Origin of the sequence: Pseudomonas sp. GV071, from assembly GCF_003050835.1 — a bacterium.
Lineage (GTDB): Bacteria > Pseudomonadota > Gammaproteobacteria > Pseudomonadales > Pseudomonadaceae > Aquipseudomonas.
This window is the reverse complement of record NZ_QAOJ01000004.1, coordinates 337,614-392,425: the sequence shown is the minus strand read 5'-3', so window position 1 is coordinate 392,425 and position 54,812 is coordinate 337,614. Positions and strand designations below refer to the sequence as shown.

Genomic DNA, 54,812 nt, shown 5'->3' with positions numbered 1-54,812 from the left:
GCGGTAACGGCAGACAGCTTGAATTGTGTTGTGTACTTGCTCATGAAAAACGCCCCAGAGGTTGGATTGGTGTCCAACTTCTGGGGCGCACTTCATTCCCCTGTGGGAGGGGCTTTAGCCGCGATGCTTTTGATCTTATGCCGACGGCGCTTGGTAGCTATCAATCACTTCCTGCGCCGCGCGGAACGCATCGATGGCAGCTGGCACACCGGCATACACCGCGCAGTGCAGCAGCGCTTCGCGAATCTCTTCCACCGTGCAGCCATTGTTCAGCGCGCCGCGTACATGGCCTTTCAGTTCCTGCGGGCACTTCAAGGCAGTCAGGGCGGCGAGGGTGATCAGGCTGCGGGTTTTCAGCGGCAGGCCTTCGCGGTTCCACACGCCGCCCCAGGCATGCTCGTTGACGAAGTCCTGCAGCGGTTGGCTGAAGTCGGTGGCGTTGTTCAAGGCGCGGTCGACGAAGGCGTCGCCCATCACCTGGCGGCGCACCTGTTCGCCGCTTTTGTTCTGTTCGCTCATGGCGTGCTCCTTGGTCAGTCGAGGCTCTGCACGCGCACCGGCGCCACACCGCTGCGCAGCATGTCCAGTTGTTCGGCGGCCGATTTGGAAATGTCGATCAGGCGCTTGCGGCTGTAGGGGCCGCGGTCGTTGATGCGCACGATCACCGATTTGTCGTTGTCGAGGTTGGTCACCCGCACGCGGGTGCCGAAGGGCAGGGTGCGGTGGGCGGCGGTCAGTTGCGCCTGGTCGAAGCGCTCGCCGCTGGCGGTTTTCTTGCCGTGGTGCTTGGCACCGTAATACGAGGCTTCGCCGCTTTCGTTGTAGTGGCCGCTGTAGCGGTCGGTGCCGCTATCATCGCCGCTGCCGCGAAAGGCTGGAGTGGTACAGGCGCTCAATAGCGCGAGAAAGCTTCCTGCCAGTAGAACGCGCCACATACCTGTGTCTCCGAAAATTAGAACCCTCTCCCCCAGCCCCTCTCCCGCCAGCGGGCAGAGGGGAGCTGATCGGCAACTCGGTCTAGTTCCCTCTGCCCGCTGGCGGGAGAGGGCTAGGGAGAGGGCTTTGCCGTTAGCCTTCCAGCTTCTGCTTCAACAGTTCATTAACCTGCTGCGGGTTGGCTTTGCCTTTCGAGGCTTTCATGGCCTGACCGACAAAGAAGCCGAACATTTTGCCGCGTTTGGCTTCATCGGCCGCGCGGTACTGTTCAACCTGCTCGGCGTTGGCGACGAGCATTTCATCAAGTACGGCCGAGATCGCGCCGCTGTCGGTGACTTGCTTGAGGCCTTTGGCTTCGATGATCTGATCGGCGCTGCCTTCGCCATTGGCCATGGCTTCAAAGACCATCTTGGCGATCTTGCCGGAGATGGTGTTGTCCGTGATGCGCTTGAGCATGCCGCCCAATTGCTCGGCGCTGACCGGCGAGGCGTCGATTTCCACGCCTTGCTTGTTGAGCAGGCTGCCCAACTCGACCATCACCCAGTTGGCCGCCAGCTTGGCGTCGCCGCTGATGCCCACCACCTGTTCGAAGTAATCGGCTTGCTCACGGCTGGAGGCCAGCACGCTGGCGTCATACGCCGACAGGCCGAACTGCGCCTGGAAGCGCTCGCGTTTCTGCGGCGGCAACTCCGGCAACGTGGCGCGGGTGGCGTCGAGGAAGGCGTTGTCGATGATCACCGGCAGCAGGTCGGGGTCGGGGAAGTAACGGTAGTCGTTGGCTTCTTCCTTGCTGCGCATGGCGCGGGTTTCGTCTTTGTTCGGGTCGTACAGGCGGGTTTGCTGAATGACCTTGCCGCCGTCTTCGATCAGCTCGATCTGGCGCTGGATTTCGCTGTTGATCGCCTTCTCGATAAAGCGGAACGAGTTGACGTTCTTGATCTCGCAGCGGGTGCCGAACTCGACCTGGCCTTTGGGGCGTACCGAGACGTTGCAGTCGCAACGCAGCGAGCCTTCGGCCATGTTGCCGTCGCAAATCGCCAGGTAACGCACCAGGGCGTGAATGGCTTTGACGTAGGCCACGGCTTCCTTGGCGCTGCGCATGTCCGGCTCAGAGACGATTTCCAGCAGCGGCGTGCCGGCGCGGTTGAGGTCGATGCCGCTCATGCCGCTGAAGTCTTCGTGCAGGCTCTTGCCGGCGTCTTCTTCCAGGTGCGCGCGGGTGATGCCGACGCGTTTTACCGTGCCGTCTTCGAGGGTGATGTCCAAGTGGCCCTTGCCGACGATGGGCAATTCCATCTGGCTGATCTGGTAGCCCTTCGGCAGGTCCGGATAGAAGTAGTTTTTACGGGCGAAGACGTTGTGTTGGCCGATCTCGGCGTCAATCGCCAAGCCGAACTTCACGGCCATGCGCACGGCTTCTTCGTTGAGCACCGGCAACACGCCGGGCATGCCCAGGTCGATCAGGCTGGCCTGGGTGTTCGGCGCGGAACCAAAGGTGGTGGCGCTGCCGGAGAAAATCTTCGATTGGGTGGCGAGCTGGGTGTGAATCTCCAGCCCGATAACAACTTCCCATTGCATGGTGTCTCTCCTCAGAAGCCTGTCGGTGTGCGCGTGTGCCAGTCAGTGGTGAGCTGATACTGGTGAGCGACGTTGAGCAGGCGACCTTCCTGGAAGTAAGGCGCGAGCAGTTGGACGCCAACCGGCAAGCCATCGACGAAACCGGCTGGCATGGAAATGCCGGGCAGGCCCGCGAGGTTGGCGGTGATGGTGTAGACGTCTTCGAGGTAGGCGGCGACTGGGTCGTTGTTCTTCGCGCCAATCTTCCAGGCCGGGTTCGGCGTGGTTGGGCCGAGGATCAGGTCAACGTCCTGGAAGGCACTCATGAAGTCGTTCTTGATCAGGCGACGGATTTTCTGCGCCTGCAGGTAATAGGCGTCGTAGTAACCGGCCGACAGGGCGTAGGCACCGACCATGATGCGGTTTTGCACTTCCGGGCCGAAGCCTTCGGCGCGCGAGCGCTTATAAAGGTCAGTGAGGTCTTTCGGGTCTGCGCAGCGGTAGCCGAAGCGCACGCCGTCAAAACGCGACAGGTTGGACGAGGCCTCTGCCGGGGCGATGACGTAGTACGCCGGAATGGCGTGCTGCATGTTCGGCAGGCTGATTTCCTTGACCACCGCGCCGAGCTTTTCCAGCTCTTTGACGCTGACCTGGATCAGCTCGGCAATGCGCGGGTCGAGACCGGCGCTGAAGTATTCCTTCGGCAGGCCGATGCGCAGGCCCTTGATCGAGTCGCCCAGGGTGGCGGAGTAATCCGGCACGGGTTCGTCGACGCTGGTGGAGTCTTTTGCGTCGAAGCCGGCCATGCCTTGCAGCAGCAGAGCGCAGTCTTCGGCGGTGCGCGCCAGTGGGCCGCCCTGATCGAGGCTCGAGGCGTAGGCGATCATGCCCCAGCGCGATACGCGGCCATAGGTGGGCTTGAGGCCGGTGAGGTTGGTCAGTGCCGCCGGTTGGCGAATCGACCCGCCGGTATCGGTGCCTGTGGCGGCTGGCAGCAGGCGTGCAGCCACTGCCGCCGCGGAACCGCCGGACGAGCCGCCCGGTACGTGCTCAAGGTTCCACGGGTTTTTCACCGCGCCGTAGTGGCTCGACTCGTTGGCCGAACCCATGGCGAATTCGTCCATGTTGGTCTTGCCCAGGCTCACGGCGCCGGCGGCGGCGAGCTTGGCAACCACAGTGGCGTCGTAAGGGGCTGTGAAGTTGTCGAGCATCTTCGAGCCGCAGCTGGTGCGCACGCCCTGGGTGCAGAACAGGTCTTTGTGTGCCAGCGGGGCACCGAGCAGCGCGCCGGTTTCGCCAGCGGCGCGACGGGCGTCAGCGGCGTTGGCCTGCTGCAACGCGCTGTCGGCGGTGACGGTGATGAAACTGTTGAGCTGCGGGTCGAGTTGGGCAATACGCGCCAGCAAACTGGTGGTCAGCTCAACGGATGAGAATTTCTTGGCCGCGAGGCCTTGGGCAATCTCGGCCAGGGTCAGTTGGTGCATGTCCACGTCCTTAATCACTCAATAACTTTAGGAACCAGATACAGGCCGTCTTGCACGGCCGGGGCGATGGCTTGGTACGCCTCGCGCTGATTCTGTTCGGTGACCTGGTCTTCGCGCAGGCGCTGGGTGGCTTCCAGCGGGTGGGCCAGGGGTTCGATGCCGGTGGTGTCGACCGCTTGCATCAAATCGATCAGGCCGAGAATGTTATTCAATGTTTCGGTGGTGCGAGGGATATCGGCTTCGTTCAGACCCAGTCGGGCCAGATGAGCGATTTTCTCCACCTCGGAGCGTTCAAGCGCCATCGGGTGTTCTCCAATTAATAGAACGGCCTGTGGAAGGCGAGTAGAAGTCCGTAGGGAATGTCGTACGGAACGGATAAGATCAGCGCGCGGTCATAAGCCGCTAACTGGGCGCCAATGCCGGGAAAAGGCGGCAATTTAACATATTGGCGCCTTGCCCAAAATCCCCGTCGTTGTTAGAGTTTGCGCCACTTTTTTACCCACGCGTTGCCTAGGGTCCCTATCCCATGTTTAAGAAACTGCGTGGCATGTTTTCCAGTGATCTTTCGATCGACCTGGGCACTGCCAATACCCTGATTTATGTTCGCGAACGCGGCATCGTGCTGAACGAGCCATCCGTGGTCGCCATCCGTACCCACGGCAACCAGAAGAGCGTTGTAGCGGTCGGCACCGAAGCCAAGCGCATGCTCGGCCGTACTCCTGGCAACATCGCTGCCATTCGCCCGATGAAAGACGGCGTGATCGCCGACTTCAGCGTCTGCGAAAAAATGCTCCAGTACTTCATCAATAAAGTGCACGAGAACAGCTTCCTGCAGCCCAGCCCTCGCGTGCTGATCTGCGTTCCGTGCAAATCCACCCAGGTAGAACGTCGCGCCATTCGTGAATCGGCCCTCGGTGCCGGTGCTCGCGAAGTGTTCCTGATCGAAGAGCCCATGGCTGCTGCCATCGGTGCCGGCCTGCCGGTAGAGGAAGCACGCGGTTCGATGGTGGTGGATATCGGTGGTGGTACCACTGAAATCGCCCTGATCTCCCTGAACGGTGTGGTGTATGCCGAATCCGTGCGTGTTGGCGGCGACCGCTTCGACGAAGCGATCATCACCTATGTGCGCCGTAACTACGGCAGCCTGATCGGTGAATCCACCGCTGAGCGCATCAAGCAGGAAATCGGCACCGCCTACGCCGGTGGCGAACTGCGTGAAGTGGACGTGCGTGGCCGTAACCTGGCTGAAGGCGTACCGCGCAGCTTCACCCTGAACTCCAATGAAGTGCTCGAAGCCCTGCAAGAGTCGCTGGCCACCATCGTGCAAGCGGTGAAAAGCGCACTCGAGCAGTCGCCGCCGGAACTGGCTTCCGACATCGCCGAGCGTGGCCTGGTGCTGACCGGTGGTGGCGCCTTACTGCGTGACCTCGACAAGCTGCTGGCCCAGGAAACCGGTCTGCCGGTGATCGTTGCCGAAGACCCGCTGACCTGCGTGGCCCGTGGCGGCGGCAAGGCTCTGGAAATGATGGACCGTCATACGATGGATCTGCTTTCCAGCGAGTAAGTTGGTCATGCAGTAGCCGTTGATGCAGTAATCGTTGGGCCCACTCCGGTGGGCTCATTGCATTTACAACGGTGCTTAGCCTTACACTCCGTCCACCTGCCAGCGATGCGGACCGTATGAACATTCAATTCAGCGTTGGAGCACTTAGCCATTAAGCCGCTCTTTGCCAAGGGACCCTCGCTGGGGGTACGCCTGCTGGTGCTGGTTGTACTGTCGGCCACGCTGATGGTGGTCGATGCCCGTTTCGAATCCCTCAAGCCCATGCGCAGCCAGCTCGGTCTGGTGCTGACGCCGTTCTATTGGCTGGCCGATTTCCCGGTACGCCTGTGGGATGGCGCCACGCAGCAGTTCACCAGCCGCAGCGAATTATTGGGCGAAAACGAAAAACTCAAGGCCGAAGCCTTGCTGATGCAGCGTCGTCTGCAGAAGCTGGCGGCCCTGACTGAACAGAACGTGCGTCTGCGCGAACTGCTTAACTCCTCGTCACTGGTGGATGAGAAGGTGCTGGTGGGCGAGCTGATCGGCGTCGACCCCAACCCGTTTACCCACCGCATCCTGATTGATAAAGGTGGCAAGGACGGCGTGTTCCTCGGCCAGCCGGTGCTCGATGCCCGCGGCCTGATGGGCCAGGTGGTCGAAGTGATGCCCTACACCTCGCGGGTGCTGCTGCTCACCGACATCACCCACAGCATTCCGGTGCAGGTCAACCGCAACGGTTTGCGTGCCATTGCCAGTGGCACCGGCAACCCGGAGCGCCTGGAACTGCGCCACGTGGCTGACACGGCCGATATCAAAGAAGGCGACTTGCTGGTGAGCTCGGGCCTCGGCCAGCGTTTCCCGGCCGGTTACCCGGTGGCGGTGGTCAAGGAAGTGGTGCATGACTCCGGCCAGCCATTTGCCATTGTCCGTGCCGTGCCGACCGCCGCGCTGAACCGCAGCCGCTACGTGTTGCTGGTGTTCACCGACACCCGTACCCCGGAGCAACGCGCGATCGACTCCGCCGAAGCCCAGGAAAAAGTCGATCGGCAGGCCGAGCAGAAAGCCGCCGAAGCGCTGCAAGGCACTGCGCCCGCAACGCCACCCGTCGCCGCTGCCAGCGCCACGCCGACACCGGCGCCAGCCGCGGCCAAACCGGCGACTGCGCCCGCCAAACCTGCGACCACGCCAGCCAAGCCGGCCACCACACCGGCTGCGGCCCCCGCCAAGCCTGCTGCTCAGGGAGAGCGTCGATGATCGGTCTGCGTCCCCGCAATGGCTGGGTCATCTGGTTCAGCCTGGCCCTGGCTTTGCTGCTCAGCGTGGCGCCGTTGCCTGACTTCATGGAAGTGGGCCGGCCGCTGTGGCCTGCGTTGATCCTCACCTATTGGGTACTGGCCCTGCCGCACCGCGTCGGCATGACCACGGCCTGGTTGCTCGGCCTCGGTGTGGACGTGCTGTACGGCACGCTGCTGGGGCAGAACGCGTTGATTCTGACCCTGATCACGTTCCTGGTGCTCAGCCTGCACCAGCGCTTGCGCATGTTCCCCATGTGGCAACAAAGCCTGGTGCTGCTGGTGGTGTTTGGCTTGGCCCAGCTGGTGCAGTTGTGGCTCAATGCGTTGACCGGCAACCGTCCACCGACCCTGGCTTTTGTGCTGCCGGCGTTGGTCAGTGCCTTGCTCTGGCCATGGGTGTCGGTGTTTTTGCGCGGTGTGCAAAAGCGTTTGAACGTCAATTAAGCGGGGCCGGGCCTTAGCCTGCGCCTCTTTACTGCTCGACAGGGAGAGGTCTGCATGGCCACGCTATACCTGGCCTCCGGGTCTCCACGCCGGCGTGAGCTGCTGACGCAGATCGGCGTTGCCTTTTCTACCCTTGCCGCTCCCATCGACGAGAGCGTGCTGTCCGGCGAAGCTGCCGACCTCTACGTGCAACGTCTGGCCCTGGCCAAAGCGCAAACCGGGCTAGCGACCCTATCCAATCCTGCCGATGCCGTGGTGCTGGGTGCCGACACCGCCGTGGTCGTCGACGGCCAGATTCTCGGCAAGCCCGTGGACCAGGCCGATGCCCTGGCCATGTTGCAGCTGCTTTCCGGCCGTGAACATCAAGTACTGACCGCCGTAGCCCTGGCCAATGGCCAGCGTAGCGACGTGCGTTTGATCAGCAGCGCAGTGCACTTTCGGTCGATTTCGAGCAGCGAAGCACATACCTATTGGGCCAGCGGCGAGCCGCAGGACAAAGCCGGCGGCTACGCTATTCAAGGCCTGGCCGCCGTGTTCGTTACCGGTATGCGTGGCAGCTATTCGGCCGTGGTCGGCCTGCCGCTGTGCGAAACCGCCGCCTTACTCGCCGAATTCGGCATCCCCTGCTGGCAGGCCTTGAGCGAGAGCCGTCATGAGTGAAGAAATTCTGATCAACATCACCCCCATGGAATCGCGTGTGGCGGTGGTGGAAAACGGTGTGCTGCAAGAGGTGCACGTTGAGCGCACCCAGCGTCGCGGTATCGTCGGCAATATCTATAAAGGCAAAGTGGTACGGGTGCTGCCGGGCATGCAGGCGGCGTTCGTCGACATCGGCCTGGAGCGCGCGGCGTTTATCCACGCCTCGGAGATTTCCACCCGCGAAGGGGCGGCAGTGGAAAGCATCAGCGCCCTGGTGCACGAAGGCCAGAGCCTGACCGTGCAGGTGACCAAAGACCCCATAGGCAGCAAAGGCGCACGCCTGACCACGCAGCTGTCGATCCCTTCGCGTTACCTGGTGTATATGCCGCGCACCAGCCATGTCGGCATTTCCCTGCGCATCGAAGACGAAGTCGAGCGCGAGCGCCTGAAAAAAGTGGTGGCCGATTGCATTGCAGCCGAAGGCATTGAAGAGGCCGGCGGTTTTATTCTGCGCACCGCCGCCGACGGTGCCGGTGCTGATGAGATCGTCGCCGACATCCGCTACCTGCGCCGCCTGTGGGGCCAGATCGGCACCCAGATGAAAACCGCGCCAACGCCGTCGGTGATCTACGAAGACCTCAGCCTGGCCCTGCGCACTCTGCGTGACCTGGTCAGTCTGCGCACGGAAAAGCTGCGGGTCGACTCGCGGGAAACCTTCCAGAAGGTCACCCAGTTTGTCGATGAGCTGATGCCGGAAGTGGCCGACCGTATCGAGCACTACCCCGGCGAGCGGCCGATTTTCGACCTCTATGGCGTCGAAGACGAAATCCAGAAGGCACTGGAGCGCAAGGTGCCGCTCAAATCCGGCGGTTACCTGATCATCGACCCGGCCGAGGCGATGAGCACCATCGACGTCAACACCGGTGCCTTCGTCGGTCACCGCACCCTGGAAGAGACCATCTTCAAGACCAACCTGGAAGCGGCCACCGCCATCGCCCGCCAACTGCGCCTGCGCAACCTGGGCGGGATCATCATCATCGACTTCATCGACATGGAAGATGAGGAGCACCAACGCCAGGTGCTGCGCACCCTGGAAAAACAACTGGAGCGCGACCACGCCAAGACCAACATCATCGGCATCACCGAGTTGGGGCTGGTGCAAATGACCCGCAAGCGCACCCGCGAGAGCCTCGAGCAGATCCTCTGCGAGCCCTGCATCAGCTGTCAGGGCCGGGGCAAACTGAAAACGCCGGAAACCATCTGCTACGAAATCTTCCGCGAAATTCTCCGCGAGGCGCGCGCCTACCAACCGGAAGGCTATCGTGTGTTGGCCAACCAGAAAGTGGTCGACCGGCTGCTGGACGAGGAATCGGGTAATGTGGCCGACCTTGAGAGCTTTATTGGCCGCACCATCAAATTCCAGGTCGAGAGCATGTATTCGCAGGAACAATATGACGTGGTCCTACTCTGACTCCTCTCGTGCCCCTGACCGCCATTCCGTGTAACGGCGGCTCGCCAGAATTGGCTCGGCCCAACAATAAAAGGAAAGCCGCCTGACCATGCCGCGCCTTACCCGCTTGCTTGCCACCCTGACGCGCTGGGGCCTTTACCTATGTGCAACGGGGCTGATTGTGGCGGCGTTGTACGTCAGTGTCGGCCGGCAGCTGGTGCCAATGGTGGCCGATTACCGCTTGCAAGCCGAAGACCGCTTGCGCGAGGCGGTGGGCCTTCCGGTCACCATCGGCAGTCTGGAGGGCAGTTGGCGCGGCCTGGCGCCATTATTGGTAGCCCATGACGTGCAAGTGGGCGAAGGCCCCAGCGCCTTGCGCCTGGACCAGGTGCGCGCGGTGCCCGACCTGTGGGCCAGCCTCAGCACCCAGCAAGTGCGCGTCGGCAGCCTGGAAGTCGATGGCCTGCAACTGAGCGCGGTGCAGGATGTTGATGGCAGCTGGCATCTGGAAGGCCTGCCGCAGCGCGATAACAGCGCGCCGCTGGACCCCGAACAACTGATCCGCAGCATGAAACGGATCAAGCAGCTGTCGCTGTTCAACAGCCAGCTCACCCTCGAACCACAAGACAGCGCGCCGCTGACCCTCACCTACATCAACCTCGACCTGCTCACCGGCACCAGCCGCCAGCGCCTGGACGGCCGCGTGACCCTGCCCGATGGCCAGCCGCTGAGCTTCAGCCTGGATGCCCGGGTAAAGGCCAAGGCCTGGCGTGAAGCCCAGGCCGAGATTTACCTGAGCCTGCCGCAAAGCGACTGGGCGCGCTGGCTGCCCGCCGGCCTGACCCGCGACTGGCATGTCGAGCGTTTCCAGGCCGGTGGCGAGTTCTGGCTGTCCTGGGCTGAAGGCGCCGTGCAACGCGCGGTAGCGCGGGTGCACGCGCCGGAACTGCGCGCTGCCTATGCCGAACGCAAAGCGGTGAAGCTCGATGACCTGGCGGTGATGGCGTATGTAAATCGCACCGAGCAGGGCTACACCCTGTTGCTCAACTCCCTGGCCGCTACCCTCGGCGAGACCCGCTGGGGCGAAGTACAGGTTGGTCTGACCTACCAGACCGCTGCCGCCGAGCGTCCGCAAAGCTGGCAGGTCACCGCTGACCGCCTTGACCTGGCGCCACTGACACCGCTTATCGAAGCCCTGGCGCCGCTGCCGGAGAAAGCTGCCGCCGTGCTTGATGGCCTGCAGCCGCAGGGTGCGCTGCACAACGTGCAACTGAGCATCAGCCCCGCGGCCAGCAACCCGGACCAGCGCCTACAGTTCGCTGCCAACCTGCAACAGATCAGCTTCAAGGCTTACGGCGGCGCGCCGGCGGCCGAGAATGTCAGCGGCAGCATCAGCGGCGATCTGGGCCATGGCGAGCTGCGCATGGACACGGAAAACTTCGCCCTGCACCTTGACCACCTGTTCCCCAAACCTTGGCGTTACCAGAAGGCCAATGCGCGCCTGACCTGGACCCTGAACAGCGACGCCTTCACCCTGATTGCCCCGTCCATGAAGCTGCTCGGCGACGAGGGCAAGCTGGCCGGCGACTTCCTCATCCGCCTGACCCTGGCGCCGGACACCGAAGACTACATGGACCTGCGCGTCGGCCTGCAGGAAGGCAACGCCCAGTACGTGGAGAAGTACCTGCCCACCCTGGTGCCGAGTTTCAGTCAGGACCTGGCCAAGTGGCTGACCACCGCCATTCACAGCGGTGCCATCGACGAAGGTTATTTCCAGTACCAAGGCTCGCTGAACAAGGGCGCCGAAGACGCTGCCCACAGCATCAGCCTGTTCTTCAAAGTGCACGACACCGAACTGGCCTTCCAGCCAGGCTGGCCTGTGCTGCAAAAGGTCGCCGGTGATGTGTTGATCGAAGACACCGGCGTGCGCGTGCGGGCGCCGAGTGGGCAGTTGCTCAACAGCACGGTCAGCGATGTGAATGTCGACGTGCCGCACGTTGCCAAGGGTCAGCCGTCGCGCTTGCTGATTACCGGCGATGTCGACAGCAGCATGGCCGACGCGTTGAAGATTCTGCAGGAAGCGCCCATCGGCACCGCCTCGGTGTTCAACGGCTGGAGCGGGCAGGGCGATCTCAAAGGCAAGCTCAACCTGGACATCCCCCTCGGTCCTGGCCCGGCCACCCGCGCCATCGTCGATTTCAGCGCCGACGGCGCCAAGCTCAGCATGCCGACGCCCAAGCTCGAGCTCAGCCAGATCAAAGGCAACTTCCGCTACGACACGGCTACCGGCCTCAGTGCCCCGGATATCCGTGCCCAGGCCTTCGGCCGTGCGGTGCGGGCCAAGGCCATCGCCAGCAGCACCCCGGGCAAACCCACTTCGCGTATTGAAGCCAGCGGCCAGATGGCGCTGAAAAGCCTCACCGAATGGCTGGGCGTGACCCGACCACTGCCTGCATCTGGCGAGTTGCCGTATCAATTGGCGGTGACCCTGGATGGCGACAACAGCCAGCTGCAGGTCGATTCCACGCTCAAGGGCCTGGCCATCGATCTGCCGGCACCGCTGGGCAAGGCCGCCGCTGAGGAGCGCCCAAGCCAGTGGCGAATGAATCTGCAAGGGGCCGAGCGCAGCTATGCGCTGGCTTACGCCAACCTCGCCAGTCTGGCCGCCAGCGCGCCGGCCAGTGGTGTCAATGACGGACGCGCCGAGTTGCGCCTGGGCAGCGGCACCGCGCGAGTGCCGAGCGCCAAGGGGCTGCAGGTTAACGGTGAAGTCAGCGAGCTGGACGCCAGCGCCTGGCAGGACGTGGCAAAGCGTTATGCCGGCGACCAGGCGGCCAGCGCCAAACAGGTGTTCAACAGCGCTGACCTGCATATCGGCACCTTCCGCGGCCTGGGAGCCGAAATCGACAACCTCGACGTGAAGATGACCCGCATCGACAGCGGCTGGAGCATCACCCTGGGCAGTGCCAAGGTCAGCGGCCAGGTCGGCCTGCCGGATGCCGACGGCGCGCCCATCGATGTGCAGCTCAAGCACCTGCGCTTCCCGCCGGCAAAGCCGCCAGCGCCGGTCACGGCTGAAGTGCCGGAAGCGGATGAGCCAGATTCCCTGGCCGACGTCGACCCGAGGCAGATTCCAGCGTTGAACCTCAACATCGCCCGCGTCTACCAGGGCGACGCCCTGCTCGGCGCCTGGTCGCTGAAAGCGCGGCCGAATGCCAAGGGCGTGGCGTTCAACGACGTCAACATGGGCCTCAAGGGCCTGCAGGTGGAAGGCGACGTCGGCTGGGAAGGTGCACCGGGCGCCACCAACAGCTGGTTCAAAGGCCGCATCGGTGGCAAGAATCTGGCCGACGTGCTGCTTGCCTGGAACTTCGCCCCGACCGCTACCAGTGAAGATTTCCACATGGACATCGACGGCCAGTGGCCTGGCTCGCCGGCCTGGATCAGCCTCAAACGTTTCAGCGGCACCCTCGACCCCACCCTGCGCAAAGGCCAGTTCGTCGAAGCCCAGGGTTCTACTGCGGCGCTACGGGTGTTCGGCTTGCTCAACTTCAACTCCATCGGCCGCCGCCTGCGTCTGGACTTCTCCGACCTGCTCAGCAAAGGCTTGAGTTACGACCGGGTGAAAGGCCTGCTGGTGGCCACCAATGGCGTGTACCTGACCAAAGAGCCGATCACCCTCACGGGGCCGTCGAGCAACCTGGAGCTCAACGGTACCCTGGACCTGGCCAGTAACCAGGTCGACGCCAAGCTGCTGGTGACCCTGCCGCTGAGCAACAACCTGCCGCTGGCGGCGCTGATTGTCGGCGCTCCGGCCATTGGCGGTGCGTTGTTCGTGGTGGATAAATTGCTCGGCAAGCAGGTCGCCCGCTTCGCCAGTGTGCAGTACAGCGTCAAAGGCTCCTGGCAGGACCCGCAGATCAATTTCGACAAACCCTTTGAAAAACCTCGCTAGTCTTACTAACGAGCCCCTGACCTCGGAGCGCGTATGTCCCTCGCGGTAATTCAAATGGTCAGCCAGGACGATGTGCTGGCCAATCTGGCCCAGGCGCGGCTGCTGTTGCAGCAAGCTGCGGAGCAGGGCGCTCAGCTGGCGGTATTGCCAGAAAACTTCGCCGCCATGGGCCGCAGCGACCTGGCCGCCATCGGTCGTGCCGAGGCCGAAGGCCACGGGCCGATTCTGCCGTGGTTGAAACAGACCGCCCGCGACCTCAAGTTATGGATAGTGGCGGGCACCTTGCCGTTACCGCCGGCCGGGCAACCGCAGGCCAAGTCGCACGCCTGCTCGCTGTTGATCGATGAGCACGGCGACGTGGCGGCGCGCTATGACAAGCTACACCTGTTTGATGTCGATGTGGCCGACAGCCGTGGCCGCTACCGCGAGTCGGATGACTATGCCTTTGGCGCCAATGTGGTGGTGGCGGATACGCCGGTGGGGCGCATGGGCCTGACGGTGTGTTACGACCTGCGTTTCCCTGAGCTGTACAGCGCGCTGCGCGAAGCCGGGGCGGAACTGATCACGGCGCCGGCGGCGTTTACCGCCGTGACCGGCGCGGCGCACTGGCAGGTACTGCTCAGGGCGCGGGCCATTGAAACGCAGTGCTACATCCTTGCCGCCGCTCAGGGCGGCCTGCACCCGAAAGGGCGCGAAACATTTGGCCATGCGGCAATCATCGACCCCTGGGGGCGGGTGCTTGCCGAGCAGGCTCAAGGCGCGGCTGCGCTGCTGGCCAACCGTGATGCGGTTGAGCAGGCGGCCATCCGTCAACGTATGCCGGTGCACACGCACCGCCGTTTTTCTGCGTCGACGCTGAAGGCGACGACCTGAAGGTACAGGCCACAGCGCCTATTGGAGTGACTATGAGCGACATGTTGCTGTCCGTCAGCGAGCACCTGTTGGGGCCGGGCGGTTTGAGCATTGATCATTTGCCGGGCGTGCTCGGTGAATTGGCCGGCCCGGGTATTGATGCGGCTGATCTGTACTTCCATGGCCAGGTCTCCGAGACCTGGGTACTTGAAGACGGCATCGTCAAAGAAGGCAGCTTCAACCTCGACCAGGGCGTGGGCGTGCGTGCCCAGTCTGGCGAGAAAACCGGTTTTGCCTACAGCAACGCCATTACCTCCGAGGCCCTGAGCCAAGCCGCCCGTGCCGCGCGCTCAATCGCCCGTGCGGGCCAGCAAGGCCGTGTGCAGGCATTTGTCAGCCCGGAAGTGGCGCGCCTGTATGCGCCGGAAAACCCACTGGAAGTGCTGACCCGCGCGGAGAAGGTCGAACTGCTCAAGCGTGTGGACGTGGCCACCCGTGCTCTCGACCCGCGTATTCAGCAAGTCACCGTCAGCCTCGCCGGGGTGTGGGAACGCATTCTGGTTGCGGCTGCCGATGGCAGCCTGGGCGCCGATATCCGTCCGCTGGTGCGCTTCAACGTCAGCGTCATCGTCGAGCAGAACGGTCGCCGTGAACGCGGTGGCCAGGGCGGTGGCGGGCGTTCCGATTACCTCTACTTCCTCACCGAAGACCGCGCCATGGGGTATGCCCGTGAGGCGCTGCGCCAAGCGTTGGTCAACCTCGAAGCGATTCCCGCACCGGCCGGCGCCATGCCGGTGGTGATGGGCGCTGGTTGGTCCGGCGTGCTGCTGCACGAAGCGGTGGGCCACGGCCTGGAGGGCGACTTCAACCGCAAAGGCAGCTCGGCCTACAGCGGCCGCATTGGCGAGAAAGTGGCGTCGAGCCTGTGCACTATTGTCGACGACGGCACTCTGTTCGGTCGCCGCGGCTCGCTGAGCATGGACGACGAAGGCACGCCTACCCAGTGCACCACCCTGATCGAAAACGGCGTGCTCAAGGGCTATATGCAAGACAAGCTCAACGCCCGCCTGATGGGCGTCGCCGCCACCGGTAACGGTCGCCGCGAAAGCTACGCGCACCTGCCGATGCCGCGCATGACCAACACCTACATGCTGGCCGGCGAAAGCGACCCGGAAGAAATCATTCGTTCGGTGAAAAAAGGCATCTACTGCGCCAACCTCGGCGGCGGCCAGGTCGACATCACCAGCGGCAAGTTCGTGTTCTCCACCAGCGAGGCCTACCTGATCGAAGACGGCAAAATCACCGCCCCGGTCAAAGGCGCGACGCTGATTGGTAACGGGCCGGAGGCCATGAGCAAGGTGTCCATGGTTGGTAATGACCTGGAGCTGGACAGCGGCGTCGGCACTTGCGGCAAGGACGGGCAATCGGTGCCGGTCGGAGTGGGGCAGCCGACGTTGAAGATTGATTTGATTACCGTAGGCGGGACGGGCTCGTAAGGCTCACCGCGATACTGGTGGGAGGGGCTTTAGCCGCGATGCTTTTAAGATCAAAAGCTCGCGGCTGAAGCCCCTCCCACAAAAAAGCCCTTCTCCCGGAGAATCGGAGTAGGGCTTAACGCAACCCGCGTTTGGTTTCGTCCAGGTCGCGGATGTATTTGAAGATTTTGCGCGTGGCGGCCGGGGCTTTGTTCTGTGCCGCTTCGTGCTGGGCCTGGCGGATCAGCTGACGCAAATGGGTGCGGTCGGCGTCCGGGTACTCGGCGACGAAGGCTTCGAGCACGTCGTCGGTGCCGGTGGCCAAGCGGTCACGCCAGCGTTCGAGGTTGTGGAAACGTTCGTTGTACTGCCGGGTCGAGGCATCGAGTTGGTCCAGCAGCACCAGAATTTCATCGATGTTCTGATCGCGCATCAGCTTGCCGATGAACTGGATATGCCGTTTGCGGGCGATGTGCGCCGTGTGTTTCGGCGCTTCGGCCAGGGCGCGACGCAAGGCGTCGGTCAGCGGCAGTTTGTCGATCAGGGCAGGTTTGAGCGTGGTCAGGCGCTCGCCAAGGTCAACCAGCGCATGCAGTTCGCGCTTGACCTGAGTTTTGCTCTTCTCTTCGGAGAAGTCGTCGGAATAGTCAGACATGGGGCAGATCCAGTTGGAAACGCCGCCATGATAACGAGTCAAAGGCCGCTTGTCCGGCCTGGCCAGGTGACTGGTCTTCGAACTGGAGTTGTAGGTTATGAGTGCAGCAGACGTAGTTGGGCCACAGGCCCTGCCGCAATTGCAGGAACAGGTGGCGCGGATCATCGCCGAAGCCAAGGCCCAGGGCGCCAGCGCCTGCGAAGTGGCGGTGTCGGTGGAGCAGGGGTTGTCGACCTCGGTGCGCCAGGGCGAAGTGGAAACCGTTGAGTTCAACCGCGACCAGGGTTTTGGCATCACCCTCTACCTGGGCCAGCGCAAAGGCTCGGCCAGCACCTCCGCCAGCGGCGACGCGGCGATCCGGGAAACCGTGGCGGCCGCCCTGGCCATTGCCAAGCACGCCTCTGAAGATGAGTGCTCGGGCCTCGCCGATGCCGAGCTGATGGCCCGCGACCTGCCGGACTTGGACCTCTACCACGCCTGGGACATTACCCCCGAACAAGCGATCGAGCGCGCGCTGGAATGTGAAGCCGCTGCCTTCGCCACCGATTCGCGGATCAAGAATGCCGACGGCACCAGCCTCAATACCCACCAGGGCTGCCGCGTATACGGCAACAGCCACGGTTTTGTCGGCGGCTATGCCAGCACCCGGCAGAGCCTGAGCTGCGTGATGATCGCCGAAGCCGACGGCCTGATGCAGCGCGATTACTGGTACGACGTCAGCCGCCGCGGCGAAGACCTCGCCAGCGCCGCCAGCATCGGCCGCCGCGCTGCTGAGCGTGCCGTGAGCCGTTTGGGCGCGCGCCCGGTGCCGACCTGCGAAGTGCCGGTGCTGTTTGCCGCCGAGCTGGCCGGCGGCCTGTTCGGGCATTTCCTCGGCGCGGTATCGGGCGGCAACCTGTACCGCAAATCCTCGTTTCTGGAAGGCAGCCTCGGGCAGACGCTGTTCCCTGAATGGCTGAGCCTGGATGAGCGTCCACATATCCGTGGTGCCCTGGGCAGTGCCTCGTTCGACGGCGATGGCCTGGCCACCTACGGCAAGCACTTCGTGGAAAACGGCGTGCTGCAGTCCTACATTCTCGGCACCTACTCGGGCCGCAAATTAGGTATGCCGAGCACCGCCAACTCCGGCGGCGTGCATAACCTGTTCGTCAGCCATGGCGACGAAAACCAGAAAGCCCTGCTCAAACGCATGGGCCGTGGGCTGTTGGTCACCGAGCTGATGGGCCAGGGCCTGAACATGGTCACCGGCGATTACTCCCGTGGCGCTGGCGGTTACTGGGTGGAAAACGGCGAAATCCAGTTCCCGGTGCAAGAGGTGACCATCGCCGGCAACCTGCGCGACATGTTCAAGCAGATTGTCGCCGTGGGTAACGATCTGGAGCTGCGCAGCAATATCCGTACGGGCTCGGTGTTGATCGAGAAGATGACCGTCGCTGGTAGCTGATTTTTCTCTCCGAGCGTTTAAAAGCATCGCGGCTAACCGGAGCGCCGGACCGGCCGCTCCTACGTTTTGTGCGAACGTGTAGGAGCGGCTTCAGCCGCGATGCTTTTTGCCTATTACCTGCTTTAGCCATCTATCTCTTTTTTCGCTATTACTCCTGTTTCTCAGAAAATAGCCGCGTTTTCACGCCTTAAATTCGATCTTTAAATCACCTGTTGATTATTCTTCCCAAATAAGAATAAATGTCATCAAGTCTTTTGGAGGTTGAGCCATGGCGCTGCGATCCCCGTTTGGTCCGTGTCTGGACTGCTGGTATTGGCAAGGTTTGCGCATTCGCTGCGCATTGCTGCCGAACGAACCGCGTCTGCTCGAAGTGCATTGGGCGCAGGGCTGCGAGCTGGTGGAACACGGCCAGTTGTGCCCGTGGCAGATGTCTGTCAGCACCCTCAATCTGCTCCTCGATACCGCCTGCGACCCGGTGCTGCCCTGGCACTGGCGCAGCCTCTGCCTCGACCACGCCTACCGCTCGCTCTACGCCATCCAGCACCTGGCTCAGGAAAAAGCTCAGCACTTCACGCTCAATCGCCTGCGCAACCGCCTGGCCACGCTGCAGATGACGCCCTCCATCGCTTTTTCTGAACTGGCACAAGGAAATCCCTATGAGTAATTTGCGCACCGAACGCGACAGCATGGGTGAGCTGGCGGTCCCTGCCGAGGCGCTGTACGGCGCGCAAACCCAGCGCGCGGTGGATAACTTCCCGATCTCGGCGCTGCGCATGCCGACGCCGGTCATTCGCGCGCTGATTCAGGCCAAGGCCGCTGCCGCACGGGCCAACGTCGAGCTGACGCAGATCACTCCGGAGCAGGGCGAGGCGATTGTTGGCGCCTGCCAGGAGCTGCTGGCCGGTGATTTCATGGCGCATTTCCCGGTGGATGTGTTCCAGACCGGCTCGGGCACCAGTTCCAACATGAACGCCAACGAGGTGATCGCCACCCTGGCCAGCCGCATTCTCGGCGCGCCGGTGAGCCCCAACGATCACGTCAATTGCAGCCAGAGCAGCAACGACATCATCCCCACCACCATCCATGTCAGCGCCGCCATCGAACTGCAGGAACGCCTGTTGCCGTCGCTGGGCCATTTACTTAGCGCCTTGTGCGAAAAGTCGCTGCAAGTGCAGCCCTATGTAAAGACTGGTCGTACCCACCTGATGGATGCGATGCCGGTACGCATGAGCCAGGTGCTGGACGGTTGGGCGCAGCAGATTCAAAGCAATATCCAGCACCTGCGCCTGTTGCTGCCGAGCCTGCAGGCCCTGGCCCAGGGCGGCACGGCGGTGGGTACCGGGATCAACGCCCATCCGAGGTTTGCCGAAACCTTCTGCCTGGAACTGAAGGAGCTCACCGGCCTGCACTTCACCCCTGGGGATAACTTTTTCGCCCTGATCGGCTCGCAAGACACCGCCGTCGCCGTGTCCGGCCAGCTGAAAACCACCGCCGTCTCGCTGATGAAAATCGCCAACGACCTGCGCTGGATGAACTCCGGGCCGCTGGCCGGTCTGGCGGAAATCGAGCTGGAGGCGCTGCAGCCGGGTTCGTCGATCATGCCGGGCAAGGTCAATCCAGTGATTCCGGAAGCGGTGGCGATGGTCGCCACCCAGGTGATTGGCAACGATGCGGCGATCACCGTCGCTGGCCAGTCGGGCAACTTCGAGTTGAACGTGATGCTGCCGGTGATTGCCCAGAACCTGCTGTACAGCATTGAGCTGTTGAGCAACGTCACCCGCCTGCTGGCCGACCGCGCCATCACCACCTTCAAGGTCAACCAGCCCAAGCTCAACGAGGCGCTGGCCCGCAACCCGATCCTGGTTACCGCGCTGAACCCGATCATTGGTTACCTGAAGGCCGCCGAGATCGCCAAGCTCGCCTACAAGGAAGGCCGCGCGATTATCGATGTGGCGCTCGAGCACACCGACCTCAGTCGCGACCAGCTGGAGCAGTTGCTCAACCCGGAAAAACTCACGGCTGGCGGCTTGTAAACCTCTGTCCCTGAACCTGCACAGGAGCGGTCCATGAAGCATTGGCAAGGCATGATGAAGATTGGCAATCAGCTGTTCGGTGCCGGCGATTTCTACTCGGCACGCGAACAGTACTTGCAGGCGCTGGCCCTGGCCCAGGTGTTGTTTGACCGCTGGGCCAACGCCGAAGAAGCGGTGGCGGCGCTGGTGATCTCGCACCACAACCTGGCCGACCTGCACCTGCGCATCGGCCAGCCGGAGGAGGCTGCCGAGTACCTGTGCGCGGTGCACGAGTACCTGTTGCAGGCCGCGGGAAATCCACGCTTGTCGGCCATGCTGCGCGACACCTCACTGCGCCAAAGCCAGCGCACCTACACCGAACTGCTCGGTTTTATCAGTGAGAACGGCCAATACCCGAGCACCGAGTACCTGTTGGCCTGCTCGCGCATTACCCACAAGCCACAGCGGGTGATCAAGTCGGGTCATCGCGTGCTTAGCCATCGTGTCTACGGAGAGTCTTGATATGTCGTACAGCCTGCCCCCGCTGCCCTACGCCTATGGCGCCCTCGAGCCGCACATAGACACCCAGACCATGGAGATCCACCACAGCAAGCACCACCAGACCTATATCAACAACCTCAACGCGGCGCTGGAGGGCAACCCGCTGGGGCAGTTGCCGGTGGAAGCGTTGCTGACCCGCTTGAAGGACGTACCGGAAAACCTGCGTGGCGCAGTGATCAACAACGGTGGCGGCCACGCCAACCATTCGCTGTTCTGGCAGGTAATGGCCGAGAACGCCGGCGGCCTGCCGCAGGAAGAATTGGCCCAGGCGATTGACCAGCAACTGGGTGGCTTCGATGCGTTCAAGGAGGCCTTCACCAAAGCAGCGCTAACCCGGTTCGGCAGCGGTTGGGCCTGGCTGAGCGTGACACCGGAGAAAAAACTGGTGGTGGAAAGCAGCGGCAACCAGGACAGCCCGTTGATGAACGGCAACACGCCAATCCTCGGTCTGGACGTGTGGGAACACGCCTATTACCTGCGTTATCAGAACCGTCGGCCGGAATACATCGGCGCGTTTTTCAACGTGATCAATTGGCCCGAAGTGTTGCGGCGCTATCGCCTGGCGCTGAGTTGAAGTCGCCGCCGCCGGTGGTTCGCTGACAAGGTCTATTCATGCCCGTTTCCCTGCATTCGCTGTCCACCTTTGGCGGTAAACCGCTGCGTCGTTCACTGGGTTTTGCCATCGTGCTGGCGGGCGGTTTTCTGTTGTTTCGCCAGGCCGAAGCCTTGCTGATGGCCCACCCGCATCTATGGCGAGCGCTACAGGGCGGCATGCTCTGTTCGCTTGGCACCGCCCTTGGCGCGCTGCCGGTTCTGCTGCTGCGCCGGGTGGCCGCGGCGGTGGCCGATGGAATCATGGGTGCCGGTGTTGGCGTGATGCTCGCGGCCACTTCCTTTTCCCTGATTCTGCCAGGGCTGGATGCCGCGCGAGCGCTGGGCTATGGCGAGGTGGCGGCAACGGCATTGGTGAGTGGTGCGGTGTTTATCGGCGCGATGGCCTTGTTCGTCGCCGGTCGACTGCTGCCACAAACGCCAATGGTGCATGAGCTGCCGGCGGATCAGTCATTGCCGGTGATCACCCCGAAGGTGGTGCTGTTTGTGGTGGCCATCGTGCTGCACAACATTCCCGAAGGTATGGCGGTGGGCGTGTCATTTGGTGCCGCGACTCAGGCGGCGGATGCGCTGACCATGGGCATCGCCCTGCAGAACGTGCCGGAAGGGCTGATCATCGCGCTGGTGCTGGTGGCGGCGGGCATGTCGCGGGTCAAGGCGACCGCGATTGGTGTGGCCTCAGGCTTGGTCGAACCGTTATTCGCGGTGCTCTGTGCCTGGCTGGTGGGGCTGTCGGAAATTCTGTTGCCGTGGGGGCTGTCGCTGGCGGCCGGGGCGATGCTTTTCGTGATCACCCACGAAATCATTCCCGAACTGCACCGCAAAGGTAACGGCACCTACGCCAGCGTGGGGCTGGCGAGTGGCTTCTGCCTGATGATGTTGCTCAGCGCCGCGCTCACGCGCTGAGCGGGGGAGGGCGTTACTCGCCTTCGTCGAAGCGGTTGTTGATCAATTCCACTAACGCGGCTAGGGCTTCATCGCCCTGTTCGCCGTCGGTGCTCAGGTGGATGGCGGTACCTTTGCCGGCGGCCAGCATCATGACGGCCATGATGCTCTTGCCGTCCACACAGCTTTCCGGGCTGCGGCCAATACGGATCTGGCAGGGGAAACGACCGGCTACGCCAACGAATTTGGCGGCGGCGCGGGCGTGCAGGCCGAGCTTGTTGATGATGGTGATTTCACAGGCAGGCATTGCTGCTTAAGTCCTTCTATAAGGCCTCGCGATTCTAGAGATCGCGATGACGAACCTGGATGTTTTTCAGGGTTTTTTTCAGTTCTTTGCCCAGCCGATCCGCCAGGTATACCGAGCGATGGTGGCCGCCGGTACAGCCAATGGCGACGGTCACATAGGAGCGGTTGCTGGCAGCGATGCGTGGCAGCCACTTGTGCAGATAGGCGTAAATATCGTCGTACATTTCCTGCACGTCCGGCTGCTCTTGCAGGTACTCGGCGACCACTGTGTCCAACCCGGAGTGCTCGCGCAGTTCGGGCTTCCAATAAGGGTTGGGCAGGCAGCGCACATCGAACACCAAGTCGGCATCCACCGGCATGCCGCGCTTGAAGCCGAACGACTCAACCAGAAACGCGGTGCCCGGTTCGGGCTTGTTCAACAGGCGTAGCTTGAGGGTGTCGCGAAGCTGATAGAGGTTCAGATGGGTGGTGTCGATCTTCAGGTCAGCCAGGTCAGTGATCGGGCTGAGCAGCAAGCTTTCATCGTGGATGGCTTCGGCCAGCGAGCGCTCGTCGCTGGTCAGCGGGTGACGGCGACGGGTTTCGGAGAAGCGCTTGAGCAGGGTTTCGTCATCGGCATCCAGGTACAGCACATCGCACTGAATGTGACGGGCGCGTACTTCGGCGAGCAGTTCGGGAAAACGTTTGAGCTGGCTGGGCAGGTTCCGCGCATCGATGGACACGGCCACCAACGGTTGCAGCAATTCGGTGTGCAGCAAGGAGCGTTCGGCCAGCTCGGGCAGGAGCCCGGCGGGCAGGTTATCGATGCAGTAGAAGCCGTTGTCTTCAAGCACATCCAACGCTGTGCTCTTACCTGAACCGGACCGGCCACTGACGATGATCAAACGCATGCACAGTCACCCGTTCGCCTAGCGGCCGTTTTGTACGTCTACGACAACCTGGTAAAGACGTTCGCTGGTGGGGGCGTGGCGCAGTTGCTCACGAACTTCGCTGCGGTCGAGCATGCTGGCGATCTGGCGCAACAGCTCCAGGTGTTCATCGGTGGCGGCTTCAGGAACCAGCAGCACGAACAGCAGATCGACCGGAGCACCGTCGATGGCGTCGAAGTCGACAGCCGAGTCGAGGCGCAACAGGGCGCTGATCGGTGCGGTGCAGCCGGGCAGGCGGCAATGGGGAATGGCGATGCCATTGCCAAAGCCGGTGGAGCCCAGTTTTTCACGGGCCACCAGGCTTTCGAAAATGTCTTGTCCATCCAGGTCCGGCAATTCACGGGCGACCAGGTTGGCAATTTGTTCGAGTACACGCTTTTTGCTGCCGCCCGGCACGCCCACAAGGGAGCGGCCGGGGGTCAGGATATTTTCAAGTCGAATCATGGGTTGGGTTGGTGTCAGCGGGCTGTGGCGCCTTGCAGGCGACCCAGCTGCTTTTCCTTATGTTTGATAAGTTGGCGGTCGAGTTTGTCGGTGAGTAGATCGATGGCTGCGTACATGTCGTCATGTTCGGCGTTGGCGACCACTTCGCCCCCGGCGATGTGCAAAGTCGCTTCGATTTTCTGCTTGAGCTTCTCGACCTCCATGGTCACTTGCACGTTGGTGATCTTGTCGAAGTGGCGTTCCAATCGACTGAGTTTCTCGTCGATATAGTCGCGTAGGGCGTCGGTCACATCCAGCTGATGTCCACTGATGTTGACTTGCATACCGCTTTCTCCTTATTGCCGTGTGTAAGAGACAAGCTAACGGGCTTGTCGCCGGAACACTTTGGCCTTGGATCAGTGTAGCCGTCTTGCCAGAGCAGGGTTTGTGGCAGCTGCCGGAACAAACCCTGAATAACTTTTACATCAGTCGCTTACGTTCACTGGAGGGCGCTATCCCGAGGGATTCGCGGTACTTGGCGACTGTGCGACGGGCTACCTGAATGCCCTGTGCCTCCAGTAAACCAGCGATCTTGCTGTCACTCAACGGCTTTTTCGCATTTTCCGCCGCAACCAGTTTTTTGATGATTGCGCGGATCGCTGTGGACGAGCATTCGCCGCCTTCTGAGGTACTGACGTGGCTGGAGAAGAAGTACTTCAGCTCGTAAATACCGCGCGGGGTGTGCATGAATTTCTGCGTGGTAACGCGCGAGATGGTCGATTCGTGCATGCCCACCGCTTCGGCGATGTCATGCAATACCAGCGGCTTCATCGCTTCGTCGCCGTAGTCGAGGAAACCACGCTGGTGTTCGACGATCTGGCTGGCCACTTTCATCAGCGTTTCGTTGCGGCTCTGCAGGCTCTTGATGAACCAGCGGGCTTCTTGCAACTGATTGCGCATGAAGGTGTTGTCGGCGCTGGAGTCGGCGCGGCGGACGAAGCCTGCGTATTGCGGGTTGACGCGCAAACGCGGCATGGCTTCCTGGTTCAGCTCCACCAGCCAGCGGTCGTTGTGCTTGCGCACGATCACGTCCGGCACCACGTACTCAGGCTCGCTCGCTTCGATCTGCGAGCCCGGGCGCGGGTTGAGGCTTTGAATCAATTCGATGACCTGGCGCAGCTCGTCTTCCTTGAGCTTCATGCGGCGCATCAGTTGGCTGTAGTCGCGGCCGCCAAGCAGGTCGAGGTAGTCGCCAGCCAGGCGCTGGGCCTCGCTCAGCCACGGGGTTTTCGCGGGCAGCTGACGCAGTTGCAGCAGCAGGCATTCGCGCAGGTCTCGCGCGCCAATGCCGGAGGGTTCGAACTGTTGAATGCGGTGCAGCACGGCTTCGACTTCGTCCAGCTCGATATCGAGCTCAGGGTCGAAGGCGTCGAGCACTTCTTCGAGGGTTTCTTCCAGGTAACCCTGGTCGTTGATGCAGTCGATCAGGGTGACGGCAATCAGCCGGTCCTTGTCGGACATCGGCGCCAGGTTGAGCTGCCAGAGCATGTGGCTTTGCAGGCTTTCGCCGGCCGAGGTGCGGGTGGTGAAGTCCCACTCGTCATCGTCGTTGGAGGGCAGGCTGCTGGCGCTGGTCTGGTAAATGTCTTCCCAGGCGGTGTCGACTGGAAGCTCATTGGGAATGCGTTCGTTCCATTCGCCTTCTTCCAGGTTGTCGACGGTAGGCGCCGAGGTTTCCTGGTAGCTGGTGTCCTGATACGACTCTTCGCTGTTGGGCGCAGGCGGCGCGCTTTCGGCACCATCGGCCAGCGGGTCGCTGTTGTCGAAGTCCTCGCCTTCTTCCTGGCGTTCGAGCATGGGATTGGACTCCAGCGCCTCTTGGATCTCTTGTTGCAGATCCAGGGTGGACAGTTGGAGTAAGCGGATGGCTTGTTGCAGCTGCGGTGTCATCGTCAGCTGCTGGCCCATTTTTAGGACGAGCGATGGTTTCATGGAGGGGGCTTAAGACCTTATTCGCCGGCGCATACGCGCTTTCCACAACGAGGGCGCCGAGGCGCCACCAGGAAGCAAATTATATGCCTATGTTTGAGGGGTTTGCCTAGTCCTCAATCGAACTCTGTAGTGCGTGTCCGAAATACACTACAGACGGGTACTGCAGGCGTCCTTTACAGGCGGAACTCGTGACCCAGATAAACCTCTTTCACCAACTGGTTGGCGAGGATGGTTTCAGCGTCGCCTTCGGCAATCAACTGGCCGTCGTTGACGATATACGCGGTCTCGCAGATATCCAGAGTTTCACGCACGTTGTGGTCGGTGATCAGCACGCCAATGCCTTTGGCCTTGAGGTGATGAATGATCTGTTTGATATCGCCAACGGAAATCGGGTCAACGCCGGCGAAGGGTTCATCCAGCAGGATGAATTTCGGTGCAGTGGCCAGGGCGCGAGCGATTTCCACTCGGCGACGTTCACCGCCGGACAGGCTCATGCCGAGGTTGTCGCGAATGTGGCTGATGTGGAATTCCTGCAGCAGGCTTTCCAGCTCCTTGCGCCGACCTGCGCTGTCGAGCTCCTTTCGGGTCTCGAGAATGGCCATGATGTTGTCCGCCACCGACAGCTTGCGGAAGATCGAGGCTTCCTGCGGCAGGTAGCCGATGCCGGCGCGTGCGCGGCCGTGCATGGGCAGGTGGGTGACGTCCTGCTGGTCGATCAGCACACGGCCCTGATCGGCATTCACCAGGCCGACGATCATGTAGAAGCACGTGGTCTTGCCGGCGCCGTTCGGGCCGAGCAAACCAACGATCTGACCGCTTTCGATCGACAGACTGACATCACGAACCACCTGGCGGCCTTTGTAGGCTTTGGCCAGGTGCTGGGCTTTGAGAATCGCCATTACTGCGCCTGCTGGTTGGCTGGTGGGGCGCCAGCGGGTTTGTTCTTGGGCTGGATGACCATGTCGATGCGTGGGCGCGGGGTGGTCACGTTGGAGCCATTGGCGCGGCCGGCGTTGACGATCTGGCGCTGGGTGTCATAGACGATTTTCTCGCCTTCGAAGGTGTTGCCTTCCTGAATCACCTTGGCCTGATCGATCAGCACGATGCGGTCTTTGGCGGCGAAATACTGGATGGTCAGGCCATAGGCTTTGACGATCTCTTTATCCACGGCCGGTTTTTGTTCGTAGTAGGCCGGGGTGCCGACTGCGGTGAAAACCTCGATATCACCTTGCGGGTTTTGCGTGATGGTCACCGTGTGGCCGGTGATTTTCATGCTGCCCTGGGTGATCACTACGTCGCCGCGGTAAACCGCTACGCCCTGTTTATCATCGAGTTCGGCGCTGTCGGCCTGAACCCGAATCGGTTGCTCACGGTCGGTGGGCAGGGCCCAGGCGCTGGAGCTGGCAATCGCTGCGCCCAAGCTCAGGAGCAGGGACAGGGTGTGCAGGGAAAATTGGTTAACGAACCTCATGCTGGCCTCTTACGTTGGACAGCAGGAGCACCCGGCTGTCTTTCAAATACGCTTTCATTCCATTAGCCGTGGTCACTCCATTGGCGGCCTCGATTCTAACGGCTTGCTGGGTCTGCGCAAATTCCTTGTCCGGGAACACGGTCATGCGACTGCTGGTAATGATGGTGGGACGGTTCTTTTCATCGGTGCGAGCGATGCGCACGTTGTCGATCAGTTCAACCTCGCTGCCGCCTGGCGCCACTTCGCCGCGCTCGCTCTGGATATGCCAGGGCAGGTCGGAGGTGTCGCGGTACAGCAGCAGATCGGGTTTGGTGACCAGGCTCTTGTCGCTTTCCTTGAGGTGCTCGACCTTGTCGCTGGTCATTTCGTAATGCAGCTTGCCGTCGGGCTTGAACTCGACGCTCTTGGCATTGATGACGTAGAAGTCCACGGCATTGTCGGCGCTGGCCTGAGGCTTCTGCTCGAGCAGGCTCTCAGGGTTCAGGTTCCAGTAACCGAGGGCAGCGACCAGCAAGGCCGCCAGGCCGAACGATAAGGTAAGTAGCAATTTGCGCAGCATGGTCAGCTCTATAGATAGGCGGCTTGAGCCGCTTCGAGATTGCCCTGGGCTTGCAGGATCAGCTCGCAGAATTCACGGGCGGCACCTTCGCCGCCACGTGCGTGGGTCACACCATCGGCGTGTTGGCGGACAAAGTCATTGGCGTTGGCGACAGCCATGCCCAGGCCCGCGCGACGAATCGCCGGGAGGTCAGGCAGGTCGTCACCCAGGTAAGCAACGTGCTCATAGCTTAGGCCGAGTTCGGCCAGAAGCTCATCAAGAACCACCAGCTTGTCTTCGCGGCCTTGATACAAATGATGAATGCCGAGGTTTTGCGCGCGACGTTCAACCACCGGGGAAGAGCGCCCGGTGATGATCGCGGTGCGCACGCCCGAGTTGATCAGCATCTTGATGCCTTGACCGTCCAGAGTGCTGAACGTCTTGAACTCGCCGCCATCGGGCAGGAAGTAGATCTTGCCGTCGGTGAGTACGCCGTCAACATCAAACACTGCCAGCTTGATCGCCTTGCCGCGTTGCAACAGGTCGCTACTCATCACATCACTCCGGCGCGCAGAAGGTCGCCCAGGTTGAAGGCACCGATCGGGTGGTCGTTTTCATCGACCACGATCAGCGCGCCGATCTTGTGGTCTTCCATGATCTTCAAGGCTTCGGCAGCGAGCATGTCCGGGCGTGCGGTCTTGCCGTGCACGGTCATCACTTCGTCGATGGTGGCCGAGCGAATGTCGAGGTCGCGGTCCAGGGTGCGGCGCAAATCGCCGTCGGTGAAGATTCCGGCCAGACGCCCATCGGCTTCCAGTACGGCGGTCATGCCCAGGCCCTTGCGGGTCATTTCCATCAGCGCGTCGCGCAGCAGGGTACCGCGTTGCACCTTGGGCAATTGCTCGCCGCTGTGCATCACGTTTTCCACTTTCAGAAGTAGACGACGGCCGAGGGCGCCGCCCGGGTGGGAAAAGGCGAAGTCTTCAGCGGTAAAACCACGGGCTTCCAGTAGGGCGATGGCCAGGGCGTCGCCGAGGACCAGGGAAGCGGTGGTGGAGGAGGTAGGTGCCAAGTTCAGCGGGCAGGCTTCTTGCGCCACGCGGGCGTCAAGGTTGACCTCGGCGGCTTTGGCCAGCGGTGAATCGGGGTTGCCCGTCATGCTGATCAGGGTGATACCCAGGCGTTTGATCAGCGGCAGCAGGGTGACGATTTCGGCGGTAGAGCCTGAGTTGGACAGGGCCAGCACCACGTCATCACGCGTGATCATGCCCATGTCGCCATGGCTGGCTTCGGCCGGATGGACGAAAAACGAGGTAGTGCCGGTGCTCGCCAGGGTCGCGGCAATCTTGTTGCCGATGTGCCCGGACTTGCCCATGCCGACCACAACCACACGGCCTTTGCTGGCCAGAATCAGTTCGCAGGCTTTCACGAAAGCCGCGTCAATACGGGGGAGTAAGCCTTCCACCGCTTCGATTTCAAGGCGCACGGTGCGCAGTGCCGATTGGATCAAGTCGTTGGTCTGGTTCATAACTAATAGACAAGGGCCGCGTGAAAAGGCGGGGATTATAGCGGCAAAGCCGTTCTGGCTCACCCTTGAATGTAGGCGTGCTTCGTCACAAGCCGGTAATCCCGTTTTTGCTCGCCCTGTAACACCTTTGCCGGTTTCCACCTTGGGCGCGGCCGGATGCCAGTGATATAGTTGCCGCCCTATCCGGCATGTTCACTCCTGTGGTGTCCCCACCGTGAGACATGGCGTCTGATAGGCGGCTGTACCAAGGAGTTCAGATGAGTGCCGATCACGCCTACGCGGTCGAGCTGAAGGGCGTGTCCTTCATGCGCGGTTCGCGCAGCATTTTCAAGAATGTCGATATTTCCATCCCGCGCGGCAAGGTCACCGGCATCATGGGACCGTCTGGCAGTGGTAAAACCACGTTGCTGCGGTTGATGGGTGCCCAACTGCGGCCCGCCAGCGGCCAGGTGTTGGTCAACGGCCAGAACCTGCCCGAGCTGTCGCGCAGCGATCTGTTCGATATGCGCAAACAAATGGGCGTGCTGTTTCAGAGCGGCGCACTGTTCACCGATCTCGATGTGTTCGAGAACGTGGCCTTCCCCCTGCGCGTGCACACCGAATTACCCGAAGACATGATCCGCGACATTGTCCTGATGAAGCTGCAGGCCGTTGGCTTGCGCGGCGCCATCGAACTGATGCCGGACGAACTGTCGGGCGGCATGAAACGCCGCGTGGCCCTGGCCCGTGCCATCGCGCTGGACCCGCAGATTCTCATGTACGACGAACCCTTCGTGGGCCAGGACCCGATTGCCATGGGCATCCTGGTGCGCCTGATCCGTCTGCTCAATGATGCCCTGGGCATCACCAGCATCGTGGTGTCCCACGACCTCGCCGAAACCGCCAGCATCGCCGACTACCTTTATGTAGTAGGCGACACGCAAGTGCTCGGCCACGGCACGCCCAAGGAATTGATGGAGTCGGACAATCCGCGCATCCGCCAATTCATGAAGGGCATCGCCGACGGTCCGGTGCCGTTCCATTTCCCGGCTGCGGACTACCGCGACGACCTGTTGGGAGCGCGTTGATGCGCAGAAAATCCATCGGCGAACGTATTCGCCTGCTCGGCCGCGCGGGCATCGACACCGTCGGTGCACTCGGCAGCTCCACTGTATTTCTGTTCCGCGCCTTGTTCGGCACCGGCAATGTCGGTAACGGCTTTGGTCATTTATTGATCAAGCAGCTGTTTTCCGTGGGCGTCATGTCGCTGGTGATCATCGTCGTGTCCGGCTTGTTCATCGGCATGGTGCTTGCGCTGCAAGGCTTCAACATTCTTTCCAGCTATGGCTCGGAGCAGGCGGTGGGGCAGATGGTCGCCCTGACCTTGCTGCGTGAGCTCGGCCCGGTGGTGACTGCGCTGTTGTTCGCTGGCCGTGCCGGTTCGGCGCTGACCGCCGAGATCGGCAACATGAAGTCCACGGAGCAGCTTTCCAGCCTGGAAATGATTGGCGTCGACCCGCTCAAATACATCATCGCCCCGCGCCTCTGGGCCGGCTTTATTTCGCTGCCGTTGTTGACCATGATCTTTTGCGTGGTGGGCATCTGGGGTGGCGCCATGGTCGCGGTGGACTGGCTGGGTGTGTACGAAGGGTCGTTCTGGGCCAACATGCAGAACAGCGTGTCGTTCGAGAAGGATGTGCTCAACGGCCTGATCAAAAGTATCGTATTTGCCTTTGTAGTGACCTGGATCGCCGTGTTCCAGGGGTATGACTGTGAGCCCACGTCCGAGGGGATCAGTCGCGCTACCACCAAAACAGTGGTTTATGCCTCGCTTGCCGTGCTGGGCCTGGACTTCATCTTGACCGCCTTGATGTTTGGAGACTTCTGATGCAAAACCGCACCCTGGAAATTGGTGTCGGCCTGTTCCTCTTGGCCGGTCTGTTGGCCTTGCTGCTGCTGGCGTTGCGGGTAAGCGGCCTGACGGTTGGCGCGGGGCAGGACACCTATAAGCTGTACGCCAACTTCGACAACCTGGCCGGTCTCACCGTGCGCGCCAAGGTCACCATGGCTGGCGTCGGCATCGGCAAAGTCACTGCCATCGACCTGGATCGCGACACCTTTACCGGGCGCGTGACCATGGAGCTGGAAAAGCGCGTGGATAACCTGCCGGTGGACTCCACCGCGTCTATCCTCACCGCTGGCCTGCTGGGCGAGAAGTACATCGGCATCAGTGTTGGCGGCGACGAAGCGCTGCTCAAGGATGGCGGAACCATTCACGACACCCAGTCGTCGTTAGTACTGGAAGACTTGATCGGCAAGTTCCTGATCAACTCGGTTAATAAAGAATCCAAGTGAGGAATACAGGCATGTTTAGCGCTCTGCGTCGCAGTTTGCTGGTGTTGTTGGCGGTTTTTCCTCTGGTTGCCAGCGCCGGTCCAGCCGCTCAGGAAATCGTGCAGAAAACCACTGACGAACTGTTGAGCGACCTCAAGGCAAACAAGGATGCCTATAAGGCCGACCCGCAGAAGTTCTACGACTCGCTGAACCGCATCATCGGCCCGGTCGTGGACGCTGACGGCATTTCGCGCAGCATCATGACGGTCAAATATTCGCGCAACGCCACCCCGGCGCAGATGAAACGTTTCGAAGAAAACTTCAAACGCAGCCTGATGGAGTTCTACGGCAACGCCTTGCTGGAGTACAACAATCAGGACATCCGCGTGCTGCCGAGCAATGGCAAGCAGTCCGACCCGGACCGCACCAGCGTCAATATGGAAGTGCGTGACACCAAAGGCACCGTGTACCCGGTCAACTACACCATGACCCTGGTCAACGGCGAGTGGATGCTGCGTAACGTCACCATCAACGGCATCAACATCGGCAAGCTGTTCCGTGACCAGTTCGCCGACGCCATGCAGAAAAATGGCAACGACCTGGACAAGACCATCGACGGCTGGGCCCAGGTTGTCGCCAACGCCAAGAACACCGACGAAGGGCAGAAGGCTGCGGGTCATGACGACTGATAGCGTGGTTCGCCAACAGGCTGACGGTGTCTTGCAGTTGGTCGGCGTGCTGGATTTTCGTACCGGTGCCGCCCTGCGTGATGAAGGCGAGAAGCTGATTCGCGCGAGCAGCGCTACCACGGTGGTAGTCGACTGCACCGCGGTCGAGCACTCCAGCAGTGTTGGCCTGTCGCTGCTGTTGGCCTACATGCGCGTGGCCCAGCAGGCGGGCAAAACCCTGTCGGTGCGTGCGCTGCCAGTGGAAATGCGGCAGATTGCCGAAGTGTCGGGTTTGTTGGAAATTTTGCCGTTACAGGCGTAAAGCTGCCGCTTTCAAGCGCCAGCCAGGAAAAATCGTAGGCCCTCTGTCAGTGTTCCGCATTCCGGGGTTCGCAGGCGGAGGGCTTTTTTGTATCATGGCCGACCCGCGCGCGTAGGGCGCCGATCGAGGTTTAGCATGCAGGCCGTAGAAGTAAAAAGCCTCCTTGAGGAAAAGCTGTCCGATACCGAGGTCAACGTGGAAGGCGAAGGCTGTAATTTCCAGTTGAACGTCATCAGTGATGAGTTGGCAGGCATGAGCCCGGTCAAGCGTCAGCAGCAGGTCTATGCCCACCTCAACCCGTGGATCGCCGATGGCAGCATTCACGCGGTTACCATGAAATTCTTCAGCCGCGCCGCTTGGGCCGAGCGTTCCTAAGCCCACGGGCGACGAGACTTCTAATGGATAAATTGATTATTACCGGCGGCGTTTGCCTGAATGGCGAAATCCGCATCTCCGGGGCGAAGAACTCCGCCCTGCCGATTCTGGCCGCAACCTTGCTGGCCGATGCACCGGTTACCGTGTGCAACCTGCCGCACCTGCACGACATCACCACCATGATCGAGCTGTTCGGTCGCATGGGCATTGAGCCGGTGATCGACGAGAAGCTCAGCGTTGAAGTTGACGCTCGCGCCATCAAGACCCTGGTCGCACCGTACGAGCTGGTGAAAACCATGCGTGCCTCGATCCTGGTGCTCGGCCCGATGGTCGCCCGTTTCGGTGAAGCCGAAGTGGCCCTGCCTGGCGGTTGCGCCATCGGTTCGCGTCCGGTCGATTTGCACATCCGTGGCCTGGAAGCCATGGGCGCGATCATCGACGTCGAAGGCGGCTACATCAAAGCCAAGGCGCCTGAAGGCGGCCTGCGCGGTGCGCACTTCTTCTTCGATACCGTCAGCGTGACCGGTACCGAGAACATCATGATGGCCGCCACCCTGGCCAAAGGCCGCAGCGTGCTGGAAAACGCCGCGCGCGAGCCGGAAGTGGTCGACCTGGCTAACTGCCTGATCGCCATGGGCGCAAAAATCACCGGTGCCGGCACCGACACCATCACCATCGATGGCGTTGAACGTCTTGGCGGCGCGCGTTACAGCGTGATGCCTGACCGCATCGAAACCGGCACCTACCTGGTCGCCGCTGCTGCCACCGGCGGCAAGGTGAAGCTGAAAGACACCGATCCGACCATCCTCGAAGCGGTACTGCTGAAACTGCAGGAAGCCGGCGCGGAAATCACCACCGGTCCGGACTGGATCGAGCTGGATATGAAAGGCAAACGTCCGAAGGCCGTAAACCTGCGTACTGCTCCGTACCCGGCATTCCCTACCGACATGCAGGCGCAGTTCATCGCCCTCAACGCCATTGCCGAAGGCACTGGCGCGGTGATCGAGACCGTGTTCGAAAACCGCTTCATGCATGTGTATGAAATGACCCGCATGGGCGCGCAGATTCAGGTCGAGGGCAACACCGCCATCGTCACCGGCACCCAGACCCTGAAAGGCGCGCCAGTAATGGCCACCGACCTGCGTGCATCGGCCAGCCTGGTGATCTCGGCCCTGGTGGCCGAAGGCGACACCCTGATAGACCGCATCTACCACATCGACCGTGGTTACGAGTGCATCGAAGAAAAACTGCAGTTGCTGGGCGCGAAGATTCGTCGCGTACCGGGCTAGTACGGTCAGGCCTGCCCGGCAGTTTGCCGGGCAGGCCACGCCACCGCTGGAAACCAGGTTTTAAGGACACATCGCGCCATGTTGACCATCGCCTTATCCAAAGGCCGCATTCTTGACGACACCCTGCCATTGCTGGCCAAGGCGGGGATCGTGCCGACTGAAAACCCGGACAAAAGCCGCAAGCTGATCATCCCCACCACCCAGGACGACGTGCGTTTGCTGATCGTGCGCGCCACCGACGTGCCGACCTATGTCGAACACGGCGCGGCCGACCTCGGTGTGGCGGGCAAAGACGTGCTGCTGGAATACGGTGGCCAGGGCCTGTACGAGCCTCTGGACCTGCAAATTGCTCGCTGCAAACTGATGACCGCTGGCGCCGTAGGTGTGCCGGAGCCCAAAGGCCGCCTGCGGGTTGCCACCAAGTTCGTCAACGTGGCCAAGCGTTACTACGCCGAACAGGGACGTCAGGTAGAAGTGATCAAACTCTACGGTTCCATGGAGCTGGCACCGCTGGTTGGCCTGGCCGACAAGATCATCGACGTCGTCGACACCGGTAACACCCTCAAGGCTAATGGTCTGGAAGCCCAGGAGCTGATCGCCCACATCAGCTCCCGCCTGATCGTCAACAAAGCCTCGATGAAGATGCAGCACAAGCGCATCCAGGCCTTGATCGATACCCTGCGCGACGCAGTGGAAGCGAACCATCGAGGCTAAACCTCATTGTGCGTGACCATCGGTCACGCCTGCCTATCTCTGTCATAGCCATTTTTTCTCGGGCGTCCACAGGGTTGGCTTGGTAGCCTAGCGACGCTCGAGAACCGGTAAAGCCCAAGGGGCTTTGCCGTTCCGAATGTCCATGACTATCACGAGGCCCGTTATGACTGCTCCTATCGCCATCCGCCGACTCAATGCCGCTGACCAGGACTTTGCCAAGCATCTGGATCATCTGCTGAGCTGGGAAAGCGTGTCGGACGACGGCGTCAACGAGCGCGTACTGGACATCATCAAGAACGTCCGTGAGCGTGGCGACGCGGCCCTGGTGGAATACACCCAGCGTTTCGATGGCCTGACCGTCAAAAGCATGGCCGACCTGATCCTGCCGCGTGAGCGCCTGGAACTGGCCTTGACCCGCATCACCCCGGCCCAACGCGACGCCCTTGAAGTAGCGGCCGAGCGGGTGCGCAGCTACCACGAAAAACAGAAACAGGATTCCTGGACCTATACCGAGGCCGACGGCACCGTGCTGGGCCAGAAGGTCACGCCGCTGGATCGCGCCGGTCTGTACGTGCCTGGCGGCAAGGCGTCGTACCCGTCGTCGGTACTGATGAACGCCATTCCGGCCAAGGTCGCCGGCGTGCCGGAAGTGGTCATGGTGGTGCCGACCCCGCGTGGCGAAATCAATGAAATCGTCCTGGCCGCGGCCTGCATCGCCGGCGTCGACCGGGTGTTCACCATTGGTGGTGCCCAGGCCGTAGCCGCCCTGGCCTATGGCACCGAAAGCATGCCGCTGGTGGACAAGATCGTCGGCCCCGGCAACATCTATGTCGCTACCGCCAAGCGCCATGTGTTTGGCAAAGTCGGCATCGACATGATCGCGGGCCCCTCGGAGATCTTGGTGGTATGTGATGGCCAGACCGACCCGGACTGGATCGCCATGGACCTGTTCTCCCAGGCCGAGCACGACGAAGACGCCCAGTCGATTCTGCTCAGCCCGGACGCCGAGTTCCTCGACAAGGTGGCTGCCAGCATCTCCAAGCTGCTGCCGACCATGGAGCGCGAAGCGATTATCCGCACCTCGATGGAAACCCGTGGCGCGCTGATTCTGGTCAAGGACATGCAGCAGGCCATCGACGTCGCCAACCGCATCGCTCCGGAACACTTGGAATTGTCGGTGGCTGACCCGGACGCCTGGCTGCCACAGATTCGCCACGCGGGCGCGATCTTTATGGGCCGCTACACCGCCGAAGCCCTGGGCGACTACTGCGCCGGGCCGAACCACGTGCTGCCAACCTCCGGCACCGCGCGGTTTTCCTCGCCACTGGGCGTGTACGACTTCCAGAAACGTTCGTCGATCATTCATTGCTCGGCCGACGGTGCATCGGAGCTGGGTAAAAGTGCCTCGGTGCTGGCCCGTGGCGAGTCGCTGACCGCCCACGCCCGCAGCGCCGAATACCGCATCAAAAACTAAGTGACCGGCCGCGCATCCGCGGCCGATGGAACACCCACGTATTCGAGGAGAGAAGGGCAATGAGCAAATTTTGGAGCCCCTTCGTCAAAGACCTGGTGCCTTACGTACCCGGCGAGCAGCCCAAGTTGAACAATCTGGTCAAGCTCAACACCAACGAAAACCCTTATGGCCCGTCGCCCAAGGCGATTGCCGCGATGCAGGCCGAGCTCAACGACAACCTGCGTCTGTACCCGGACCCCAACGGCGAGCGCCTGAAGAACGCGGTGGCCGAGTACTACGGCGTGCAGCCGGCCCAGGTGTTCGTAGGCAACGGTTCGGACGAGGTACTGGCCCACGCCTTCCACGGCCTGTTCCAACACGGCAAACCGCTGCTGTTCCCGGATATCAGCTACAGCTTCTACCCGGTGTACTGCGGCCTGTACGGCATCCCATTCGACGCGGTGCCGCTGGATGAGCAGTTCCAGATTCGCCCGCAGGATTACGCCAAACCCAACGGCGGCATCATTTTCCCCAACCCCAACGCGCCGACTGGCTGCGTGCTGGCGCTGGAGGCCATTGAGCAGATCCTGCAGGCCAACCCTGATAGCGTGGTGCTGGTGGACGAAGCCTATATCGACTTTGGCGGCGAGACGGCCATCGGCCTGGTGGATCGTTATCCGAACCTGCTGGTGTGCCAGACCTTGTCCAAATCCCGTTCGCTGGCCGGCCTGCGCGTGGGTTTTGCGGTCGGCCATCCGGACCTGATCGAGGCGCTTGAGCGGATCAAGAACAGCTTCAACTCCTACCCGCTGGACCGCGCCGCGATTGCTGGCGCCGCCGCTGCCTTCGAAGACAAAGCGTACTTCCAGCAAACCTGCCAGGCCGTGATCGACAGTCGCGAGAAGCTGGTGGCCGAGATGACCGCACTGGGTTTTGAGGTGCTGCCGTCGGGCGCCAACTTCATCTTTGCCCGCCACCCGGGCAAAGATGCGGCGACGCTGGCCGCCGGCCTGCGTGAGCAAAGCGTGATCGTGCGCCACTTCAACAAGCCGCGTATCGCGCAGTTCCTGCGGATTACCATCGGTAATCCGGAGCAGAACCAGGCGTTGGTGGATGCACTGAAGCAGCTGTGATCTTTGCCTGAATAAAAAAGCCCCGGTAGGAGCGGCTTCAGCCGCGATGCTTTTGATGTTAAGAGCATCGCGGCTGAAGCCGCTCCTACAGGTGGGGATGGCCCGGGATTATTCCTCGTGGCTGCTGCCAATAAAACTCAGCGAAGTAAACAACCCGCGCTCATCGATATCTGCATCATCACTCACCGGCACACTGGTCTCGGCAGCGATGATGTTCAGCCCTTCATTACGCACCACCACCTGCGCCTCACCATTGCTATCGGTGGTGGCGCTGACGGTAGACGGTGCGCTGCGGTAATCGCCGATCAGCTTGAGGCCGGAGACCGGTTTGCCGTCCAGCAGCACCTGTACCCGCAGCGGTTTGCCCGGGCCGACTTGCAGCGGGTCCTGCAACGGCTTGATCAGCAACTTGAGCATGCTGAGGTCTGGCAAGCGGGCACCTTCCTTATAGATGGCCAGGCTGTATTTCCAGGTGTGCAGGGCATGCACGGCATTCGGTACCTGCGAGCGACCCTGGTTGATCCACTTGTTGTCCGGCGTTTGCGACCAGGCGCCGTTATCGAGGGCCACCGCCAGACTGGCGGGTGCGCTCGCCGGGTGCAGGCGGGCGTGGTCGTCGAGGCGTTCGATGTTGACGGTGATGGGCTGGCCCTGAGTATCGAACGCCCAGGCGTTGCTGACTTTCGCGGCCTTGAAGGCGTCGTCTTCGGCGCCGTGGCCGTACACAACCTCGATATTGCCGCGGCGTTGTTCGGTCCACAGGCCATGGGCCTGCACTTCCAGGGTGAACAGGGCGGCGATCAGCAGCAGGTGAAGTTTGGGCATGGTTCTTCCTTGGTGAGTGGGTTTCAGAGGGAGAGGGTCAGGCTGACGCTGAGGTTGCGCGGCTCGCCGGGCAGCACCCAGGTGCTGTTGTAGGCGCGCTCGTAGTATTTGCGGTCGAACAGGTTGTTGAGGTTGAGGCCGACGCTGAGCTGCTCGCTGGCTTTGTAATGGGCGAGCAGGTCGACGGTGCTGTAGGCCGGCAACTCGAACGCGGTGCCGGTCTGGCCCGAGCGGTCGCCCACGTAGTTGCCGGCGATGCCGATGTCCGAGCCACGCAGCTCACCGTTCTGAAATTCATACACGGCCATCAGGCTGGCGCTGTTGCGGGCGATGCCGAGCAGGTCGCTGCCTTCTTTGATGACGTTGTCTTGGGTGACTTCGGCGTCGATATAGGCGTAGGCGCCGATCACCCGCACGGCGTCGCTGAGCTGGCCAGCGAACTGCAGGTCCAGGCCCCGGCTGCGGGCTTTACCGGCGGCAATGCTGTCGCCGTTGGCGTCCGTGGTGAGCACGTTTTCCTTGTCGATATGGAACAGCGCCACGGTGCCGCCGAGGCGGCCATCGAGCAGATCAAGCTTGAGGCCGGTCTCGTAGCCCAGGCCTTTCTCCGGTTTGTACACCTGGCCCTGGGTGCCGATGCTGTTGGGCTTGAACGAGGTGGAGGCGTTGGCGAATACGCCGACCTGCGGGGTGAGTTGGTAGAGCGCACCCAGGCGCGGGGTAGCGACGTCCTTTTGCTGCTGATTGTCGACGCCGGTCGTGCGGTTCAGGGCGTGCTGTTCGATGCGCTCCAGACGCACGCCGAGCAGGCCGCGCCAGCGTTCGTTGAAGACGATCTGGTCCTGCAGATTGAGGGCGTAGCTTTCGGTGTGCTCGAAGAAGTCGTTCTTGTTCGCCAGCGCCGGTTTTGGCTGGCCGTACACCGGGTGGTAGATGTCCAGGCCATAGCCGAGCGACGTCAGGCTTTGCGGGTACTTCTGACTGTTGCGGTAGTTCTCGTACTCCAACCCGGTGAGAACTTGATGCTCCCAGCCGGCCAGCTCGAAGGTGCCGTGCAGTTCGGCCTGGGTGATGCTGTCGTTCCACTCGAAATCGCGCTGACGGTAGAAGCGCGACACCTGCTCGCCGACCAGGCGCTGGGTTTCCGAGCTGTCGCCTTTTAGCGTGCCCTGGCTGTAATGGCTGGCCAGGCGGGTTTTCCAGTTGTCGTTGAGGTAATGCTCGAGGCTGATCTGCAGCAGTTGGTTGTCGTTGCGGATCTTGCCGTCATTGGGTTCGCCCAGGTAGGTGGAGCGTGGCACTGAGCCCAGTTCGCCGTTGACGGCGGGAATGCCGCGGTCGAACACCGATTCGCTGCGACTGAATTCGCTGTCGATCGAGAGGAAGGTGTCCGGGCTCAGTTGCCAGGACAGCGATGGGCTGACCAGCTGGCGCTGGTTGCTCACGTGGTCGCGGAAGCTGTGGTTGTCCTCCACCGCCATATTCACCCGTGACAGCACGGTGCCGTCGGCATTGAGCGGGGTGTTCACATCCAGCGCGCTGCGGTAGCGGTCCCAGCTGCCGGCGCTGAGTTGCAGGCTGTTAAAGGCCTCGGCCTGGGGCTTTTTGCTGACGATATTGACCAGGCCGCCGGGGTCGCCACGGCCATACAAACTGGCGGCCGGGCCCTTGAGCACTTCGATGCGCTCAAGGGTGGCAGTATCCGGCGCGCTATTGCTGCCGCGGTTGTAGGCAAAACCGTTGCGGTACAGCTCGCCGGTGGTAAAACCGCGCACGCTGTAGTTCAGGAACGTCAGGCCGCCGAAGTTGTTCTGCCGCGACACGCCGCCGGCGAAATCCAGGGCGCGGTCGATGCGGGTGCTGTTGAGGTCGGTGAGCACCTGGGCAGGCACCACGTTGATGCTTTGCGGGGTGTCGCGAATTTCCGTGTCGGTGCGGGTGGCGGTGGCTGAACGGCTGGCGCGATAGCCACGCACCGGGCCGTCCGCACGTTCGTCAGCGTGTTCGGCAGAAATCGTGGTTTCTTCCAATTCCAGGGAAAAAGCGGGGGCGCCAAACAGGCCGACAGTCAGGGCGGCAAGTGAGGCGAGGGCAGGTGACTTCATGTCCGGGCTCCATTAAAAAACATGTAATAACATAACATTTTAATCATGGAGAAACGCCAGCGTCATCTGTTGCTCTTTGTGTGTGGGCAAATCGCAGGCACAAAAAAGGCGCCGCATGGGCGCCTTGTTCAATCGAGTGGGTTACTCGGTGGCATCGTTGGTGGCGGGCGGTGGACGCAGGCCGATCTCGGCGGTCAGCTCCATCGGCTTGCCGTTGCGCATGATCTCGATGCTGGTTTTTTCGCCAGGTTTGGCGCGGGCCACTTGGTTCATCGAGCGACGACCGTCGCTGGCCGGTTCGCCATCGATGCTCAGAATCAGGTCGCCCGGTTGCAGGCCGGCTTTCTGCGCCGGGCCGTCGCGGTAGATGCCCGCCACGACGATGCCGGGGCGACCATCCAGGCCAAAGGATTCAGCCAGTTCCGGGGTCAGCGGCTGTACTTCGATACCCAGCCAGCCGCGAATGACTTGGCCGTGCTCGATGATCGCCTTCATCACATCCAGCGCCAGCTTGGTCGGAATGGCAAAGCCGATGCCTTGCGAGCCGTTGGACTTGGACAGAATCGCGGTGTTGATGCCGACCAGGTTGCCGTGGGCATCCACCAACGCGCCGCCGGAGTTACCCGGGTTGATCGCGGCGTCGGTCTGAATGAAGTCTTCGTAGGTGTTGAGGCCCAACTGGTTGCGGCCGGTGGCGCTGATGATGCCCATGGTCACGGTCTGGCCGACGCCGAACGGGTTGCCGATGGCCAGGGCGACGTCACCGATGGCGACGTTGTCGGAACGGCCGAGGGTGATCGAGGGCAGGTCCTTGAGGTCGATCTTCAACACCGCCAGGTCTGTTTCCGGGTCGCTGCCGATCACCCGGGCCAGGGTTTCGCGGCCGTCTTTGAGCGCCACCACAATCTGGTCGGCGCCGGCGGTGACGTGGTTGTTGGTCAGCAGGTAGCCTTCGGGGCTCATGATCACTGCCGAACCGAGGCTGGATTCCATGCGCCGTTGCTTGGGCAGGTTGTTGCCGAAGAAACGGCGGAATTGCGGGTCTTCGAACAGCGAGTTGGCCGGCTTGCTGACGATTTTGGTGGTGTACAGGTTGGCCACCGCGGGAGCGGCTACAGTGACCGCGTCGGCGTAGGACACCGGCCCCTGCTGCGCCACGCCATACTGTGGCGCTTGCTGCATGTGCACATCCTGGCGCGGCAGGCCGACCCATTGCGGGTAGTACTGGATAATCAGCAACGCCAACAGCACGCCGACCAGCAACGGCCAGCCCAGGTAACGCAGAGCCTTGAACATCGATAAATCCTGAGGGTTGCGAGGGCCATGGCAGGCCCTTAAGGTGGCGGCCATTATAGAGGCCGTCGCGGCAATAAAAAGCAGCTTAGATTTGTACGGGAGAGTAAATGTTATGGCGATTGCCCTGACCACCTTGCTGGAAGAAGCCGAGCGTTTTCTTGGCGCCGCGCGCATTGCCGACTACTGCCCCAACGGCCTGCAAGTGGAAGGGCGGCCCCAGGTGCGGCGGATCGTCAGCGGCGTGACCGCCAGTCAGGCGCTGCTCGATGCGGCGGTGGAAGCTGACGCCGATGTGGTGCTGGTGCACCACGGCTACTTCTGGAAAGGCGAAAACCCCTGCGTGGTCGGCATGAAACAGCGCCGGCTGAAAACCCTGCTGAACAATGACATCAGTCTGCTCGCTTACCACCTGCCGCTGGACCTGCACCCGCAGGTCGGCAACAACGTGCAACTGGCCGAGCAACTGGGCATCACCGTCGAAGGTCCGCTGGACCCGGACAACGCCAAAGTGGTCGGCCTGGTCGGCTCGCTCGACGAACCCATGAGCGCCCGCGACTTCGCCCGTCGGGTGCAGGAAGTGCTCAACCGTGAGCCGCTAGTAGTAGAAGGCTCACAGATGATCCGCCGCATCGGCTGGTGCACCGGCGGTGGCCAGGGCTATATCGACCAGGCCATCGCTGCCGGCGTCGACCTCTATCTGACCGGCGAAGCCTCGGAGCAAACCGTGCACAGCGCGCGGGAAAACGACATCAGTTTTATCGCCGCCGGCCACCACGCCACCGAACGTTACGGGGTGCAGGCGCTGGGTGAATACCTGGCCAAACGCTTTGCCTTGGAGCACCTGTTTATTGACTGTCCTAACCCGGTGTAGCGGCCCTGTTTAGTGGGCATATGACTAGATCGTTTAGGTCTAAGTAGCTGCCTGAATAGAATAGAGTGCTGTGCTAAAGTGCCGCCCTCGTCCACGGCCCGTAGGCCGTCCAATAACGCTCTCTTCGTGAGAAAGCCGTGAGTAGCCATGCTCGATAAATTGACGCATCTGAAACAGTTGGAGGCGGAAAGCATCCACATCATCCGCGAGGTCGCCGCCGAGTTTGATAACCCGGTGATGCTGTACTCCATCGGTAAAGATTCCGCGGTCATGCTGCACCTAGCCCGCAAAGCGTTTTTCCCAGGCAAATTGCCGTTCCCGGTGATGCACGTGGATACCCGCTGGAAATTCCAGGAGATGTATTCGTTCCGCGACAAGATGGTGGCGGACCTGGGCCTGGACCTGATCACTCACGTGAACCCGGACGGCGTGGCGCAGAACATCAACCCGTTCACCCACGGCAGCGCCAAGCACACCGATATCATGAAAACCGAGGGCCTCAAGCAGGCACTCGACAAGCACGGCTTTGACGCTGCCTTCGGTGGCGCGCGTCGCGACGAAGAGAAGTCGCGGGCCAAAGAGCGCGTGTATTCCTTCCGCGACAGCAAGCACCGCTGGGACCCGAAGAACCAGCGCCCCGAGCTGTGGAACGTGTACAACGGCAAGGTCAACAAGGGCGAGTCGATCCGCGTGTTCCCGCTGTCCAACTGGACCGAGCTGGACATCTGGCAGTACATCTACCTGGAAGGCATCCCGATCGTTCCGTTGTATTTCGCTGCCGAGCGCGACGTGATCGAAATGAACGGCACGCTGATCATGATCGACGACGAGCGCATTCTTGAGCACCTGTCGGACGAACAGAAAGCCAGCATTCACAAGAAGATGGTGCGTTTCCGTACCCTCGGCTGCTACCCACTGACTGGCGCGGTGGAGTCCACTGCCACCAGCTTGACCGACATCATTCAGGAAATGCTCCTGACCAGAACCTCCGAGCGTCAGGGTCGTGTTATCGACCATGACCAGGCCGGTTCGATGGAAGACAAGAAACGTCAGGGGTACTTTTAATATGTCGCACCAATCCGAGTTGATCAGCGAGGACATCCTCGCTTACCTGGCCCAGCACGAACGCAAGGAAATGCTGCGCTTCCTCACCTGCGGCAACGTCGATGACGGCAAGAGCACCCTGATCGGGCGCCTGCTGCACGACTCGAAAATGATCTACGAAGACCACCTCGAAGCCATCACCCGCGACTCGAAAAAAGTCGGCACCACCGGTGAGGACATCGACCTGGCGCTGCTGGTGGACGGCCTGCAAGCCGAGCGCGAGCAAGGCATCACCATCGACGTGGCGTACCGCTACTTCTCCACCGCCAAGCGCAAATTCATCATCGCCGACACCCCCGGCCATGAGCAGTACACCCGCAACATGGCCACCGGTGCCTCCACCTGTGACCTGGCGATCATTCTGGTCGACGCCCGTTACGGCGTGCAGACCCAGACCCGTCGCCACAGCTACATCGCCTCGTTGCTGGGGATCAAACACATCGTCGTCGCCATCAACAAGATGGACCTCAAAGGCTTTGACGAAGGCGTGTTCGAGTCGATCAAGGCCGACTACCTCGAGTTTGCCGAGAAAGTTGCGCTGAAGCCGACGTCGATCCACTTCGTACCGATGTCGGCCCTTAAGGGCGACAACGTGGTCAACCACAGCGACCGTTCGCCGTGGTACACCGGCCAGACCCTGATGGAAATCCTCGAAACCGTCGAGATTTCTGCCGACCGCAACTTCACCGACATGCGTTTCCCGGTGCAGTACGTCAACCGTCCTAACCTGAACTTCCGTGGTTTTGCCGGCACCCTGGCCAGCGGCATCGTGCACAAAGGCGACGACGTCGTGGTGCTGCCGTCGGGCAAGAGCAGCCGAGTGAAATCCATCGTCACCTTCGAAGGTGAGCTGGAAAGCGCCGGCCCAGGCCAGGCCATCACCCTGACCATGGAAGACGAAATCGACATCTCCCGTGGCGACCTGCTGGTGCATGCCGACAGCCAGCCCCAGGTAACCGACAGCTTCGAAGCCATGCTGGTATGGATGGCGGAAGAGCCGATGCTGCCGGGCAAGAAATACGACATCAAACGCGCCACCAGCTATGTGCCAGGCTCGATTGCCAGCATCGTCCACAAGGTCGACGTAAACACCCTGGAAGAGGGCGCGGCGAGCAGCCTGCAGCTGAACGAGATCGCCAAGGTCAAGGTCAGCCTGGACGCTTCCATCGCTCTGGACGGCTATGAGCGCAACCGCACCACCGGTTCGTTCATCATCGTTGACCGCCTCACCAACGGCACCGTCGGCGCCGGCATGATCATCGCTGCGCCGGTTGGCGGCCAAGGCGGTGGTCTGCACGGCAAACTGGCCCACGTGGCCACCGAAGAGCGTGCTGCACGCTTCGGCCAGCAACCGGCCACCGTGCTGTTCAGCGGCCTCTCGGGCGCTGGCAAGAGCACCCTGGCGTATGCCGTGGAGCGCAAGCTGTTCGACATGGGCCGTGCCGTTTACGTGCTGGATGGCCAGAACCTGCGCCACGACCTGAACAAAGGTCTGCCGCAAGACCGTGCCGGGCGTACCGAGAACTGGCGTCGTGCCGCCCACGTGGCGCGTCAGTTCAACGAAGCCGGCCTGATCACCCTGGCCGCTTTCGTAGCGCCGGATGCCGAAGGCCGTGAACAGGCCAAGGCCCTGATCGGCAACCAGCGTCTGCTCACCGTGTATGTGCAAGCGTCGCCGCAAGTGTGCGCCGAGCGCGACCCGCAAGGTCTGTATGCCGCCGGTGGCGACAACATTCCTGGCGAGTCCTTCCCCTACGACATTCCGCTGAATGCCGACCTGGTGGTCGACACCCAGAGCGTGTCGGTGGAAGAGGGCGTGAAGCTGGTGCTGGATCTGCTGCGTAGTCGCGGCGCGATCTAACCCGCGGTTTGATCGCCGTTCGACCAATAAAAAGCCCCGCATCTGCGGGGCTTTTTATTGGCGGCGATTTAACGCGGCGAGGTGTCGCTTACCGGCGGCTTCTTCAAACCGAAGGTGGCATCCAGCATCCCCGGCGCATCGGCGCTTTTTGGCGCGTAATCGCGGGGGACTTCGGAGTCGCGCGGCGGCGTCAAACGCTCGCGGCTGCCCGGTTTTTCATCATGCAATGCGGCCAGCAGACGCTGGCGGGTGAGTTCGTCGAGGGCCAGGCGGTTGGCGCCTTCGGAAAGGTGCTCCTGTACTTCCTGGTAGCTCTGGGTGAGCTTTTTCACCAGGCTGGCGGTGGTGTTGAAGTGGGTGACCACTTCGCTCTGGTAGCTGTCGAAGCGTTCCTGGATTTCGTCCAGTTGCCGTTGTGTGCGGCTCGGTGCGGCGCTTGGAACCAGGCGGGCCACCAGAAAACCGATGGTGATGCCAGCGAGCAGGGCGAGTGCCGGGAGTAACCAGGCCAATAGCGTCTGTTCCACGAGTCCTTCCTCTATAAACGGCTTTGCTTTACGTTAACGGCTCATACCGGCGCTGTATAGCGCGGCGCAGCCTCTAAGGGCGAGTGTCGGCAGTGCGGCGCTCGCAAGATCTTATCCAAGACGTGTCGACCCCTTGCCGGGTCACGGAGTTCCCCGTTGTCAGCTCGCGAAGTCTCCTTGTTCATTGATGGGCCTACCGGCCAACTCGAAGCCCTTTACCTGGACCTGCCCGAGGCACGCGGCCTGGCGTTGATCTGCCACCCGAACCCGGTGCAGGGCGGCACCATGCTCAACAAAGTGGTGTCGACCTTGCAACGCACGGCGCGCGACGCCGGCTTCGCCACCTTGCGGTTCAACTACCGCGGCGTCGGTGCCAGTGAGGGCGCCAGCGAAATGGTCAGCGGTGAAGTGGACGACGCCGAAGCCGTAGCCAACTGGCTGCTGGCGCAAAAGCCAGACCTGCCGTTGAACCTGTTCGGTTTTTCCTTCGGTGGTTTTGTCGCCGCCAGCCTCAGCGGTCGCCTGGAAGCGCAAGGCGTGGAGATCGAGCGGCTGTTTATGGTCGCCCCGGCGGTCAGCCGCTTGAACGAAAACACACCGATTGCCCTGCACGGCGCCCTGACCCTGATTCAGCCCGAGGACGATGAAGTGATCGCCGCCGACACGGTTTTCGCCTGGTCCGCCCACCTCGGACGTGCCCACGAGCTGCTGAAAGTGGCAGAATGCGGGCACTTTTTTCACGGCAAGCTCACAGAGCTCAAAGACCTGCTGCTGCCGCGCCTGTCGAACTGACCGAATAAGCGAACGCCATGACCACTCGTATCCTCACCGGTATCACCACCACCGGCACCCCGCACTTGGGCAACTACGCCGGCGCCATCCGCCCGGCCATCGTTGCCAGCCGCGCCGCCGACGCCGACTCGTTCTACTTTCTGGCCGACTACCACGCCTTGATCAAATGCGATGAGCCGTTGCGCATTCAGCGCTCGCGTCTGGAAATTGCCGCCACCTGGCTGGCCTCCGGTCTGGATACCGACCGCGTAACCTTCTACCGCCAGTCCGACATCCCGGAAATCACCGAGCTCACCTGGCTGCTCACCTGCGTCGCCGCCAAGGGCCTGCTCAATCGCGCCCACGCCTATAAAGCGTCTGTGGATAAAAACGTCGAGCAGGGCGAAGACCCGGACGCCGGCATCACCATGGGCCTGTTCAGCTACCCGGTGCTGATGGCCGCCGACATCCTGATGTTCAATGCCCACCAGGTGCCAGTCGGCCGCGACCAGATCCAGCACGTGGAAATGGCCCGCGACATCGGTCAGCGTTTCAACCACCTGTTCGGCAAGGGCAAAGAGTTCTTTGTGATGCCGCAGGCATTGATCGAAGAAAGCGTCGCCACCTTGCCGGGCCTGGATGGCCGCAAGATGTCGAAAAGCTACGACAACACCATTCCCCTGTTCGGCAGCGCCAAGCAATTGAAGGCGGCGGTGTCCTCCATCGTCACCGACTCGCGGGCCCCGGGCGAAGCCAAAGACCCGGACAACTCGCACCTGTTCACCCTCTACCAAGCGTTCTCCACTGCTGCCCAGCAAGCCGAGTTCCGCGCTGATCTGCTGGGCGGTCTGGCCTGGGGCGAAGCCAAGCAGCGCCTGTTCGAGTTGCTCGACAACGAACTGGGTGAGGCCCGTGAGCGCTATAACGCGCTGATCGAACGCCCGGCCGACCTGGAAGACATTCTGCTGGCCGGCGCCGCCAAGGCGCGCAAGATCGCCACTCCGTTCTTGGGCGAACTGCGTGAAGCGGTGGGCCTGCGCTCGTTCCGCAGCGACCTGCAAAGCACCCAGAACACCAAGAAAAAAGCCGCCAAAGGCGCGCGTTTCGTCAGCTTCCGTGAAGACGACGGCAGCTTCCGTTTCCGCCTGTTGGCCGCGGATGGCGAGCAATTGCTGCTGTCGAAAAACTTCGCCGACGGCAAAACCGCTGGCCAGGTGAGCAAACGTTTGCAGGACGGCAGCCCGCTCGACGTGCGGGTTGACGGCAACGCGTTTGCCGTCTGGCTGGACGACGAAGCTGTTGGCGCAAGCCCGCAGTTTGCCGATGCCGCCGCCTGCGAGCAGGCCGTCAGCCAGTTGCGCGACGCCCTGGCGCCGCAGCCCGAGTAATACCGGATCGCCAGCCGGCATGGCTGGCCGATTGCCAAGCAACGGGGTCGCCGCTAAAGTGACGACCCCGTTTTTGCTGTCTAGGGCGTCCAGACCCTCCACGCGCGTTCAGCAGCGCCTCGGCAAGACGCAAACCCTGGGTACTGTTTACTCGTTACCTGCCCATCACCTGCCTCGCGAAGCCCAGTACTGGCCGGTCGCGAGCTAGTAAATAGTTGAGAGCATTACGCGATGACGCCCCTCGAGCGATACCAGGCGGACCTCAAACGTCCCGACTTCTTCCATGACGCCGCGCAGGAAACTGCGGTGCGCCATCTGCAGCGCCTCTACGACGACCTGATCGCCGCCGGTGACAACAAGCCCGGCCTGTTCGGCAAGCTGCTGGGCAAAAAGAACCAGGACCCGGTCAAGGGCCTGTACTTCTGGGGTGGGGTGGGCCGCGGCAAGACCTATCTGGTCGACACCTTCTTCGAAGCGCTGCCGTTCAAGGAAAAGACCCGCACCCACTTCCACCGTTTCATGAAGCGTGTGCACGAAGACCTGACCACCCTCAGCGGCGAGAAGAACCCGCTGCAAGCCATTGCCAAGCGGTATGCGGCCGAAACCCGGGTGATCTGCTTCGACGAATTTTTCGTCTCCGACATTACCGACGCGATGATTCTGGCCACCTTGCTGGAAGAGCTGTTCAAGAACGGCGTCAGCCTGGTGTCCACCTCCAACATCGTGCCGGATGGCCTGTACAAAGACGGCCTGCAACGTGCGCGCTTCTTGCCGGCCATCGAACTGCTCAAGCAGCACACCACCATCGTCAACGTCGACAGCGGCGTCGACTACCGCCTGCGTGCGCTGGAGCAAGCCGAGCTGTACTACTGGCCGCTCAACGAAGGCGCGGAAGTCAGCCTGAACAAGAGCTTTGTCAGCCTGGTACCCGACTGCGTGCAAGCGCAGGTCAACGAAGTGCTGATGATCGAGAACCGTGGCATTACCGCGCGCAAGGTTTGCGACGACGTGGCCTGGTTCGAATTCCGCGAGCTGTGCGATGGCCCGCGCAGCCAGAACGACTACATCGAGCTGGCGAAGATTTTCCACGCCGTCCTGATCTCCAACGTCGAGCAGATGGGCGTCAACGAAGACGACCTGGCGCGCCGCTTCATCAACCTGGTGGACGAGTTCTACGACCGCAACGTCAAGCTGATCATCTCGGCAGCGGTAGAGCTGAAAGACCTGTACACCGGTGGCCGTCTGAACTTCGAGTTTCAACGCACCCTCAGCCGTTTGCTGGAAATGCAGTCCCACGAATTTCTTTCGCGGGCGCACAAGCCGTAACGGTTTCGCCATTAAAAAAGGCTGCCCATGGGCAGCCTTTTTTAATGGTCAGATAACGCTGGCATAGCGCTCGCGGTCACTGTCCTCGCCCAGTTCAGCCGCGCGGCGGAAGTACTCGCGGGCCTGGGCCCTAATCGCGCTATGGGGCGCTTGCAGCAGCGACTCACGGGCTACCCGCAGGAAGTTCAGGTTGCCCAGCTGCAAGGCCTGTTGCAGCCAGCTCAGGGCTACTTCCACCTGCCCTTGCTCGGCCAGTACGGCGGCATGGCTGAATTGCCCGCGGAAATCACCGGCCTCGGCTGAGCGGCGGTACCAGTCATGGGCCAGCGGCAGGTCGCGCAGCACCACCTGGCCTTCTTCGTAGAAACGTCCCACCAGGTTCATCGACTTGGCGTGCCCCTGTTCGGCCGCGCGAACGTACAGGGTGAAGGCTCGCGGTGGATCGCGTGGCACGCCACGGCCGGTGGCAAGCAGGTTGGCCAGGTTGTACTGGCCCCAATCCGAACCGCTGTCGGCGGCCTGGCGATAGTGCTCGGCGGCCTGCTCGATGTTGGCCTCGCCACCCCAGCCCTGGTCCAGGCAGCGCCCGAGCATGTTGTGGGCCATGGCGTGGCCCTGGCGGGCGGCGATCTGGAACCAGGTGCGGGCCAATGCCGGGTCGCGCTGAATGCCGCGGCCTTCGAGCAGGAGCTGGCCGAGCATCGTTTGGGCCTCCAGCACGCCCTCTCTGGCTGCATTGAGAATGGCGTGGGCGGCTTGGCCAGGGTCGCCTTCGAGCAGCGTGGCAAGGTCGTCGCCGGTCAGCTGTTGCTCGCGGCGCAGCAGGGCCTTGGTCACCTCAGACATCCGCCCAGCGACGCAGCAGGTTGTGGTAGTTGCCGGTCAGCTGCAGCAGGGCAGGGTGCTCCGGCACGTCGCGGGTGAGGTGCTGAATGGCTTGGTCCATCTCGAATAGCAGTGCGCGTTGGCTGTCCTCGCGCACCAGGCTCTGGGTCCAGAAGAAGGACGCAAAACGGGCGCCACGGGTGACCGCTTCCACCTTGTGCAGGCTGGTGCCGGGGTATAGCACCATGTCGCCGGCCGGCAGTTTCACCCGCTGGTTGCCAAAGGTGTCCTGAATCACCAGTTCGCCGCCGTCGTATTCGTCGGGATCACTGAAGAACAGGGTGGCGGACAGGTCGGTGCGCACCCGCTCGGCGCTGTTTTTCACCTGGCGAATGGCGTTGTCGATGTGGAAGTCGAATGAGCCGCCGCCGGTGTAGCAGTTGAACAACGGCGGAAAGACTTTGTGCGGCAATGCTGCGGACATGAACAGCGGGTTTTGCCACAAGCGCGTGAGCATTTCGGTGCTGATTTCACGGACCAACGGGTGGTCTTCGGGCAACTGCAGGTTGTGTTTGGCTTTGGCCGATTGATAGCCAGCGGTGACCTTGCCGTCGGCCCATTGGGCCTGCTCGAGGGCGGCGCGAATTTGCCTGACTTCGTCGCGGTTGAAAACGCCAGGAATGTGCAGAAGCATGGCCAAACCGTGTGTATTTGAAAATTAGTCGCAAATGATAATTCGTTGCTTAGGGTGCTTGCAACCGCTTTAAACCCTTATGGTACGGGCGTTTTAGCGATTTTTTTGGAAGTGTAAGGGTTTTGTAAATATTGTTACATGCGAATTATTAACAATTGCTAACAAGTTGCTGTTGCTCTAAATTCCGCGGCCTTTGCCATTCCTGGGGAGGGAAATCGCATGTCTGCCACGTCCACCGATTCGACTGTTTTTTCACCACGCCTGCTGGCCACCGCTGTCGGCATGGCCATGTCCGCCACGCCTTTGGCCCACGCTAGCGAAGCGGTCACGCTGGAAGCGTCCAAAGTGGTTGGCGAGCTGGATCAGCCTGATAGCTACAAGGTCGACGAATCAGCTTCGAAGAAGTACACCGCGCCGCTGCGTGAGACGCCGAAAAGCGTCACCGTGATCAGCGACCAGGTGATCAAGGACACCGGTTCCCTGTCCCTCGCCGATGCGCTGCGTACCACCTCGGGCATTACTTTTGGTGCCGGCGAAGGTGGCAACCCGGCGGGCGATCGCCCGATCATTCGCGGCTTCAACGCCGAGAGCGATGTGTTTATCGATGGCCTGCGTGACGTGGCCTCGCAAACCCGTGAAGTGTTCAACCTCGAGCAAGTTGAAGTCAGCAAAGGTCCAGGCTCGGCCTTCACCGGCGCCGGCTCCACCGGGGGTAGCCTCAACCTGATCAGCAAGAGCGCCAAGCAGCAGGACTTCGCTGACGCCGGCTTCACCTACGGTTCCGACCAGACCCGTCGCTACACCCTCGACGTCAACCGTGTACTCACCGACAACATCGCCGCGCGTATCAACCTGATGCAGCACGACGCCAATGTCGCCGGCCGCGCCGGTGCCGATGTCAGCCGTTGGGGCGTGGCACCCACCGTTACTTTCGGCTTCAACACGCCAACCCGCGCCACGGTTTCCTACTACCACGTTGAAGGTGAAGACACTCCGGACCTCGGCAACCCGTTGCAAAGCACCGTAGGCGCCGATGGAGTGCGCACCCCGGCTGGCAACAAGGACAAGTTCTATGGTTTCAGCTCGCGCGATTACCGCGACAGCACCACCGATACCGGCACCTTCAAAATCGAGCACGACCTGAACGACAACCTGACCCTGTCGAACTCGTCCCGCATCGTGCGCACCACCCTCGACTACATCGCCACCAACCCGGACGATTCGCGCGGCAACGTCGACCGCGGCTATGTTTCGCGTTCGGCGAAAAGCCGCAATTCGACCTCCGAAGGGCTGATCAACCAGACCGACCTGAGCGCGCGTTTCAACACCGGCTTTATCGAGCACTCGCTCAATACCGGCGTCGAGTTCAGCAAGGAAGGCGTGCATAACCGCGGCTACTTTGTCACCCAAGGGGCGGCCGGCAACACCTGCAACGCCGCCACCCTGAACTCCCACGACTGCACCAGCCTGGCAGACCCGAACTACAACGACACCTTCACCGGCACCATTGCCGACAGCAAGGCGTACACCGATACCGACAGCAAGACCCTGTCGGCGTATGTGTTCGACACCCTGAAGTTCAACGAGCAGTGGTCGCTGAACGCCGGCCTGCGTTACGACGACTACCAGACCGAGTCCCAGGGCCTCAGCGTGACCCGTGGCACCAACAACGTCAGCGGCGCTTTCGACTACGAAAACAATTCGCACTTCTGGAACTACCAATTGGGCCTGGTGTTCAACCCGCTGCCCAACGGTAGCGTCTACGTGGCCTGGTCGACCTCCAGCAACCCAGTGGGCGAAACCAGTGGGGAAGGGGCCGATGGCATTGCCGTGGGTACCCAGGCGCTGGAACCGGAACGCAACCGCAACTACGAAGTGGGCACCAAGTGGGACTTCTTCGACGAGCGCTTGGGCCTGAACGCCGCGGTGTTCCGTACCGAAAAAACCAATGCGCGCGTCACCGACGAAGATGGTCTGACCCAGAACATCGGCGAAACCCGTGTTGACGGTTTCGAGCTGGGCGCCAGCGGCAAGATCACCAACAAATGGCAGGTGTTCGCCAACTACACCTACCTGCACGGTGAGCTGACCAAGAGCGGTACGGTGAACGTGGCCGCGTCCGGTGCTCCGGCGCGTTATGTCGACGGTCTGTATGACGGCAACGATATCCCCAGCGTGCCGGAGAACAGCGCCAGCTTCTGGACCACTTACCAGGTGCTGCCACAGCTGACCCTGGGCGCTGGCGCGTACTACGTCGACTCGCGCTTCGGTAACACCGCCAACACCGTAGAAGTGCCGGACTACTGGCGCTACGACGCCATGGCCAAGTACGTGGTGAGCAAGAACCTCGACCTGCAATTGAACGTGCAGAACCTGACCGACGAGCGTTATTACGATCAGGTGTACTCGACGCACATGGCTCACGTGGCGGCCGGGCGTACGGCGCTGCTCAGCACCAACTTCCACTTCTGATTCGCGCGCGCTGCCCTTGTAGGGTGTGTTTGACCAAGCAAAAACCAGCGGCGTTGCATCCGCCGCTGCGCAAGCCCTGAGCGATTTGTCGCTCGGGGCTTTTTTGTCAGGTGAGGTTAAGCGGCGCGACACTCGTGTTAGTAAACGATACGTAAAGGTTGCGCTGTTGCTATCTATTCTCAAATAGTATTCGCCGCTATTAACGATATGCAGCGCTCTAGGGCGTCGGTTCAGATGAGGTTGGTGTGTTTAAAAACGGTTTATTTCAACTGCATTGGTTCTTCGGTATCACCGGCGGTCTGGTGCTGTCTCTTATGGGCATTACCGGTGCGCTGTATTCGTTTCAAGATGAAATTTCCACCGCGCTGAACCCCGACATCCTGCAGGTTCAGGTGCGTGAAAGCGGCGTGCTGCCACCGGCGCAGTTGGTGGAGAAGGCGCAGGCTGCCGCCGGCATGGGCGTCGCCGGTTTGCGTGTATTCACCCAAGAGAACAAAGCGTCGCAGGTGTTCTTTATGCCCAAGCCGGGCGAGCGACGTGGGCCGATGCGCTACCTCGATCCCTACACCGGCGAACTGCTGGGCGAGCCGACCGGTAAAGCGTTCTTCGATTTGATGTTCCAACTGCACCGCTTTCTGGCGATGGGCGAATTCGGCAAAAACATCACCGGTGCCTGCACCCTGATGCTGCTGTTTTTCTGCCTTTCCGGCCTGTACCTGCGCTGGCCGCGCAATGCCTTGAGCTGGCGCACCTGGCTGACCTTCGACTGGGCCAAGAAAGGCCGCGCTTTCAACTGGGATTTGCACGCCGTGGCCGGCACCTGGTGCCTGGTGTTCTACCTCATGGCCTCGCTCACCGGCCTCACCTGGTCCTACCAATGGTTTAACCAGGGCGCTTACGCCCTGCTGGGCAGCGCGCCGGCAGGCGAACGAGGCGGCAAGCCCGGCGGTGGTCGTGGTGAAGGGGGGCGTGGCGAACGCAAGGGTCCGCCGCCGCAAGCGGCTGCGCCGGTGCCGATCAACTACGACGCGCTATGGGCCAGCGTCACCCAGACTGCCGGCCCGACGCTGGCGATGTACAACATCCGCCAGCCGCAGGACGCCAAACAACCGGTGCAGGTGGTTTACCTGCTGGAAGATGCCGCCCACGAACGGGCGATGAACGAAATCCAGCTCGACGCGTTGACCGGCCAGGTGCGCCGCCACACCCTGTACACCGAGCAGCCCCTGGGCCAGCAACTGCTGACCAGCATCTATGCCCTGCACGTTGGCAGTTACTTCGGCCTGACCGGGCGGATTCTGATCACTGCGGCCAGCCTGACCATGCCGCTGTTCTTTATCACTGGCTGGCTGCTGTACCTCGATCGCCGGCGCAAGAAGCGCCAGGTGCGTGCGGCGCGCGGCGGTGTCAGCGCCGGCACCGGCGGTGAAGACAGCTGGCTGATCGGTTTCGCCAGCCAGAGCGGTTTTGCCGAGCAACTGGCCTGGCAGAGCG

At 61.7% G+C, this 54,812-nt stretch carries 54 protein-coding genes (1 of these 54 only partly in view); 32 read left to right on the top strand and 22 right to left on the bottom strand.

Annotated elements, in window-relative coordinates:
- Positions 1-135 precede the first annotated feature (135 nt).
- The 5 genes from C8K61_RS10530 to gatC form a co-directional block, all read right to left on the bottom strand.
- Complete coding sequence (locus C8K61_RS10530; RefSeq protein WP_108096194.1) at positions 136-519, bottom strand: carboxymuconolactone decarboxylase family protein; 384 nt, start codon at positions 517-519, stop codon at positions 136-138.
- A 14-nt stretch (positions 520-533) separates the two neighbouring features.
- Positions 534-935, bottom strand: a complete 402-nt coding sequence (locus tag C8K61_RS10525; RefSeq protein WP_108096193.1) for a septal ring lytic transglycosylase RlpA family protein — start codon at positions 933-935, stop codon at positions 534-536.
- A gap of 133 nt (positions 936-1,068) precedes the next feature.
- On the bottom strand, positions 1,069-2,514 hold the full coding sequence (gene gatB, locus C8K61_RS10520) for an Asp-tRNA(Asn)/Glu-tRNA(Gln) amidotransferase subunit GatB (protein ID WP_108096192.1): 1,446 nt from the start codon (positions 2,512-2,514) through the stop codon (positions 1,069-1,071).
- Positions 2,515-2,525: 11 nt separating this feature from the next.
- A complete protein-coding gene (gene gatA / locus C8K61_RS10515; RefSeq protein WP_108096191.1) occupies positions 2,526-3,977 on the bottom strand; it encodes an Asp-tRNA(Asn)/Glu-tRNA(Gln) amidotransferase subunit GatA in 1,452 nt (483 codons plus the stop codon).
- A 14-nt stretch (positions 3,978-3,991) separates the two neighbouring features.
- A complete protein-coding gene (gatC, locus tag C8K61_RS10510; RefSeq protein WP_108096190.1) occupies positions 3,992-4,279 on the bottom strand; it encodes an Asp-tRNA(Asn)/Glu-tRNA(Gln) amidotransferase subunit GatC in 288 nt (95 codons plus the stop codon).
- 224 nt (positions 4,280-4,503) lie between these two features.
- On the opposite strand from gatC, the gene mreB reads away from it, so the two are divergent.
- From mreB to tldD, 8 genes are all read left to right on the top strand, one after another.
- The gene (gene mreB / locus C8K61_RS10505; protein ID WP_108096189.1) at positions 4,504-5,541 is read left to right on the top strand and encodes a rod shape-determining protein MreB; all 1,038 of its coding nucleotides are present in this window, start codon (positions 4,504-4,506) and stop codon (positions 5,539-5,541) included.
- A gap of 198 nt (positions 5,542-5,739) precedes the next feature.
- Positions 5,740-6,774, top strand: coding sequence for a rod shape-determining protein MreC (mreC, locus tag C8K61_RS10500; protein WP_371919981.1), 1,035 nt, complete (start codon positions 5,740-5,742; stop codon positions 6,772-6,774).
- On the top strand, positions 6,771-7,259 hold the full coding sequence (mreD, locus tag C8K61_RS10495) for a rod shape-determining protein MreD (protein ID WP_108096188.1): 489 nt from the start codon (positions 6,771-6,773) through the stop codon (positions 7,257-7,259). Before mreC ends, mreD begins: the two co-directional genes overlap by 4 nt.
- A gap of 54 nt (positions 7,260-7,313) precedes the next feature.
- A complete protein-coding gene (locus C8K61_RS10490; RefSeq protein ID WP_108096187.1) occupies positions 7,314-7,919 on the top strand; it encodes a nucleoside triphosphate pyrophosphatase in 606 nt (201 codons plus the stop codon).
- Positions 7,912-9,369: a ribonuclease G gene (rng, locus tag C8K61_RS10485; protein WP_108096186.1), complete on the top strand. Its 1,458-nt coding sequence runs from the start codon at positions 7,912-7,914 to the stop codon at positions 9,367-9,369. The genes C8K61_RS10490 and rng overlap by 8 nt, the downstream gene beginning before the upstream one ends.
- A gap of 88 nt (positions 9,370-9,457) precedes the next feature.
- Entirely contained in the window at positions 9,458-13,303 is a 3,846-nt protein-coding gene (locus C8K61_RS10480) for a YhdP family protein (RefSeq protein WP_108096185.1), read from the top strand.
- Between the two features lie 33 nt (positions 13,304-13,336).
- Positions 13,337-14,176 carry a carbon-nitrogen hydrolase family protein gene (locus tag C8K61_RS10475; protein WP_108096184.1) on the top strand — a complete coding sequence of 280 codons (840 nt, stop codon included), beginning with the start codon at positions 13,337-13,339 and terminating at the stop codon, positions 14,174-14,176.
- Between the two features lie 32 nt (positions 14,177-14,208).
- Entirely contained in the window at positions 14,209-15,651 is a 1,443-nt protein-coding gene (gene tldD, locus C8K61_RS10470; RefSeq protein WP_108096183.1) for a metalloprotease TldD, read from the top strand.
- A gap of 115 nt (positions 15,652-15,766) precedes the next feature.
- On the opposite strand, the gene yjgA is transcribed toward tldD, so the two are convergent.
- A complete protein-coding gene (gene yjgA / locus C8K61_RS10465) occupies positions 15,767-16,285 on the bottom strand; it encodes a ribosome biogenesis factor YjgA (protein WP_108096182.1) in 519 nt (172 codons plus the stop codon).
- 97 nt (positions 16,286-16,382) lie between these two features.
- On the opposite strand from yjgA, the gene pmbA reads away from it, so the two are divergent.
- From pmbA to C8K61_RS10435, 6 genes are all read left to right on the top strand, one after another.
- Positions 16,383-17,729: a metalloprotease PmbA gene (pmbA, locus tag C8K61_RS10460; protein WP_108096181.1), complete on the top strand. Its 1,347-nt coding sequence runs from the start codon at positions 16,383-16,385 to the stop codon at positions 17,727-17,729.
- A gap of 268 nt (positions 17,730-17,997) precedes the next feature.
- Positions 17,998-18,393: a FagA protein gene (locus C8K61_RS26975; protein WP_256589407.1), complete on the top strand. Its 396-nt coding sequence runs from the start codon at positions 17,998-18,000 to the stop codon at positions 18,391-18,393.
- Positions 18,386-19,762 (top strand): lyase family protein, encoded by a 1,377-nt coding sequence (locus C8K61_RS10450; protein WP_108096180.1) that lies wholly within the window; start codon positions 18,386-18,388, stop codon positions 19,760-19,762. Before C8K61_RS26975 ends, C8K61_RS10450 begins: the two co-directional genes overlap by 8 nt.
- Positions 19,763-19,795: 33 nt before the next feature.
- Positions 19,796-20,263 carry a hypothetical protein gene (locus tag C8K61_RS10445; protein ID WP_108096179.1) on the top strand — a complete coding sequence of 156 codons (468 nt, stop codon included), beginning with the start codon at positions 19,796-19,798 and terminating at the stop codon, positions 20,261-20,263.
- A 1-nt stretch (position 20,264) separates the two neighbouring features.
- Positions 20,265-20,876 carry a superoxide dismutase gene (locus C8K61_RS10440; protein WP_108096178.1) on the top strand — a complete coding sequence of 204 codons (612 nt, stop codon included), beginning with the start codon at positions 20,265-20,267 and terminating at the stop codon, positions 20,874-20,876.
- A gap of 38 nt (positions 20,877-20,914) precedes the next feature.
- Positions 20,915-21,820, top strand: coding sequence for a ZIP family metal transporter (locus C8K61_RS10435; RefSeq protein ID WP_108096177.1), 906 nt, complete (start codon positions 20,915-20,917; stop codon positions 21,818-21,820).
- 13 nt (positions 21,821-21,833) lie between these two features.
- Here the strand turns inward: C8K61_RS10435 and C8K61_RS10430 are convergent, their stop codons facing one another.
- The 10 genes from C8K61_RS10430 to C8K61_RS10385 form a co-directional block, all read right to left on the bottom strand.
- Positions 21,834-22,106, bottom strand: a complete 273-nt coding sequence (locus C8K61_RS10430; protein WP_108096176.1) for an HPr family phosphocarrier protein — start codon at positions 22,104-22,106, stop codon at positions 21,834-21,836.
- A 34-nt stretch (positions 22,107-22,140) separates the two neighbouring features.
- Entirely contained in the window at positions 22,141-22,995 is an 855-nt protein-coding gene (rapZ, locus tag C8K61_RS10425) for an RNase adapter RapZ (protein WP_108096175.1), read from the bottom strand.
- Positions 22,996-23,013: 18 nt separating this feature from the next.
- On the bottom strand, positions 23,014-23,478 hold the full coding sequence (gene ptsN / locus C8K61_RS10420; RefSeq protein WP_108096174.1) for a PTS IIA-like nitrogen regulatory protein PtsN: 465 nt from the start codon (positions 23,476-23,478) through the stop codon (positions 23,014-23,016).
- A 14-nt stretch (positions 23,479-23,492) separates the two neighbouring features.
- A complete protein-coding gene (gene hpf, locus C8K61_RS10415) occupies positions 23,493-23,801 on the bottom strand; it encodes a ribosome hibernation-promoting factor, HPF/YfiA family (RefSeq protein ID WP_108096173.1) in 309 nt (102 codons plus the stop codon).
- A gap of 136 nt (positions 23,802-23,937) precedes the next feature.
- Positions 23,938-25,449, bottom strand: a complete 1,512-nt coding sequence (locus C8K61_RS10410; RefSeq protein WP_108096172.1) for an RNA polymerase factor sigma-54 — start codon at positions 25,447-25,449, stop codon at positions 23,938-23,940.
- Positions 25,450-25,622: 173 nt separating this feature from the next.
- Positions 25,623-26,348 (bottom strand): LPS export ABC transporter ATP-binding protein, encoded by a 726-nt coding sequence (lptB, locus tag C8K61_RS10405; protein ID WP_108096171.1) that lies wholly within the window; start codon positions 26,346-26,348, stop codon positions 25,623-25,625.
- Positions 26,348-26,920, bottom strand: coding sequence for a lipopolysaccharide transport periplasmic protein LptA (lptA, locus tag C8K61_RS10400; RefSeq protein ID WP_108096170.1), 573 nt, complete (start codon positions 26,918-26,920; stop codon positions 26,348-26,350). The genes lptB and lptA overlap by 1 nt, the downstream gene beginning before the upstream one ends.
- Complete coding sequence (gene lptC, locus C8K61_RS10395; RefSeq protein ID WP_108096169.1) at positions 26,907-27,479, bottom strand: LPS export ABC transporter periplasmic protein LptC; 573 nt, start codon at positions 27,477-27,479, stop codon at positions 26,907-26,909. Before lptC ends, lptA begins: the two co-directional genes overlap by 14 nt.
- An 8-nt stretch (positions 27,480-27,487) precedes the next feature.
- A complete protein-coding gene (locus tag C8K61_RS10390) occupies positions 27,488-28,012 on the bottom strand; it encodes an HAD family hydrolase (RefSeq protein WP_108096168.1) in 525 nt (174 codons plus the stop codon).
- Complete coding sequence (locus C8K61_RS10385; RefSeq protein ID WP_108096167.1) at positions 28,012-28,986, bottom strand: SIS domain-containing protein; 975 nt, start codon at positions 28,984-28,986, stop codon at positions 28,012-28,014. The genes C8K61_RS10390 and C8K61_RS10385 overlap by 1 nt, the downstream gene beginning before the upstream one ends.
- Positions 28,987-29,243: 257 nt before the next feature.
- Here C8K61_RS10385 and C8K61_RS10380 point away from each other — a divergent pair, with 257 nt between their 5' ends.
- The 10 genes from C8K61_RS10380 (at position 29,244) to hisC (ending at position 37,253) form a co-directional block, all read left to right on the top strand.
- Positions 29,244-30,053 (top strand): ATP-binding cassette domain-containing protein, encoded by an 810-nt coding sequence (locus C8K61_RS10380; RefSeq protein ID WP_108096166.1) that lies wholly within the window; start codon positions 29,244-29,246, stop codon positions 30,051-30,053.
- The gene (mlaE, locus tag C8K61_RS10375) at positions 30,053-30,853 is read left to right on the top strand and encodes a lipid asymmetry maintenance ABC transporter permease subunit MlaE (RefSeq protein WP_108096165.1); all 801 of its coding nucleotides are present in this window, start codon (positions 30,053-30,055) and stop codon (positions 30,851-30,853) included. Before C8K61_RS10380 ends, mlaE begins: the two co-directional genes overlap by 1 nt.
- Positions 30,853-31,320, top strand: coding sequence for an outer membrane lipid asymmetry maintenance protein MlaD (gene mlaD, locus C8K61_RS10370; RefSeq protein ID WP_108096164.1), 468 nt, complete (start codon positions 30,853-30,855; stop codon positions 31,318-31,320). Before mlaE ends, mlaD begins: the two co-directional genes overlap by 1 nt.
- An 11-nt stretch (positions 31,321-31,331) precedes the next feature.
- Entirely contained in the window at positions 31,332-31,988 is a 657-nt protein-coding gene (locus C8K61_RS10365; protein ID WP_108096163.1) for a phospholipid-binding protein MlaC, read from the top strand.
- Positions 31,978-32,289 carry a lipid asymmetry maintenance protein MlaB gene (locus C8K61_RS10360; RefSeq protein ID WP_108096162.1) on the top strand — a complete coding sequence of 104 codons (312 nt, stop codon included), beginning with the start codon at positions 31,978-31,980 and terminating at the stop codon, positions 32,287-32,289. Before C8K61_RS10365 ends, C8K61_RS10360 begins: the two co-directional genes overlap by 11 nt.
- Positions 32,290-32,424: 135 nt before the next feature.
- Positions 32,425-32,664 carry a BolA family protein gene (locus tag C8K61_RS10355; RefSeq protein ID WP_108096161.1) on the top strand — a complete coding sequence of 80 codons (240 nt, stop codon included), beginning with the start codon at positions 32,425-32,427 and terminating at the stop codon, positions 32,662-32,664.
- Between the two features lie 23 nt (positions 32,665-32,687).
- Entirely contained in the window at positions 32,688-33,953 is a 1,266-nt protein-coding gene (murA, locus tag C8K61_RS10350; protein ID WP_108096160.1) for a UDP-N-acetylglucosamine 1-carboxyvinyltransferase, read from the top strand.
- A gap of 78 nt (positions 33,954-34,031) precedes the next feature.
- Positions 34,032-34,667, top strand: a complete 636-nt coding sequence (hisG, locus tag C8K61_RS10345) for an ATP phosphoribosyltransferase (protein WP_108096159.1) — start codon at positions 34,032-34,034, stop codon at positions 34,665-34,667.
- 163 nt (positions 34,668-34,830) lie between these two features.
- A complete protein-coding gene (gene hisD, locus C8K61_RS10340) occupies positions 34,831-36,141 on the top strand; it encodes a histidinol dehydrogenase (RefSeq protein ID WP_108096158.1) in 1,311 nt (436 codons plus the stop codon).
- Positions 36,142-36,200: 59 nt separating this feature from the next.
- The gene (gene hisC, locus C8K61_RS10335; RefSeq protein ID WP_108096157.1) at positions 36,201-37,253 is read left to right on the top strand and encodes a histidinol-phosphate transaminase; all 1,053 of its coding nucleotides are present in this window, start codon (positions 36,201-36,203) and stop codon (positions 37,251-37,253) included.
- Between the two features lie 108 nt (positions 37,254-37,361).
- On the opposite strand, the gene C8K61_RS10330 is transcribed toward hisC, so the two are convergent.
- The 3 genes from C8K61_RS10330 to algW all read right to left on the bottom strand — a co-directional run bounded on the left by C8K61_RS10330 (position 37,362) and on the right by algW (position 41,479).
- Positions 37,362-38,078, bottom strand: coding sequence for a DUF4198 domain-containing protein (locus C8K61_RS10330; protein WP_108096156.1), 717 nt, complete (start codon positions 38,076-38,078; stop codon positions 37,362-37,364).
- Between the two features lie 23 nt (positions 38,079-38,101).
- Positions 38,102-40,183, bottom strand: a complete 2,082-nt coding sequence (locus C8K61_RS10325; protein ID WP_108096155.1) for a TonB-dependent siderophore receptor — start codon at positions 40,181-40,183, stop codon at positions 38,102-38,104.
- Positions 40,184-40,324: 141 nt separating this feature from the next.
- Positions 40,325-41,479: a Do family serine endopeptidase AlgW gene (gene algW / locus C8K61_RS10320; protein ID WP_108096154.1), complete on the bottom strand. Its 1,155-nt coding sequence runs from the start codon at positions 41,477-41,479 to the stop codon at positions 40,325-40,327.
- Between the two features lie 112 nt (positions 41,480-41,591).
- On the opposite strand from algW, the gene C8K61_RS10315 reads away from it, so the two are divergent.
- The 3 genes from C8K61_RS10315 (at position 41,592) to cysN (ending at position 45,315) form a co-directional block, all read left to right on the top strand.
- On the top strand, positions 41,592-42,350 hold the full coding sequence (locus C8K61_RS10315; RefSeq protein WP_108096153.1) for a Nif3-like dinuclear metal center hexameric protein: 759 nt from the start codon (positions 41,592-41,594) through the stop codon (positions 42,348-42,350).
- 147 nt (positions 42,351-42,497) lie between these two features.
- A complete protein-coding gene (gene cysD, locus C8K61_RS10310) occupies positions 42,498-43,415 on the top strand; it encodes a sulfate adenylyltransferase subunit CysD (RefSeq protein ID WP_108096152.1) in 918 nt (305 codons plus the stop codon).
- Position 43,416: 1 nt separating this feature from the next.
- Positions 43,417-45,315, top strand: a complete 1,899-nt coding sequence (gene cysN, locus C8K61_RS10305; RefSeq protein WP_108096151.1) for a sulfate adenylyltransferase subunit CysN — start codon at positions 43,417-43,419, stop codon at positions 45,313-45,315.
- A 68-nt stretch (positions 45,316-45,383) separates the two neighbouring features.
- Here the strand turns inward: cysN and C8K61_RS10300 are convergent, their stop codons facing one another.
- Positions 45,384-45,842, bottom strand: a complete 459-nt coding sequence (locus C8K61_RS10300) for a YhcB family protein (protein WP_108096150.1) — start codon at positions 45,840-45,842, stop codon at positions 45,384-45,386.
- Between the two features lie 156 nt (positions 45,843-45,998).
- Here C8K61_RS10300 and C8K61_RS10295 point away from each other — a divergent pair, with 156 nt between their 5' ends.
- From C8K61_RS10295 to zapE, 3 genes are all read left to right on the top strand, one after another.
- Positions 45,999-46,634: an alpha/beta hydrolase gene (locus C8K61_RS10295; RefSeq protein WP_108096149.1), complete on the top strand. Its 636-nt coding sequence runs from the start codon at positions 45,999-46,001 to the stop codon at positions 46,632-46,634.
- A gap of 17 nt (positions 46,635-46,651) precedes the next feature.
- Positions 46,652-48,001, top strand: coding sequence for a tryptophan--tRNA ligase (locus C8K61_RS10290; RefSeq protein ID WP_108096148.1), 1,350 nt, complete (start codon positions 46,652-46,654; stop codon positions 47,999-48,001).
- Between the two features lie 231 nt (positions 48,002-48,232).
- Positions 48,233-49,327 carry a cell division protein ZapE gene (gene zapE, locus C8K61_RS10285; protein ID WP_108096147.1) on the top strand — a complete coding sequence of 365 codons (1,095 nt, stop codon included), beginning with the start codon at positions 48,233-48,235 and terminating at the stop codon, positions 49,325-49,327.
- A 48-nt stretch (positions 49,328-49,375) separates the two neighbouring features.
- Here zapE and C8K61_RS10280 read toward each other — a convergent pair whose 3' ends face one another.
- Both C8K61_RS10280 and C8K61_RS10275 read right to left on the bottom strand, forming a co-directional pair.
- Positions 49,376-50,164 carry a tetratricopeptide repeat protein gene (locus C8K61_RS10280; RefSeq protein ID WP_256589406.1) on the bottom strand — a complete coding sequence of 263 codons (789 nt, stop codon included), beginning with the start codon at positions 50,162-50,164 and terminating at the stop codon, positions 49,376-49,378.
- A gap of 1 nt (position 50,165) precedes the next feature.
- Entirely contained in the window at positions 50,166-50,846 is a 681-nt protein-coding gene (locus tag C8K61_RS10275) for a Fe2+-dependent dioxygenase (RefSeq protein WP_108096145.1), read from the bottom strand.
- 219 nt (positions 50,847-51,065) lie between these two features.
- On the opposite strand from C8K61_RS10275, the gene C8K61_RS10270 reads away from it, so the two are divergent.
- Together C8K61_RS10270 and C8K61_RS10265 are read left to right on the top strand one after the other, a co-directional pair.
- A complete protein-coding gene (locus tag C8K61_RS10270) occupies positions 51,066-53,318 on the top strand; it encodes a TonB-dependent siderophore receptor (protein ID WP_108096144.1) in 2,253 nt (750 codons plus the stop codon).
- A 245-nt stretch (positions 53,319-53,563) separates the two neighbouring features.
- Positions 53,564-54,812, top strand: partial view of a sulfite reductase flavoprotein subunit alpha gene (locus C8K61_RS10265; protein WP_108096143.1) — the start only. It continues 1,322 nt past the right edge of the window; 1,249 of the gene's 2,571 nt are visible here — the first part of the coding sequence; its start codon is at positions 53,564-53,566; its stop codon lies beyond the right edge, outside the window.

Bases quoted from the DNA above. Each gene is read 5' to 3' on its own strand.
- C8K61_RS10530 (WP_108096194.1), bottom strand. From the start codon at position 519: ATGAGCGAACAGAACAAAAGCGGCGAACAGGTGCGCCGCCAGGTGATG.
- C8K61_RS10525 (WP_108096193.1), bottom strand. From the start codon at position 935: ATGTGGCGCGTTCTACTGGCAGGAAGCTTTCTCGCGCTATTGAGCGCC.
- gatB (WP_108096192.1), bottom strand. From the start codon at position 2,514: ATGCAATGGGAAGTTGTTATCGGGCTGGAGATTCACACCCAGCTCGCC.
- gatA (WP_108096191.1), bottom strand. From the start codon at position 3,977: ATGCACCAACTGACCCTGGCCGAGATTGCCCAAGGCCTCGCGGCCAAG.
- gatC (WP_108096190.1), bottom strand. From the start codon at position 4,279: ATGGCGCTTGAACGCTCCGAGGTGGAGAAAATCGCTCATCTGGCCCGA.
- mreB (WP_108096189.1), top strand. From the start codon at position 4,504: ATGTTTAAGAAACTGCGTGGCATGTTTTCCAGTGATCTTTCGATCGAC.
- mreD (WP_108096188.1), top strand. From the start codon at position 6,771: ATGATCGGTCTGCGTCCCCGCAATGGCTGGGTCATCTGGTTCAGCCTG.
- C8K61_RS10490 (WP_108096187.1), top strand. From the start codon at position 7,314: ATGGCCACGCTATACCTGGCCTCCGGGTCTCCACGCCGGCGTGAGCTG.
- rng (WP_108096186.1), top strand. From the start codon at position 7,912: ATGAGTGAAGAAATTCTGATCAACATCACCCCCATGGAATCGCGTGTG.
- C8K61_RS10480 (WP_108096185.1), top strand. From the start codon at position 9,458: ATGCCGCGCCTTACCCGCTTGCTTGCCACCCTGACGCGCTGGGGCCTT.
- C8K61_RS10475 (WP_108096184.1), top strand. From the start codon at position 13,337: ATGTCCCTCGCGGTAATTCAAATGGTCAGCCAGGACGATGTGCTGGCC.
- tldD (WP_108096183.1), top strand. From the start codon at position 14,209: ATGAGCGACATGTTGCTGTCCGTCAGCGAGCACCTGTTGGGGCCGGGC.
- yjgA (WP_108096182.1), bottom strand. From the start codon at position 16,285: ATGTCTGACTATTCCGACGACTTCTCCGAAGAGAAGAGCAAAACTCAG.
- pmbA (WP_108096181.1), top strand. From the start codon at position 16,383: ATGAGTGCAGCAGACGTAGTTGGGCCACAGGCCCTGCCGCAATTGCAG.
- C8K61_RS26975 (WP_256589407.1), top strand. From the start codon at position 17,998: ATGGCGCTGCGATCCCCGTTTGGTCCGTGTCTGGACTGCTGGTATTGG.
- C8K61_RS10450 (WP_108096180.1), top strand. From the start codon at position 18,386: ATGAGTAATTTGCGCACCGAACGCGACAGCATGGGTGAGCTGGCGGTC.
- C8K61_RS10445 (WP_108096179.1), top strand. From the start codon at position 19,796: ATGAAGCATTGGCAAGGCATGATGAAGATTGGCAATCAGCTGTTCGGT.
- C8K61_RS10440 (WP_108096178.1), top strand. From the start codon at position 20,265: ATGTCGTACAGCCTGCCCCCGCTGCCCTACGCCTATGGCGCCCTCGAG.
- C8K61_RS10435 (WP_108096177.1), top strand. From the start codon at position 20,915: ATGCCCGTTTCCCTGCATTCGCTGTCCACCTTTGGCGGTAAACCGCTG.
- C8K61_RS10430 (WP_108096176.1), bottom strand. From the start codon at position 22,106: ATGCCTGCCTGTGAAATCACCATCATCAACAAGCTCGGCCTGCACGCC.
- rapZ (WP_108096175.1), bottom strand. From the start codon at position 22,995: ATGCGTTTGATCATCGTCAGTGGCCGGTCCGGTTCAGGTAAGAGCACA.
- ptsN (WP_108096174.1), bottom strand. From the start codon at position 23,478: ATGATTCGACTTGAAAATATCCTGACCCCCGGCCGCTCCCTTGTGGGC.
- hpf (WP_108096173.1), bottom strand. From the start codon at position 23,801: ATGCAAGTCAACATCAGTGGACATCAGCTGGATGTGACCGACGCCCTA.
- C8K61_RS10410 (WP_108096172.1), bottom strand. From the start codon at position 25,449: ATGAAACCATCGCTCGTCCTAAAAATGGGCCAGCAGCTGACGATGACA.
- lptB (WP_108096171.1), bottom strand. From the start codon at position 26,348: ATGGCGATTCTCAAAGCCCAGCACCTGGCCAAAGCCTACAAAGGCCGC.
- lptA (WP_108096170.1), bottom strand. From the start codon at position 26,920: ATGAGGTTCGTTAACCAATTTTCCCTGCACACCCTGTCCCTGCTCCTG.
- lptC (WP_108096169.1), bottom strand. From the start codon at position 27,479: ATGCTGCGCAAATTGCTACTTACCTTATCGTTCGGCCTGGCGGCCTTG.
- C8K61_RS10390 (WP_108096168.1), bottom strand. From the start codon at position 28,012: ATGAGTAGCGACCTGTTGCAACGCGGCAAGGCGATCAAGCTGGCAGTG.
- C8K61_RS10385 (WP_108096167.1), bottom strand. From the start codon at position 28,986: ATGAACCAGACCAACGACTTGATCCAATCGGCACTGCGCACCGTGCGC.
- C8K61_RS10380 (WP_108096166.1), top strand. From the start codon at position 29,244: ATGAGTGCCGATCACGCCTACGCGGTCGAGCTGAAGGGCGTGTCCTTC.
- mlaE (WP_108096165.1), top strand. From the start codon at position 30,053: ATGCGCAGAAAATCCATCGGCGAACGTATTCGCCTGCTCGGCCGCGCG.
- mlaD (WP_108096164.1), top strand. From the start codon at position 30,853: ATGCAAAACCGCACCCTGGAAATTGGTGTCGGCCTGTTCCTCTTGGCC.
- C8K61_RS10365 (WP_108096163.1), top strand. From the start codon at position 31,332: ATGTTTAGCGCTCTGCGTCGCAGTTTGCTGGTGTTGTTGGCGGTTTTT.
- C8K61_RS10360 (WP_108096162.1), top strand. From the start codon at position 31,978: ATGACGACTGATAGCGTGGTTCGCCAACAGGCTGACGGTGTCTTGCAG.
- C8K61_RS10355 (WP_108096161.1), top strand. From the start codon at position 32,425: ATGCAGGCCGTAGAAGTAAAAAGCCTCCTTGAGGAAAAGCTGTCCGAT.
- murA (WP_108096160.1), top strand. From the start codon at position 32,688: ATGGATAAATTGATTATTACCGGCGGCGTTTGCCTGAATGGCGAAATC.
- hisG (WP_108096159.1), top strand. From the start codon at position 34,032: ATGTTGACCATCGCCTTATCCAAAGGCCGCATTCTTGACGACACCCTG.
- hisD (WP_108096158.1), top strand. From the start codon at position 34,831: ATGACTGCTCCTATCGCCATCCGCCGACTCAATGCCGCTGACCAGGAC.
- hisC (WP_108096157.1), top strand. From the start codon at position 36,201: ATGAGCAAATTTTGGAGCCCCTTCGTCAAAGACCTGGTGCCTTACGTA.
- C8K61_RS10330 (WP_108096156.1), bottom strand. From the start codon at position 38,078: ATGCCCAAACTTCACCTGCTGCTGATCGCCGCCCTGTTCACCCTGGAA.
- C8K61_RS10325 (WP_108096155.1), bottom strand. From the start codon at position 40,183: ATGAAGTCACCTGCCCTCGCCTCACTTGCCGCCCTGACTGTCGGCCTG.
- algW (WP_108096154.1), bottom strand. From the start codon at position 41,479: ATGTTCAAGGCTCTGCGTTACCTGGGCTGGCCGTTGCTGGTCGGCGTG.
- C8K61_RS10315 (WP_108096153.1), top strand. From the start codon at position 41,592: ATGGCGATTGCCCTGACCACCTTGCTGGAAGAAGCCGAGCGTTTTCTT.
- cysD (WP_108096152.1), top strand. From the start codon at position 42,498: ATGCTCGATAAATTGACGCATCTGAAACAGTTGGAGGCGGAAAGCATC.
- cysN (WP_108096151.1), top strand. From the start codon at position 43,417: ATGTCGCACCAATCCGAGTTGATCAGCGAGGACATCCTCGCTTACCTG.
- C8K61_RS10290 (WP_108096148.1), top strand. From the start codon at position 46,652: ATGACCACTCGTATCCTCACCGGTATCACCACCACCGGCACCCCGCAC.
- zapE (WP_108096147.1), top strand. From the start codon at position 48,233: ATGACGCCCCTCGAGCGATACCAGGCGGACCTCAAACGTCCCGACTTC.
- C8K61_RS10275 (WP_108096145.1), bottom strand. From the start codon at position 50,846: ATGCTTCTGCACATTCCTGGCGTTTTCAACCGCGACGAAGTCAGGCAA.
- C8K61_RS10270 (WP_108096144.1), top strand. From the start codon at position 51,066: ATGTCTGCCACGTCCACCGATTCGACTGTTTTTTCACCACGCCTGCTG.